The organism is Thiofilum flexile DSM 14609 (genome assembly GCF_000380185.1).
Classification (GTDB): Bacteria; Pseudomonadota; Gammaproteobacteria; order Thiotrichales; family Thiotrichaceae; genus Thiofilum; species Thiofilum flexile.
On sequence record NZ_KB904769.1, the window covers coordinates 1 to 51,801 of the forward strand.

The 51,801-nt window shown below is 45.4% G+C and carries 46 protein-coding genes and 4 tRNA genes; 31 read left to right on the plus strand and 19 right to left on the minus strand.

Going from position 1 to position 51,801, the window contains the following annotated elements; genetic code table 11:
- Nucleotides 1-71 precede the first annotated feature (71 nt).
- On the minus strand, nt 72-422 hold the full coding sequence (locus A3IK_RS0109730; RefSeq protein WP_026220901.1) for an IS5 family transposase: 351 nt from the start codon (nt 420-422) through the stop codon (nt 72-74).
- Nucleotides 423-584: 162 nt separating this feature from the next.
- Between A3IK_RS0109730 and ligA the strand changes: the two genes are divergently transcribed.
- The 5 genes from ligA (at nt 585) to A3IK_RS0109755 (ending at nt 3,079) form a co-directional block, all read left to right on the plus strand.
- Nucleotides 585-2,618: an NAD-dependent DNA ligase LigA gene (gene ligA / locus A3IK_RS0109735; RefSeq protein ID WP_020559799.1), complete on the plus strand. Its 2,034-nt coding sequence runs from the start codon at nt 585-587 to the stop codon at nt 2,616-2,618.
- Nucleotides 2,619-2,677: 59 nt separating this feature from the next.
- Nucleotides 2,678-2,753, plus strand: a tRNA-Gly gene (locus A3IK_RS0109740).
- 34 nt (nt 2,754-2,787) lie between these two features.
- Nucleotides 2,788-2,863: transfer RNA gene (locus tag A3IK_RS0109745), tRNA-Gly, on the plus strand.
- Between the two features lie 36 nt (nt 2,864-2,899).
- Nucleotides 2,900-2,973, plus strand: a tRNA-Cys gene (locus A3IK_RS0109750).
- A 20-nt stretch (nt 2,974-2,993) separates the two neighbouring features.
- Nucleotides 2,994-3,079 (plus strand) — tRNA-Leu (locus tag A3IK_RS0109755).
- Between the two features lie 124 nt (nt 3,080-3,203).
- Here the strand turns inward: A3IK_RS0109755 and A3IK_RS0109760 are convergent.
- On the minus strand, nt 3,204-3,467 hold the full coding sequence (locus A3IK_RS0109760) for a type II toxin-antitoxin system RelE/ParE family toxin (RefSeq protein ID WP_020559800.1): 264 nt from the start codon (nt 3,465-3,467) through the stop codon (nt 3,204-3,206).
- Complete coding sequence (locus A3IK_RS0109765) at nt 3,454-3,717, minus strand: type II toxin-antitoxin system RelB/DinJ family antitoxin (protein ID WP_020559801.1); 264 nt, start codon at nt 3,715-3,717, stop codon at nt 3,454-3,456. Before A3IK_RS0109765 ends, A3IK_RS0109760 begins: the two co-directional genes overlap by 14 nt.
- A gap of 135 nt (nt 3,718-3,852) precedes the next feature.
- On the opposite strand from A3IK_RS0109765, the gene A3IK_RS0109770 reads away from it, so the two are divergent.
- Genes A3IK_RS0109770 through A3IK_RS19100 form a run of 3 tightly spaced genes read left to right on the plus strand, consistent with a single transcriptional unit; the run spans nt 3,853 to nt 5,897 of the window.
- Complete coding sequence (locus tag A3IK_RS0109770; RefSeq protein ID WP_020559802.1) at nt 3,853-5,328, plus strand: alpha/beta hydrolase-fold protein; 1,476 nt, start codon at nt 3,853-3,855, stop codon at nt 5,326-5,328.
- The gene (locus A3IK_RS0109775; protein WP_020559803.1) at nt 5,325-5,564 is read left to right on the plus strand and encodes a DUF1653 domain-containing protein; all 240 of its coding nucleotides are present in this window, start codon (nt 5,325-5,327) and stop codon (nt 5,562-5,564) included. The genes A3IK_RS0109770 and A3IK_RS0109775 overlap by 4 nt, the downstream gene beginning before the upstream one ends.
- A 9-nt stretch (nt 5,565-5,573) precedes the next feature.
- On the plus strand, nt 5,574-5,897 hold the full coding sequence (locus tag A3IK_RS19100; RefSeq protein WP_020559804.1) for a VOC family protein: 324 nt from the start codon (nt 5,574-5,576) through the stop codon (nt 5,895-5,897).
- Here A3IK_RS19100 and A3IK_RS20310 read toward each other — a convergent pair whose 3' ends face one another.
- Nucleotides 5,898-6,839, minus strand: a complete 942-nt coding sequence (locus A3IK_RS20310) for a hemerythrin domain-containing protein (RefSeq protein WP_162596637.1) — start codon at nt 6,837-6,839, stop codon at nt 5,898-5,900.
- Nucleotides 6,840-7,194: 355 nt separating this feature from the next.
- On the opposite strand from A3IK_RS20310, the gene A3IK_RS0109790 reads away from it, so the two are divergent.
- From A3IK_RS0109790 to A3IK_RS0109815, 6 genes are all read left to right on the plus strand, one after another.
- Nucleotides 7,195-9,879 carry a nitrate reductase gene (locus A3IK_RS0109790; RefSeq protein ID WP_020559806.1) on the plus strand — a complete coding sequence of 895 codons (2,685 nt, stop codon included), beginning with the start codon at nt 7,195-7,197 and terminating at the stop codon, nt 9,877-9,879.
- A 45-nt stretch (nt 9,880-9,924) separates the two neighbouring features.
- A complete protein-coding gene (locus A3IK_RS0109795) occupies nt 9,925-10,509 on the plus strand; it encodes an ANTAR domain-containing response regulator (RefSeq protein WP_020559807.1) in 585 nt (194 codons plus the stop codon).
- Nucleotides 10,506-11,705: a CmpA/NrtA family ABC transporter substrate-binding protein gene (locus A3IK_RS19110; protein ID WP_020559808.1), complete on the plus strand. Its 1,200-nt coding sequence runs from the start codon at nt 10,506-10,508 to the stop codon at nt 11,703-11,705. Before A3IK_RS0109795 ends, A3IK_RS19110 begins: the two co-directional genes overlap by 4 nt.
- Before the next feature lie 265 nt (nt 11,706-11,970).
- Nucleotides 11,971-13,365: a CmpA/NrtA family ABC transporter substrate-binding protein gene (locus A3IK_RS0109805; RefSeq protein ID WP_020559809.1), complete on the plus strand. Its 1,395-nt coding sequence runs from the start codon at nt 11,971-11,973 to the stop codon at nt 13,363-13,365.
- A gap of 40 nt (nt 13,366-13,405) precedes the next feature.
- Entirely contained in the window at nt 13,406-14,338 is a 933-nt protein-coding gene (locus tag A3IK_RS0109810; RefSeq protein WP_020559810.1) for an ABC transporter permease, read from the plus strand.
- 42 nt (nt 14,339-14,380) lie between these two features.
- A complete protein-coding gene (locus tag A3IK_RS0109815) occupies nt 14,381-15,316 on the plus strand; it encodes an ABC transporter ATP-binding protein (protein WP_020559811.1) in 936 nt (311 codons plus the stop codon).
- 84 nt (nt 15,317-15,400) lie between these two features.
- Here A3IK_RS0109815 and A3IK_RS20315 read toward each other — a convergent pair whose 3' ends face one another.
- On the minus strand, nt 15,401-16,498 hold the full coding sequence (locus tag A3IK_RS20315) for a ferritin-like domain-containing protein (RefSeq protein WP_020559812.1): 1,098 nt from the start codon (nt 16,496-16,498) through the stop codon (nt 15,401-15,403).
- 219 nt (nt 16,499-16,717) lie between these two features.
- Between A3IK_RS20315 and A3IK_RS0109825 the strand changes: the two genes are divergently transcribed.
- The 7 genes from A3IK_RS0109825 (at nt 16,718) to A3IK_RS0109860 (ending at nt 23,647) form a co-directional block, all read left to right on the plus strand.
- Entirely contained in the window at nt 16,718-17,521 is an 804-nt protein-coding gene (locus tag A3IK_RS0109825; protein WP_020559813.1) for a hypothetical protein, read from the plus strand.
- A gap of 196 nt (nt 17,522-17,717) precedes the next feature.
- Nucleotides 17,718-17,963, plus strand: a complete 246-nt coding sequence (locus tag A3IK_RS0109835) for an Imm32 family immunity protein (protein WP_020559815.1) — start codon at nt 17,718-17,720, stop codon at nt 17,961-17,963.
- Nucleotides 17,964-18,182: 219 nt separating this feature from the next.
- Nucleotides 18,183-18,473, plus strand: a complete 291-nt coding sequence (locus A3IK_RS0109840) for a hypothetical protein (RefSeq protein WP_020559816.1) — start codon at nt 18,183-18,185, stop codon at nt 18,471-18,473.
- Nucleotides 18,474-18,593: 120 nt separating this feature from the next.
- On the plus strand, nt 18,594-18,947 hold the full coding sequence (locus tag A3IK_RS0109845) for a hypothetical protein (RefSeq protein WP_020559817.1): 354 nt from the start codon (nt 18,594-18,596) through the stop codon (nt 18,945-18,947).
- Between the two features lie 281 nt (nt 18,948-19,228).
- Nucleotides 19,229-20,164, plus strand: a complete 936-nt coding sequence (locus A3IK_RS0109850) for a prenyltransferase (protein ID WP_020559818.1) — start codon at nt 19,229-19,231, stop codon at nt 20,162-20,164.
- 167 nt (nt 20,165-20,331) lie between these two features.
- Nucleotides 20,332-22,239, plus strand: coding sequence for an aspartate ammonia-lyase (locus A3IK_RS0109855; RefSeq protein WP_245539471.1), 1,908 nt, complete (start codon nt 20,332-20,334; stop codon nt 22,237-22,239).
- Between the two features lie 307 nt (nt 22,240-22,546).
- Entirely contained in the window at nt 22,547-23,647 is a 1,101-nt protein-coding gene (locus A3IK_RS0109860; protein WP_026220910.1) for a zinc-binding metallopeptidase family protein, read from the plus strand.
- A 70-nt stretch (nt 23,648-23,717) separates the two neighbouring features.
- Here the strand turns inward: A3IK_RS0109860 and A3IK_RS0109865 are convergent, their stop codons facing one another.
- Nucleotides 23,718-25,940 (minus strand): PHA/PHB synthase family protein, encoded by a 2,223-nt coding sequence (locus tag A3IK_RS0109865; protein ID WP_020559821.1) that lies wholly within the window; start codon nt 25,938-25,940, stop codon nt 23,718-23,720.
- A 217-nt stretch (nt 25,941-26,157) separates the two neighbouring features.
- Between A3IK_RS0109865 and asd the strand changes: the two genes are divergently transcribed.
- On the plus strand, nt 26,158-27,006 hold the full coding sequence (gene asd, locus A3IK_RS0109870) for an archaetidylserine decarboxylase (protein ID WP_020559822.1): 849 nt from the start codon (nt 26,158-26,160) through the stop codon (nt 27,004-27,006).
- A 168-nt stretch (nt 27,007-27,174) separates the two neighbouring features.
- On the plus strand, nt 27,175-27,642 hold the full coding sequence (locus A3IK_RS20320; RefSeq protein WP_020559823.1) for a pentapeptide repeat-containing protein: 468 nt from the start codon (nt 27,175-27,177) through the stop codon (nt 27,640-27,642).
- Nucleotides 27,643-27,759: 117 nt separating this feature from the next.
- Here the strand turns inward: A3IK_RS20320 and pobA are convergent, their stop codons facing one another.
- A complete protein-coding gene (pobA, locus tag A3IK_RS0109880; RefSeq protein WP_020559824.1) occupies nt 27,760-28,971 on the minus strand; it encodes a 4-hydroxybenzoate 3-monooxygenase in 1,212 nt (403 codons plus the stop codon).
- 181 nt (nt 28,972-29,152) lie between these two features.
- On the opposite strand from pobA, the gene A3IK_RS19125 reads away from it, so the two are divergent.
- The 5 genes from A3IK_RS19125 to A3IK_RS0109910 all read left to right on the plus strand — a co-directional run bounded on the left by A3IK_RS19125 (nt 29,153) and on the right by A3IK_RS0109910 (nt 34,110).
- Nucleotides 29,153-30,085 carry a helix-turn-helix domain-containing protein gene (locus A3IK_RS19125; RefSeq protein ID WP_020559825.1) on the plus strand — a complete coding sequence of 311 codons (933 nt, stop codon included), beginning with the start codon at nt 29,153-29,155 and terminating at the stop codon, nt 30,083-30,085.
- A gap of 583 nt (nt 30,086-30,668) precedes the next feature.
- Complete coding sequence (locus A3IK_RS0109895; RefSeq protein WP_020559827.1) at nt 30,669-30,995, plus strand: hypothetical protein; 327 nt, start codon at nt 30,669-30,671, stop codon at nt 30,993-30,995.
- Nucleotides 30,996-31,522: 527 nt separating this feature from the next.
- The gene (locus tag A3IK_RS0109900) at nt 31,523-32,374 is read left to right on the plus strand and encodes a hypothetical protein (protein ID WP_162596638.1); all 852 of its coding nucleotides are present in this window, start codon (nt 31,523-31,525) and stop codon (nt 32,372-32,374) included.
- Nucleotides 32,375-32,470: 96 nt separating this feature from the next.
- Nucleotides 32,471-33,349, plus strand: a complete 879-nt coding sequence (locus A3IK_RS21555; protein WP_020559829.1) for a hypothetical protein — start codon at nt 32,471-32,473, stop codon at nt 33,347-33,349.
- Between the two features lie 299 nt (nt 33,350-33,648).
- Nucleotides 33,649-34,110 carry a macro domain-containing protein gene (locus A3IK_RS0109910; RefSeq protein ID WP_020559830.1) on the plus strand — a complete coding sequence of 154 codons (462 nt, stop codon included), beginning with the start codon at nt 33,649-33,651 and terminating at the stop codon, nt 34,108-34,110.
- A gap of 93 nt (nt 34,111-34,203) precedes the next feature.
- Here A3IK_RS0109910 and A3IK_RS0109915 read toward each other — a convergent pair whose 3' ends face one another.
- The 4 genes from A3IK_RS0109915 to A3IK_RS0109930 form a co-directional block, all read right to left on the minus strand.
- Entirely contained in the window at nt 34,204-34,752 is a 549-nt protein-coding gene (locus tag A3IK_RS0109915) for a YidB family protein (protein WP_020559831.1), read from the minus strand.
- Nucleotides 34,753-34,786: 34 nt separating this feature from the next.
- A complete protein-coding gene (gene lysM / locus A3IK_RS0109920; RefSeq protein WP_020559832.1) occupies nt 34,787-35,245 on the minus strand; it encodes a peptidoglycan-binding protein LysM in 459 nt (152 codons plus the stop codon).
- A gap of 149 nt (nt 35,246-35,394) precedes the next feature.
- Nucleotides 35,395-36,150: a C40 family peptidase gene (locus A3IK_RS20325; protein WP_020559833.1), complete on the minus strand. Its 756-nt coding sequence runs from the start codon at nt 36,148-36,150 to the stop codon at nt 35,395-35,397.
- A gap of 335 nt (nt 36,151-36,485) precedes the next feature.
- Nucleotides 36,486-37,139 carry a hypothetical protein gene (locus A3IK_RS0109930; RefSeq protein WP_020559834.1) on the minus strand — a complete coding sequence of 218 codons (654 nt, stop codon included), beginning with the start codon at nt 37,137-37,139 and terminating at the stop codon, nt 36,486-36,488.
- Between the two features lie 163 nt (nt 37,140-37,302).
- Here A3IK_RS0109930 and A3IK_RS0109935 point away from each other — a divergent pair, with 163 nt between their 5' ends.
- Nucleotides 37,303-38,085, plus strand: a complete 783-nt coding sequence (locus A3IK_RS0109935; protein WP_020559835.1) for an alpha/beta fold hydrolase — start codon at nt 37,303-37,305, stop codon at nt 38,083-38,085.
- A gap of 38 nt (nt 38,086-38,123) precedes the next feature.
- Here the strand turns inward: A3IK_RS0109935 and A3IK_RS0109940 are convergent, their stop codons facing one another.
- The 8 genes from A3IK_RS0109940 to A3IK_RS0109975 form a co-directional block, all read right to left on the minus strand.
- Complete coding sequence (locus A3IK_RS0109940) at nt 38,124-40,013, minus strand: propionyl-CoA synthetase (protein ID WP_020559836.1); 1,890 nt, start codon at nt 40,011-40,013, stop codon at nt 38,124-38,126.
- Nucleotides 40,014-40,035: 22 nt separating this feature from the next.
- The gene (prpF, locus tag A3IK_RS0109945; RefSeq protein ID WP_020559837.1) at nt 40,036-41,223 is read right to left on the minus strand and encodes a 2-methylaconitate cis-trans isomerase PrpF; all 1,188 of its coding nucleotides are present in this window, start codon (nt 41,221-41,223) and stop codon (nt 40,036-40,038) included.
- Nucleotides 41,224-41,352: 129 nt separating this feature from the next.
- Nucleotides 41,353-43,962: a Fe/S-dependent 2-methylisocitrate dehydratase AcnD gene (gene acnD, locus A3IK_RS0109950; RefSeq protein WP_020559838.1), complete on the minus strand. Its 2,610-nt coding sequence runs from the start codon at nt 43,960-43,962 to the stop codon at nt 41,353-41,355.
- Between the two features lie 18 nt (nt 43,963-43,980).
- A complete protein-coding gene (gene prpC / locus A3IK_RS0109955) occupies nt 43,981-45,129 on the minus strand; it encodes a bifunctional 2-methylcitrate synthase/citrate synthase (RefSeq protein ID WP_020559839.1) in 1,149 nt (382 codons plus the stop codon).
- Nucleotides 45,130-45,142: 13 nt separating this feature from the next.
- Nucleotides 45,143-46,033 carry a methylisocitrate lyase gene (gene prpB / locus A3IK_RS0109960; RefSeq protein WP_020559840.1) on the minus strand — a complete coding sequence of 297 codons (891 nt, stop codon included), beginning with the start codon at nt 46,031-46,033 and terminating at the stop codon, nt 45,143-45,145.
- On the minus strand, nt 46,030-46,713 hold the full coding sequence (locus A3IK_RS0109965; protein ID WP_020559841.1) for a GntR family transcriptional regulator: 684 nt from the start codon (nt 46,711-46,713) through the stop codon (nt 46,030-46,032). The genes prpB and A3IK_RS0109965 overlap by 4 nt, the downstream gene beginning before the upstream one ends.
- Nucleotides 46,714-46,969: 256 nt before the next feature.
- Entirely contained in the window at nt 46,970-48,319 is a 1,350-nt protein-coding gene (locus A3IK_RS0109970) for a sigma-54-dependent transcriptional regulator (RefSeq protein WP_020559842.1), read from the minus strand.
- A gap of 3 nt (nt 48,320-48,322) precedes the next feature.
- A complete protein-coding gene (locus A3IK_RS0109975; RefSeq protein WP_020559843.1) occupies nt 48,323-50,257 on the minus strand; it encodes a sensor histidine kinase in 1,935 nt (644 codons plus the stop codon).
- Nucleotides 50,258-50,529: 272 nt separating this feature from the next.
- Here A3IK_RS0109975 and A3IK_RS0109980 point away from each other — a divergent pair, with 272 nt between their 5' ends.
- Both A3IK_RS0109980 and A3IK_RS21560 read left to right on the plus strand, forming a co-directional pair.
- Entirely contained in the window at nt 50,530-50,829 is a 300-nt protein-coding gene (locus tag A3IK_RS0109980; RefSeq protein ID WP_020559844.1) for a hypothetical protein, read from the plus strand.
- An 82-nt stretch (nt 50,830-50,911) separates the two neighbouring features.
- A partial coding sequence (locus A3IK_RS21560) for a hypothetical protein (protein WP_211209433.1) occupies nt 50,912-51,801 on the plus strand: 890 nt, incomplete at its 3' end.

Genomic DNA, 51,801 nt, shown 5'->3' on the forward strand with positions numbered 1-51,801 from the left:
AAAGCGTAAGGGATAACCTAATGCATCGGTTAACACATGGATTTTACAACTAAAGCCGCCAACCGAGCGCCCTAGAGCTTCGGCCTCGGCACTACTTTTTTTGCCCCTGCTGCACACGCATGGGCGCGTACCACCGTGCTGTCAATGCAGCCTTCTTGTAGATCTGGTTCGACCTGAACCGCTTGAAAGAGAGCCTCCCATACCCCTAAGGCCGCCCAGCGGTTATAACGCTTAAACACGCTATTCCAGTGACCGTACTCTGGTGGTAAGCTACGCCATTGACTACCTGATCGTAGAATCCACAACACCGCATTCAAAAACAAGCGACAGTGATCAGGGCGTCCGACATAGACACGTGGGTGGTCTTGGAGGACTTGATGAAGTACTTCCCATTGCTCATCGGTCAAAACGTAACGACTCATCTTAACTAACTGAAATTCAGTGCTTTTAGCAAATGATCGTTATAAATGTCAACAGAACCTAGCACTAGGCAGCTTGAGACCGAGCACTACGTTATTATGGCTCTCATTACCTAACAGCAATTATTCTGCTGATTTATTCAATCTACCTATTGAGTTGACACTATGACGGACTCGACTATACAGCACACCATTAATCAGCTACGCGAAGCATTGCGTTATCACAATCAGCGTTATTATGTCCTTGATGATCCAGAAATTTCAGATGCGGAATACGATCAGCTATTCCAAAAATTACAACGACTAGAGCAGGAACATCCTGAGCTAATAACCACAGACTCACCTACCCAACGGGTAGGAGGAGCCGCACTCAGTGGTTTTACTGAGGTTAGGCATTTGCGCCCGATGTTATCACTTGGCAATGTGTTTAATGAGGAGGAATTACTCGCTTTTGATAAGCGTATTCATGAGCGTTTGAAGTTAGAGGCCAAGAGTGATTTAGCTTATGTCGCAGAGCCTAAATTAGATGGTTTAGCAATTAGCTTATTATATCGGGAGGGGGTATTAGAGCGAGCTGCCACACGCGGTGATGGCGAAACGGGAGAGGATGTTACCCAAAATGTACGCACTATTAAAACCCTACCCCTGAAATTATTAGGTAATGACTGGCCTAAGCTTTTGGAGGTGCGCGGTGAAATTTTTATGCCCCGTAAAGGTTTTGAAGCGATTAACCAAAAGCTAGCTACTCAAGGGCAAAAAACCTTTGCTAATCCGCGCAATGCTGCAGCAGGTAGTCTGCGCCAATTAGACCCACAATTAACCGCGCAACGTCCGCTAGCGATTTATTGCTATGCAGTAGGTATTGTGGAAGAGGGGACTATGCCCGCTACCCATTGGCAACAATTGGCTCAATTGAAAGAGTGGGGCTTACCCGTCAGTGATTTGATTGAGCAAGTACAGGGGGTACAAGGCTGCCACGCTTATTTTGCTGCCATGGGCAAAAAGCGTGATCAGTTGCCATTTGATATTGATGGTGTGGTTTACAAAATAAATGACTTGAATTTACAGGAAGCATTGGGATTTGTGAGTCGTGCGCCGCGTTGGGCCATTGCGCATAAATTTCCGGCTCAAGAGCAGGTTACGACGATTGTAGAAGTGGAGTTTCAAGTGGGACGCACGGGGGCGCTGACACCTGTAGCCCGTTTAGAGCCAGTCTTTGTGGGTGGGGTTACGGTCAGTAATGCCACACTACATAATATGGATGAGATTGAGCGTAAAGATATTCGGGTGGGTGATTTTGTCATAGTACGGCGGGCAGGGGATGTGATTCCTGAGGTTGCACGGGTCTTAATCGAGCGTCGTCCACAAAATACCAGACCGATTGAGCTGCCGACAGTGTGTCCTGTATGTCAATCGCATGTTGAGCGTATTGAGGGTGAGGCGGTCGCGCGTTGTACTGGGGGGCTATATTGTACTGCGCAGGTGAAAGAGGCGATTAAGCATTTTGCTTCTCGTCGCGCCCTGAATATTGAGGGATTAGGCGATAAGCTCGTGGAGTTATTGTTTGCCAAGGGTCTGATTAAGCATATTGATGATATTTACCGCCTAGAGGCAGAGCCATTAGCTGCTCTTGAGCGGATGGGAAAGAAATCTGCCGAGAATCTAATTGCTGCCATTGATAAGAGTAAGCAAACAACGCTAGAACGTTTTATTTATGGGTTAGGGATTCGTGAAGTAGGGGAATCCACGGCAAAAGCCTATGCGAAGCATCTGGGTTCGCTAGAGGCATTAATGGCGGCAGATGAGACTGCTTTGCAGACTGTGCCCGATGTGGGGCCTATAGTGGCGGCTCATACCGTGCAGTTTTTTGCTGAAGCCCATAATCGCGAGATCATTCAGCATTTACGTCAATTAGGCGTGAGTTGGAATGATTATGAAGTTCATACCGAAGTGCTAGGGGCATTGGCGGGGCAGGTTATTGTGCTGACAGGGAGCTTTAGCCGCTTAAATCGTGAGGAGGCTAAGGAGCGTTTAGAGGCGCTAGGTGCAAAAGTGTCTAGTAGTGTCTCGGCTAAAACCACGCGCGTCTTTGCTGGTGAAAAGGCTGGCTCTAAATTAGCAAAAGCAGAGAGCTTGAATATACCGATTGCGGATGAGGAGGCGTTGTTAGCCTTGTTGGAAACCACAAAAAATACATAATTTTTTGAGTAGGTGCTTGACAGGTCAGAAGGGCTTCTCTATTATTCGCAGCCTGTTCAGCGGGAATAGCTCAGTTGGTAGAGCATAACCTTGCCAAGGTTAGGGTCGCGAGTTCGAGTCTCGTTTCCCGCTCCAAGTCAAATTGGATTGAACATTTAACACATTATGTGCGGGAATAGCTCAGTTGGTAGAGCATAACCTTGCCAAGGTTAGGGTCGCGAGTTCGAGTCTCGTTTCCCGCTCCACTTAAATAGTTGTTTAAGTAGATAGTTCTGTGTTACGGCTGAATGGCAGAATGGTGATGCAACGGATTGCAAATCCGTCAATTCCGGTTCGATTCCGGACTCAGCCTCCAATCAAACAAAGCCCCTCAATGCCCAGGTGGCGAAATAGGTAGACGCAAGGGACTTAAAATCCCTCGGGTGGTGACACCCGTGCCGGTTCGACTCCGGCTCTGGGCACTTCTTATTCGTAGTTCGATCAACTATTTAGCTCTAAATATATCCTTTAAAAAATCTGACTGGTTAGTCAGTTTCGGGTAGAAATATTATTCTGATGTATTCTGATGTTTAGAGTGAAATAGCGCTAAAGATCCAATTCACTATGACTCCCTAAACGTATTAATTGCAACCTTTGAGCATCTGGCTTGCGGTAGATTAACAATAAATCAGGGTGAATGTGACACTCTCGAAAATCCACCCAATCGCCTGTTAAGGCATGATCACGATAGGATTCTTGCAGGAGTTCATCATTGGCTAACCTCCAGAGCACTTCGATTAACGCATTATCGAGTTCACCATGCCGTCTAAAGTCGCGTTTAAAGGCATTAGTACGTTCAATCTTTCTCATTCAAGTCAGCCATTAAGTCATTAATACTATTAAAGGCTTTTAATTTACCTTCACGCGCCTCTAACATCGCTTGTATGGTTTCAGCATTAGGCTCGTGTAATTCAAAAGGAAAACGATGCTCACGCGCAATCTTGGTCAGCATCAAGCGTACTGCATCAGAGACAGTCAAACCCATAGTAGCGAGTACTTGAGAGGCTTCTTGCTTGATATTTTCATCAATGCGAGTGGTGACAAGAGCATTAGCAGTCATAAGTGTATATCATGTGATTAACAATAATAGAGAGTTTAGCATAATCTGCATACTTTTATAAATTACCTTGTACGCAATTGATTCTCCAGTTCTGAGCCGTTATCTTCTCCTGTATAAATAATCAAGGAGTAGAACATGCCAAATCTGACCCGCCGTGGGTTCATCAAAATCAGCTCAATGGCTGGGGCTGTATTGGCTGGTATTATCGCCGTAGGACAAGCAGGGAAAGTGCAGGCTGCGGGTAACGGTTTGACCGCCGCTAGTTCGGCTATGGAAGACAATAATAGCGGTGTACCAAAGACACCCGGTATTCAGGCGGTTTATGCACTTTGTGAAGTCACGGGCGGCGGGCAGAAGGTTTACGGGATTGCTGTAAAATACGATACCGTGATTGATCCGGCGAGTCTCGCGCTGGATACCTACAACGCTGGGGTAGTGCCTGCTGCCAAAGGTTTCATGCCCGGTATGCCACAGTCTGCCGATAAAAATTCAGGTTCAGAAGCACCCGTTACCCGTCTAGTAGCTACCATCTATACCAATGCTGCCCCTGCCTTACTCAGTAACCAGCAAAGTGTAGCGGGGCAGTATGTGATTGCCGAATTTGCCCATGACCCTGATCTCAGCATTCCGACCACTGACAGTGACAAGGTAGCGATTACCCAAAGCAAGGATATCAAAACGGCTGAAGGTGCCGTTTATGCTGCCAACAATACGGTGTGGGATAATGCTGGGCGACGTGGTAATAATGTGGTGATTCGTGGTGTTGACGATTGGGAGCAAAATCACTGGTGGTGGGATGATGCTCGTGCCACTACCCTCGAATACAGTATTTATCTACCCAAGTCCTTTTTAGCCGCAGGGGGCGAAAATAAAGAATATCCGCTGGTAATAGCCATTACCCATTCAGGGACTAGTTATGACGGTACTTGTGCTGAAACCCTGACCGAGCAATGTATTGCCAGCATTTGGGGTATGCCAGAGCAGCAGGCCGAACATGAATGTGTGGTGATTACCCCGCGCTATGAGCGCACCACTATGAATGACTATTGGGAGCATACTTACGATGTCGAGAATACCTACCGACTGGTAGAGTCCATGCTCAAGAATACTTGGAATTTCGGCAATCCCAATCTAGAAGATCGACGTGACAAGGTGCTGAAGATTGATCCTAAACGGGTCTATTGTACAGGCTGGTCGATGGGGGCAATGACTTCACTTTGGATGATGGCTAAGCATCCTGATACCTTTGCAGCCGGACTGATTATTGCCGGTCAGCAGCGCCCTGCCGATATGGTAGGGCTAGCCAAACAAAAGGCGCTCATCATCACGGGCAGCAAGGACGACAAAGCCACACCTTGGAATGAAAAATGTGTGCCGGTCTGGGAGCAGGCAGGTGCTAAAGTTACTCGTCCGGCTAACTATCTTGATCCGGCTCTTATCTTCCCATTGGATAATCAAAAACAACTCACCGAGCAGGTCAATGGCTATCTCGCGGAGGGCGGGAATATTACCTTCCTGACCTTTGAAGGGATTGATCACATGGCCTCAGCACGTAAGTTTTTCTATATTAAAGCCGCGCGTGATTGGCTATTTAATCAGGTAAAGGCATGAGTACATTAGATCCTCTGCCAACGATTGAGTGTGGTTACTATCAACACTACAAAATGGGTTTATATGAAGTGTTAGGTGTGGCTCGTCACAGTGAAACCTATGAGCCATTGGTTTTGTACCGCCCCTTGTATAATGACTCTGGTCTATGGGTTCGTCCTTATGCAATGTTCTGTAGCACCGTAGAAATTGAAGGAAAAACTGTCCCGCGTTTCAGGCGGGTTGAGGATGGAGTGTAGAATTTTGGCATGCTGACGCTACTAGTTTTACGTTGCGAAGATATTGATAAAACTAAACACTTTTATGAGCAATTAGGGCTGAGCTTTAGGGAAGAAAAGCATGGTACAGGGGCTAGGCATTTTTCTACTATTCTCAACGGTATAGTGCTGGAGTTTTATCCCGCTAGTAGCCACTACTCTGTGGATAAAGCTAGATTAGGTTTTAATCTGCCTAATCTAGCGCAATTACCTTGTTATAACCCAGACCTACTTATTCATAGGGATGAACAGATACTACTAATCATTAAAGACCCCGACGGTAGAACCTTGGAGCTAGGCGATACTATGCACTGATTAATAAGGCAATGGTTCGGCAAGCTCTATCCGTCCCTCACCTTGGCGGGGCAGGCGCACTAGCTCAAGGTCACAAATCTGTGCAGATTCATCCGGTGCGTCGGCCTGAAATAAGGTTAGCGGAATAACGACTAGATGAGGCCAATCGGCTGCAACAAATTGCTGTAACCATGCCCGCCGCTCGGCTTCTGGTTTGCAGGCTAGCAGTGCTTCGGCATTATGGCAGACTAGTCCGCGCTGTTGAGAGCGCTCCCGTAGAATTTGCATCATTTGCTCTAGGCCGAGTTGATCCGCCTGCTCGCGTAGATCTGCCATGATTTCACGGCGAAAATCTAAAAAGCTTAGATTCAGATGCTCAGCTAATTGTTTGATTAGCTCCGGCTGATAGCGGGGAAATAGTACCAGATGACCATTGCTTCTACTTTTGCCCTGAAAATGGGCATCCACTTCATCCAACCAGCCTGCGCGTGAGGCACTAGAGCGCCGCGATGCACGAGCATCTGGAATGGGCTGCTTGCCCAGTGGTTTGAAATCCCGCACTGTTTCCCATTGTTCTGGTGTGAGTACCCCTTCTAAAGCAGGAAACAATTGTTTATCTTCTAGCAGCGTATGATTGCGTAATACCTGAGCAAATTCTGCCAGATCTTCTCTAGCATCGGTTTCACTCAGATTTTCCACTAGGGTACGCAGCAGGCCATGCTCCTTGCCTAACTGAATACACAAAGCGACTTGCTGTTTTTGCTCCAATAGGGGGATAAAAAGAGTCTGCTCCTCGTGCTGCAAATGGGGTTCTAGCTCTCTGATATTATAATCACGCAGCCATTGTACGGTAGTCGCCAGTTCAGCACTGTCGTCACGCTGAACAATCCCGTCCAGCCGGTCGGCTAGTTGCAGGCATTCCACATGTTCCTGTTCAAGTTTCTGCATTGGTCGCTTGCTCACAGCCATCCTCCCTACATTATTACTAATCCATCATCGATACAGCTAGCACATTACGCCCCATAAAGAAGCAGTATGCATCAAGGCAGTACTACAAAATACGGCTAAAACACGATTTAAGCATGGAGAAAACGCAAAAAATATTGTTTTTTATCTGGCATCTTATTTGCATTGTTAATAGTAGCAGGCTGTTCTTGGTTGTCAAAGTTGATACTAAGAGCAGATTAATACGCATCGCTGTGTAGCCTGTTGGGTAATGAAGCCTTGGATCTCGTGTTCTCCCTCCTCAGCCACGAGATTCAGGGCTTTTTTTGTTTTTGTAAGCCAGAGTTGGAAAAAGCGATAACAGGTTAATGCTATGCAAGTAACTAAAACCACCTGTCCTTACTGCGGCGTGGGTTGTGGCGTATTGGTTCGGCAGGACAAGAATCATACGTTTAGTGTCAGCCCCGACCCTGACCACCCCGCCAATCAGGGGCGACTATGTTCTAAAGGGACGGCACTCGCGGAAACGCTAGCGCACCCAGAGCGCCTGCTATATCCCGAAATCGGTACCCAGCGGGTTAGTTGGGATGAGGCTATTGATACAGTCGCAACTCGCTTCCAGAGTATTATCCGTGAGCATGGTGCGGATGCTGTGGCATTTTATGTCTCCGGTCAGCTTCTGACTGAGGATTATTATGTTGCCAATAAGCTAATGAAAGGGTTTATCGGCTCCGCCAATATTGATACCAACTCACGCCTCTGTATGGCTTCGGCAGTAGCTGCTCATAAGCGTGCTTTTGGTGAGGATCTAGTGCCTTGTACTTATGCGGATTTGGACGAGGCTGAGCTGATTGTATTGGTGGGGAGTAATGCCGCATGGTGTCATCCAGTACTGTTTCAGCGCATGGTTAGGGCAAAAAAGGCTAATCCAGCATTGAAGGTCATTAATATCGACCCACGCCGCACCCAGACCAGCGATCTAGCCGATCTACATCTGGGATTAGCCCCAGGTTCTGATACTAGTCTATTCAATGGTCTACTGGTGTGGTTGGCAGATAATGGGCAGATGGCAACCGATTTTATCACCCAAAGCACGAATGGTATTGAGGATGCACTCGCCGCAGCTAGAGATAGTACTCCGCATATCCAAGCGGTGGCAGAACAGTGTCAACTTGATACTGAGCAGCTTGAGCAGTTTTTCCGGTTATTTGGCAGTACGGAAAAGGTAGTAACCGTTTTTTCTCAGGGCATTAACCAATCCTCTAGTGGGACAGATAAGGCCAATGCCATTATCAACTGCCACCTATTAACAGGACGTATTGGTAAGCCCGGTAGGGGGCCGTTTTCCTTTACGGGCCAACCTAATGCTATGGGGGGGCGTGAAGTGGGCGGCCTTGCCAATCAGCTTGCGGCTCACATGGCACTGGAAAACCCAGCTCAGCGTGATTTAGTACAACGCTTCTGGCAATCTCCGCACATAGCGCAAAAGTCGGGTCTTAAAGCGGTGGATCTGTTTGATGCCATTTATGAAGGGCGGGTCAAAGCGGTCTGGATCATGGCCACCAATCCAGCGGTAAGCATGCCAGATAGTACACGAGTAAGAGAGGCATTGGCTCGTTGTGAATGCGTGGTCGTGTCTGATTGTGTGCGCCATACCGATACGGCTGACCTCGCTCATATTCGTCTGCCTGCATTAGGCTGGGGCGAACGTGATGGCACAGTTACCAATTCTGATCGTACCATTTCGCGCCAGCGTCCGTTCTTATCAGCCCCCGGTGAGGCGCGGCAGGACTGGGAAATTCTCACCCAAGTGGCGCAAGAGCTGGGTTTTGGCACTCACTTTCGTTATCAATCTGCCCATGAAGTTTTCTGTGAACATGCTGCGCTATCGGCGTTTGAGAATAATGGTACGCGTTGCTTTGATATTGGCGCTTGGCAGCATTTGAGTCAGGCAGACTACGATGCGCTGTCACCAACACCATGGCCTCTGGATAAAACCAGACAAGGTACACTCCGTCTGTTTAGTGATGGGCATTTTTTTACTCCTTCTGGTAAGGCGCAGTTTGTGAGTGTCACACCACGCTTGCCGCAATCGGTACGCACGCCAGATTATCCTTTTGTGCTTAATACCGGGCGGGTGCGTGATCACTGGCATACTCTGACGCGTACGGGTATTAGCGCACGTCTATCCGCTCACAGCTCTGAGCCTTATGTGGAAATCCATCCCTGTGATGCACGTGACCAAAAGCTTGCTGATGGCGCATTGGCACGACTTTATAATGACAGGGGCGAGTTGCTGCTACGGGTCAAGACTAGTCGTAATCAGCAGCGTGGTAGCCTGTTTGTGCCTATGCACTGGAGTCAGCAATTCAGCACAGGAGCCACCGTAGGACAACTGATTCCACCTATTACCGATCCCGTTTCTGGGCAGCCAGAAAGCAAACATGCCACGGTTGCCATAGCCCCCTATACGCCTAATTGGCATGGTTTTGTGGTTTCAAAACGCAAACTGATATCGGGACTAGCCTCCTCTTTGTCTGAGCGATCAACCCCTATACCCGATCCTATCTATGCTAGCGCGTTCCGGGTTGAGCAGGGTTGGTGCCATGAACTTGCGGGGGTTGGAACTATTGCCGATTGGTCAGTCTTGGCGCGGACTCTGTTCTGCCAAACCGATAGTATGGGGAGCTGGAGCGAATATTCAGATACTGCCTTACAGACCTACCGTGCTGCTCGCTTTGTTAATGATCAGCTTGAAAGCTGCCTGTTTATTAGTACGATTACCCGACCACTACCAGAACGCGCTTGGATTATTAGCCTCTTGGCACAAGACAGTCTGCAACCTGCTGAGCGTATGAACCTGCTAGCGGGCAAAGCACTGCAACCCGGCGAAGATCAGGGACGCACCGTCTGCGCCTGTTTCAATGTGGGGGAAAAACGTATTCGTCGGGCTATTAAGGAGCAGAGTCTCACTACCGTGGAAAGTATTGGTCAGTGCCTACAGGCCGGAACGAATTGTGGTTCTTGTGTGCCGGAGCTTAAGGCCATGCTGGACTGATTTTTGCATGGGAATGCTTATGGTTTATAATTTTGAAAAGTTCCCATGTACAAATTGATGCTGGTTGATAATGATCCCGAACGCTCCGCCAGTCTGGAAGCGGCTTTGCTGAATGCTGGTTGTTACCCGATTATTCGGGTGGGGGCGAATGAAAAACTGCTGCACGCGATAAGCACTCACCAGCCCGATATTGTCCTAATTGATATGCAAAGCCCTGACCGCGATACCTTAGAATCCCTTCGCAGTGTCAACCGTGAAATGCCCAAGCCCATTGTATTCTTCGCAGCCCAAAGTGATATGGAAACTACTCGCGCGGCTATTAATGCGGGAGTTAGCGCCTATATCGTGGATGACCTGCCCAGTAAGCGCTTGAAGTCGGTGCTAGAAGTGGCTATTGCGCGCTTTCAAGAGCATCAGAAGCTAAAAGAAGAGCTGGAGGATTACAAAATCCGTCTACAGGATCGCAAAGATGTGGATAAAGCCAAAGGCATTCTCATGCAGCACCGTAAACTGAGCGAAGAGGAGGCCTATCAGTTGTTACGCAAAATGGCGATGGATCGCAATATGCGTATGGGTGAGGCAGCGCGTAACTTTATGGCAGCCCTAGCACTGTTGGGAGAAATGCCATGAAACGCGAATTACGTATTGGTTTTTTGCCGCTGACGGATTGTGCTATTTTGGTGGCGGCGCAGGAACGGGGCTTTTTTGAAAAATATGGCCTACGGGTGACACTTCAGCGTGAAGTTTCATGGGCTAATATTCGTGATCGGGTTGCTTTTGGCGAGTTGGATGCAGCACATATGCTGGCACCTATGCCCTTGGCGGCGACATTGGGTATTGATGGCTTGGGTATTCCTATGCAGACTGCCCTGAGTCTTGGCCTTAATGGCAGTGCGATCACCTTGAGCACTAAGCTGGTGCAGGACATTCGTTCTCGCTTTCCAGAACATTTACGCAGCAGCCCCTTGCGAGCGACGGGTCTTAAAGCCTTGCTCACTCATGAGCCGGGACGGCGGTTGGTCTTGGGCTGTGTGTATCCATTTTCCCAACATCATTACTTATTGCGTGCTTGGTTACAGGATGCCGGCCTGCAAATTGGATCAGAGGTGGAAATTCAAGTCATTCCCCCTTCGCAGATGGTCAGTGCCTTAGCTAAGGATCAGATTGATGGCTATTGTGCTGGAGAGCCTTGGAATCAGGTAGCAGTACAAAGTGGCATTGGCACGGTGGCGGCGACTAGTTATAGCCTGTGGAATAATGGGCCTGAAAAAGTCTTGGGTGTTACCAGCGCTTGGGCGGAAGCCAATCCTGCAACCTATATGAATTTGTTGTGTGCTCTATTAGAGGCGGCACAGTGGGTGGATGCTAGGCAGCATCGCAAACAGCTAGCCGCATTATTGGCACGTCCACAATATTTGGATACCGCACTGGAGCTGATTTGTGCGCCATTGTTGGGGCATTACCGACATGCTGCGGATGAGCCAGAACGGTTGCTACCGGATTTTAATGTGTTTGCGCGTTATGCGGCTAATTTTCCTTGGCACTCTCATGGGCGTTATTTCTTGCAGCAGATGCAGGCTGCCGGACAACTGCCTCACTCTGTGAAGGATGAGGCGGCCTTATTGGCTGAGGTCTATCGCACGGATTGTTATCGAGAGGCGGCTCATAGTCTGAATTTACCTTACCCTAGTAGCGATGATATGCCGCTAGTGAATTGTACAGCGCCTTGGATATTGCACGAGGCTAGCCAGCCAATAGTTATGGGTAGCAACCATATTGCATTGCACCAATTGAGCGCTTTAGGCACAAAACCAGTGAGTTATTAATGGGTATAGTACCCTTATGGCATAGCTATAAATTTATAAATAATTATTTATAATCAAATATTTATATGTATTAATCTTAATGTGGCATACCACTTGCATTATAACTTATAGACAGTCAATGTGGACTGCCTGAAAGTATCTCCTCCTCCTGCACGCGGTAGTGCGGAAACTTGGGTGAAGCTGCCCTGGTTCTCTTGTCGGGACTCCTCCTCTCCAACCCGATAAGAGAGCCAGGGCTTTTTTATTTGGGAAAAAGGTTCTTGCAATGATGATAACAGTAGATCAAATAGCACGCAGTTTCAGCCTGAAACAGGTCATGCTGGCTTTGGCTTTAAGCATGAGCCTGTTGACCCTGACAGTGGTACAGGCCGATATTGGTGCACCAGAAAAGGAAGAGTTGAAATTTGGCTTTATCAAGTTGACTGATATGGCTCCCTTAGCGATTGCCTATGAAAAGGGCTTTTTTGAGGATGAGGGCTTGTATGTCACCCTAGAAGCACAAGCTAATTGGAAGGTGTTGCTGGATGGGGTGATTGATGGTCAACTCGATGGTGCTCATATGCTAGCGGGACAGCCACTAGCAGCTACCATTGGCTTTGGTACCAAGGCGCATATTGTTACTCCCTTTTCTATGGATCTCAATGGCAATGGCATTACGGTTTCCAATACCATTTGGGAGCAGATGAAACCCAATATTCCCATGCAGGATGGTAAGCCAGTCCACCCTATCAAAGCCGATGCCTTGAAGCCGATTGTGGAAAAATACAAAGCTGAGGGCAAGCCCTTCAATATGGGCATGGTGTTCCCCGTTTCTACCCATAACTATGAGCTACGCTACTGGCTAGCGGCAGGGGGTATCCATCCAGGTTTTTACGACCCTAAAAATGGCGATATCAAGGGGCAGCTTAAGGCGGATGCACTACTATCGGTCACTCCACCCCCGCAAATGCCCGCCACTCTAGAGGCTGGTACTATCTATGGCTATTGTGTGGGTGAGCCTTGGAATCAGCAGGCCGTATTCAAGGGCATTGGGGTGCCAGTGATTACCGACTATGAAATCTGGAAGGATAATCCAGAAAAAGTGTTCGGCCTAACCGATGAATTTACCAAGAAATATCCCAATACTACCGCGCGTATTGTTAAGGCATTGATCCGTGCCGGACATTGGCTGGATGAAAACAATAATGCTAACCGGGCTGAGGCGGTGAAGATTTTGGCTAAGTCGGAATATGTGGGAGCAGATGCTGAAGTGATTGCTAATTCCATGACCGGCACTTTTGAATACGAAAAGGGTGATAAGCGTGAAGTGCCCGATTTCAATGTGTTCTTCCGTTATAACGCTACTTATCCTTATTACTCCGATGCTATTTGGTATCTAACCCAGATGCGCCGTTGGGGGCAAATTGCGGAAGCGCATGATGATGCTTGGTATGAGCAGACCGCCAAGAGTGTCTATCGCCCCGATATCTATGCCATAGCTGCTAAAGAGCTGATTGAAAAAGGTACTCTTAAGGCAGAAGACTTTCCCAATTTTGCCACCGAAACGGGCTATAAGCCTGCCACCAATGCTTTTATTGACGGTAAGACCTATGACGGGCGTAAGCCAAATGAGTATTTGGAACAGTTTGACATCGGCTTGAAGAAAGACGAAAAGATTTAGCAACAGAAAACTACCCACCCTAGTAATACGGGAGATAGCCATGGATACCAAACATAACTTTCAGACCTATATCGCTCCATTGCTCGGCATTCTGGTTTTTCTTGTCATCTGGCAAATCGGTGCGCCTCGCATCCAGACCTCGCTAGGTGCAGTACCAGGCCCCGTACAGGTAGCAGGACAATTTGGTCAGCTAGTCAATGAGCATTGGACTGAGCGCACAAAAGCTAAGGAATTTTATCAACGTCAGGAAGAGCGCAATGCCCAAAAGCTAGCTGAAGACCCACAGGCGGAAGTTAAAATCCGCCCCTATACCGGACGCAAAACCTTTTTCGACCAAATCCTAACCAGTCTAGTGACGGTGATGGTGGGCTTTATACTAGCGGCGCTGATTGCCATACCCTTGGGGATTGCAGCGGGGTTAAGTCCGACCATTTATGCCGCTTTGAATCCACTCATTCAATTGTTCAAGCCCGTATCTCCGCTGGCATGGTTGCCGATTGTGACCATGATTGTCAGTGCGGTTTATTCTGGCAATGATCCGATGCTGGATAAATCCTTTATTAATTCGGCGATTACGGTGCTGTTGTGTTGCCTATGGCCTACCCTGATTAATACCACCGTAGGGGTAGCCAATATTAGTCCAGATCTGCAAAACGTGAGCAAGGTATTACGCCTAAATCGCTGGACTTATATACGCAAGATTGTGCTGCCCTCGGCGATTCCTATGATTTTCACGGGGTTGCGTTTGAGCCTTGGGATTGCGTGGATGGTACTAATCGCCGCAGAAATGTTGGCACAAAATCCGGGTTTGGGAAAATTTGTTTGGGATGAATTTCAAAACGGCAGCTCTGACTCCCTTGGGCGCATTATGGTCGCTGTGCTGGTCATTGGATTGATTGGTTTTGCCCTCGATCGCGGCATGCTGATGCTTCAGCGTAAGGTATCTTGGGATAAAAGCGCGGCTCTGCGCTAACTATTTGGCACTAACCCTTACACCTGTAACGGAGTAATGACTATGACACAGGAAAAAGAACATCTGATCCTTTCACAGGTTTCTATCGACTTTCCAACACCGCAAGGTTCCTTTCGGGCATTGAACAAGGTCAACCTCAAAATCAGCAAGGGTGAATTCGTCTCCATTATCGGTCACTCTGGCTGCGGTAAGTCGACCGTGCTGAATATTGTCGCTGGCCTGTATCAGGCTACCGAAGGCGGGGTGATTTTGGATGGGCGCGAGGTCAATCAGCCAGGGCCGGAGCGAGCGGTGGTATTCCAGAATCATTCATTACTACCTTGGCTCAGTGCTTATGAAAATGTGGAGCTGGCGGTAAAGCAGGTCTTTCGGGGTAAAAAGAGCCGTGCCGAAATGAAGGATTGGATCATGCACAATCTGAAGTTGGTACATATGGATCATGCGATGCACAAGCGTCCGGCTGAAATTTCCGGCGGTATGAAGCAACGGGTCGGGATTGCCCGTGCCTTGGCAATGGAACCGCAGGTGCTGCTATTGGATGAGCCATTCGGTGCCTTGGATGCGCTGACTCGTGCCCATTTACAAGATTCCATGATGGAGATTCAGGCGAATTTGGGCAATACCGTGATTATGATTACTCATGATGTGGATGAGGCGGTACTACTATCTGACCGTATTGTAATGATGAGTAATGGCCCTGCTGCTACCGTGGGCGAGATTCTGGAAGTGAAATTACCTCGCCCCCGTAACCGTGTCGCAATGGCGGAAGATCCAGAATACATCCGCTGTCGTCAGGCTGTACTGCGCTTCTTATATGAGCGTCACGGACGTGCAGAAAAGGCAGAGCAGCCCACGGTAGTTACAGCAGAAACACCTGCTTCCTCCGCGACAGAGTCATCAGTAGCCGCGAGTGAGGAGCCTGCAGCGGTTGGGGCTGCTGTGATTGAAATGAAAAAAAAGCAGCCTAAAGCCGCTTGAGCCATAGGTAGAATTAATAGCGTAGATATATATTAGTCACTGAAAAAACAGATGCTTACAGTACCTGTTTTTTCTTCGATCTAGCTACGCAATAGGGTTCCATACGGCATTTTTTAGCTGCTCAAATAGTCGGGCAGCGTCCGCATGTGCAGGTAGACCGAAAGCCTGCTGGATTTGTGAATCACTTTCTTGTTTGAAATCCTGCATTAGATTGTGAATGGCTTCAGCTTGAGCTTCCCGAATATGGGCCTGTTCGAGAGCGCTTAATTGCGGCATGATCCATTGATAAATATCCCAAGATAGGGCGGCGTGATCCATTTCTTCATCCGTAATATGCCCGATCACTTGACGGAATACCCCTAATTCAGCCTGTTGGCTTTGCCATAGGCCACAAGCAGCGGCAAAGGTTTCATGCACACAACCCTCTACCGCATTCTCCAGCGCAATTTCATAGAGTGAGCGTAACCGGAAATCATCAACTTGAACACTGGCTGCGATCCCGCCATAAGCCTCGGATAATAGCCCTGCCATTTCTGCATGACGCACTTCCTCATCAGCGGCCTGATACGCCCGCGCAATCAGTTTATCCGGTGCGCCATAAGCCTCTAATTCACGTGCGAGATAACGAAAGGCGGTAATAGCAGCCGTTTCCATCGCGGTCATATCGGCGAGATATTGCCCGATAGGATTGAAGGCAATGGGCGCTAGGGCAGAAATATGTAAGCCATGAGGGGCACGACCTGGCATGGGTCTGGGGCAGGTATAGGCGGCGTGGATGGCGGTGTAATTCACGGTGCAAGAAATCAAAGTGGACGGGGTAGGCATGCGTGGTCCGCCCATAATATCGCTAAAGGGGCGGTTTTCGGTTTTACAATCACTCGCATTAATGCGTTCTAGTTTCGCTAAATCATTAATACCACCAATCCTTTGCTCGGCAAAAGTTTGTTTGCATAGTGCAATACACTGCGCGGCAGTGAGAGGCGTATTGACCGCATTAATCTGAGCAGAAAAGGCTTCTTGTGCGGTTTTGCGTGTTGCCTCACCACTACGACAAGGATCGTCTATTTTAATTGGTTCATTAGTGGGGGATGGCGTGTTTGGTACGCAGGCGCTCTGACTAGCAACGGGGAGGGCAGCGATGACGGCGTAACGTAACAGTTGCTTAAAGTGGGTTGGATTCATAATGAAACCTCCGGTTAGTTATTAAAGAAGCCCACCGTAGATGGTAGCTGGAGTGTGGGTAATGGGCAAATGCCGTTCAATAAATTATAAACTGGCAGTATAATCAGAGACAGATATGGTGCCTTGGGTGGAAATGCTTGTAAGCTCAGAGTATTACTAGCTGTACCAAGGTCTGACTATCTGGAGCGATATAGTCTGTTAGATCTATGGAGGGTATATATGCCTAGTCATTTTTCAACAATTGGATTTCCAATCGAATCTGCAGAAGAACTGTATGACATAGCTGAGAAAGTTTCTCACCATGCTGAGAGGTTAGAATGCGCTAATGGCTATTACCTCAAATGGTCGTCACCAGAGGGGGCTGAGTTATGGCTTCAGGTCGATAAGGAGAACAACTTAGTGGGGTTGGTGCCGACCTTTAGCGGCGAGTCAAACATGAGTGTTGGTGTAATGAGCGAAATTGTTGGTTCAGATGATACTCCGTTTGACGGCTCCATTCATGGGTGGGCAGATCCGAGTGAAGATAATCCAGAAAGTGGTGCATATCCCTTTGTTTTTGATTTAGTTAACAAGGCTATATACGGTACGTTAGATTTTCCTTTTATTAGCGAAGTCTCTCTCAGTGCATTTGCCCATGAATTGACAGTTTATGATTCCGAAGCAGAATATGACTCTTCTCAAACAAAAGAACCAAAGTTTTCGGTTGAGTCATTTATCCCTTCTGGTTTATTTATTGATAAGGAAGACCCTAAGGCTACTCCACGCCCCTATGCAGTTTTTACAGGTACGGTGCTGAAAGAAAAGGAATGTACCAATCCTCTAACTAATAATAATTACCACTGGGCCTTAGTCAAAACATTGGGTGGCACTATTGATGTAGTTACGGATCTAGAGTTGGTACAGAAACCCATTAAAGTGGGGAGCGTTATTTCAGGCTCATTTTGGCTCAGTGGAAAGATTAAAAATCCAAGAGTAACAGTAAAGAAGGGGTTTTTAGGCGGTCTTTTTTCAAAAAAGACCTAATGCCGTGAGTAATGCGTTAGAGGTGTTGAAAATACTTGTAGAGATCAACTCAAATCTTTTTTGAGCTTGACTTGCACCGATGATATGAAAGTGTTTCAACTCCTTAATTGCATTACCATTGCCGCTCTCATCGAGTCCACACCCGTTATCACATCTATTTGCTTGATTAACTATTTTATTAATATGGTTCATAAAAATGAAAATTTCAAAATATCATTCAGATGATGGATTTAAATATGAATGGGAAAATGGATTTTATATTGAAACTACAATTGATGAAAGTGTTTTTTTGATAAAAGCAAATAAAGCGGGGCTTATTTCTTTAGCTAATCATTTATTAGGTCTAGCTCAAGAAGAAGTTCCTCTTGGTTTTCATTTGCATTTTGATGAGAACAATTCATTAGAAGATGGCTCTACAGAGCTAATTTTTGAAAAAAAATGAGTCTGTGGGTCTATCTGCCTAAAGGAGCCAAAAGTCCCACCGTGTAACGGTCAAATTATTTTACTGCTAAACCTATACCTAAAAATAATGGTTATCAAATATTCCAGTTAGAGGGAACATTGAATGGAAAAAGTGGTATTTTTGAAATGGGACTGACTAGCTATGGGGTAATAGACTAGCGATTTTTTAGACCTATAAAGCCTACAAGATAGTTAAAAAATGAAATATTTAGTAATAGATGCCTCATTAAATGGTACGGGGATAAGGGATAAGTACGAAGGAAATTATCTTGCTATCGATGAATTAGGCTTAAGTTGTGAAATAATAGATGGATTTAATCAATGGCTATTAAAATATGAGAAGGAACAATATGGTGGGTTTATTGATAATGATATTATTACTGAGCTTGATGAGGAGGGGGGGAAACTAGCCATACTTATTAAAAATATATTGCCAGAGATAAAATTGGAGTATTTTTATAATGCACGAATGACCAGAGAAATTATATGACAGTAAAATACTCTATCAAAGGTAGAATGTCTTATTGACGTGGAAAATTATAAATACGCTTAAAAGATATCCTCTAAAATATGGCTTGGCTTTTGAAAGATTTTGTTTGAGAAGAGGGTTATGATTAAAATGATTACTCTAAGATATGGTTTGATTTCACTTTGGTTCAGTACGATTTTAATACAATCAATCCATGTCCTAATTTCCTATACAGACCCGATTAACCAAAAAATCCAAGATGAGATTCTATTTGGTCATGGATTTGTAATGTTAGCTTTAAGTATTCCACTAGGTTGGGTAGCTCTCTTTATCGTTGGAGCTGCTTTAAGCTGGTTTGAAATTACATTGACAAGTGTATGGGATGCTGTATGTGTATCTATTGTCTGTGTGAGCATAGGGTACTTACAGTGGTTTGTACTGTTACCGTGGTTGTGGCATAAATGGAAAGCAAAATACAAATTGGAATCCTCGTAACCAAGGAACCAAAAATCCCACCGTGTAACGGTCAAGTTGTTTTACTGCCTTCATTAATCATCAACCCTAGGCAGAGAATACCCGGTACTTTTACCCGTAATGCGTTAGATGTGTTGAAAAATACTTGTAGAGATCAACTCAAATCTTTTTTTAGCTTAACTTGCACCGATGATATGAAAGTGTTTCAACTCCTTAATCGCATTACCCATTTCAACCTGCGGTTTCAGGGGTTTTACTGAAATGCTAAACTGATCGATTGTTAGTCAGTTGGGGGAAGGCATATGCCACAAGAACCAGATCAATCCTTACGCAATAACCCATTACTGTGTTACTGGTTGGCGACGCGTCCGGGCTTTCTAGCAGCAGGCCTAGTACCCGCACTATTGGGCGTGGCAGCCTTTGTTTATCAAGGTGGGCAGGTGAGTATTCTGCTCTTAGTTCTAACCCTGCTGGCAGTGGTATTGGTACAGGCTGGGGTGAATGTTTTGAATGACTATTACGATGAACTCAATGGCACTGACCGTTATAATCAGGAGCGCATTTTTCCCTTCACAGGTGGTAGCCGCTTTATCCAGAATGAGGTGCTGAGTGCCGATGAAACGCGGCGTTTCGGATGGCTTTTAATGGGGGCGGTAGTCGTGCTGGGCATAGGGTTGACTATGCTCAGTGGAGTGGGGCTGTTGCTGATCGGGGTAGCGGGGGTATTGCTGGGCTGGGGCTATTCTGCACCGCCTTTGCGCCTTAATAGTCGAGGCTGGGGCGAACCAGCTATTGCGTTGGGATTTGGCGTGCTGATTCCGCTCGGAGCGTGGTATGTGCAGGCTAAGACCTTGGCGCTATATCCGGTGTTGGTAAGCTTGCCGCTGGGCTTGCTGTTAATGAATATTCTGTTGATTAATCAGTTCCCCGATCAAGAGGCCGATGCTGCTTGTGGTAAACATCACTGGGTCGTGCGTTATGGTGCGAAACCCATGGCGTGGGTTTATCTGGGGAGTGTGCTGATTAGTATGCTGATCTTGATGGGATTAGTGTTAGGAGGCTTGCTACCCGTAGCGGCCTTATTAGCTTTGCTACCACAGGGACTAGCATTGCGAGCGGCGTTATTATTAATAGCGAATGCTCAACAACCTACAAAACTAGAGCCAGCTATTCGCATGACCATTGCCAGCGCTTTACTGCATGGTGTGTTATTGAGTGTGGTGCTGTGGCTGGGATAAAACTAGATAGAAAAACGGGTTTATCACCCTGCTTCAACAAGGGGATAGGAGGCGAATTTAATAAAATTTGTGCTATTATTGCGCCTCTCTTACAGCCATTCTGTAAAGAAAGTCAGCATACTAAAAACGATCTACCGCACGGTGCTAGCACCCAACAAGGATATGTCATGATTGAAACGACTCTACAGACCGTTTTCCCCGAACTCACCTCCGATGAAACTCAACAACTTATTGCAATTACCACCACGAAAAAATTTGCTGTTAATGATGTAGCGCTCCCCCAAGAGTTTGATATGAAAGCCGGGCAGCCGCGCCGTGTTTTAATGATTATTCAATCGGGTGAAATCGAGATTTTTCGCCACGAAGAAGAGGGCTTTCAACAACATATTGCTTCGCGCTATGCCAATGAAATTCTAGGCGAGGAAATGATCCTAGAACCTGAGAAGGTACATCAGCTGTCCTATCGCTCTATTATCGAAACCCAAGCACTGGTGATTCGACGCATTGATATGGAGCAGCTCCTGCTAGCACAGCCGGAAATGGCGCGTAAGATTTATCGCCAGCTTGCGATTAATGCGACGCGTAGATTAGAAAAAGAAGATCATCCGACACGTAGCCACATTGAGCGCGACTCCATGGGCGAGGTGCAAATTCCCAATGATGCCTACTATGGCTCACAGACCGCGCGTGCGATTCAAAACTTTAAAATTACCGGCATTCCCATTTCACACTTCCCTAAGCTCATTAAAAGTCTGGCGATTATTAAAAAGGCCGCAGCGCGTGCGAATGGTAATGAGCCTAATCTGAAACGTGTCCCTAATCCTAATATGAGCCTCACGGTAGGGGATGCGATTATTCGGGTGTGTGATGAGATTATTGAAGGCAATCAATTTTTGCATCGTCAGTTTCTCGTCGATGTGATTCAAGGGGGCGCGGGAACCTCCACCAATATGAATGCTAATGAGGTCATTGCCAAGCGGGCGCGTGAATTGCTCGGCTTTCCTAAATTTCACCCAGAGGGTAATCCGGTGGATCCCAATGATGATGTGAATATGGCGCAGTCAACCAATGACGTGTATCCCTCGGCTTTACGTTTGACTTTAATGCTCTCCTATACCGAACTCACGGCTGCTATGCAGGGCTTGATTGCGGTCTTTATGGCTAAAGGGGAGGAGTTTAGCGAAGTCATTAAAATGGGGCGCACGCAGCTACAAGACGCGGTCCCTATGACCTTAGGACAAGAGTTCCATGCCTTTGGCGTAACCTTAGAAGAAGACATCGATAAATTAGAGCGGAATGTCCCCCTCCTTGGCGAGTTAAATTTAGGTGGTACAGCGATTGGAACAGGCATTTTAGCTAGCCCTGAATATCGTGCTCGTGTCTTGGATGAGGTTAATCATATTCTACATGATGAATTAAAGCTCAGTATTGCCGTGCGTCCGGCCTTAGATCTGGTCGAAGCGAGCTGGGATACTGGGGTGTTTGTGCTCTTTTCGGGTGTCATTAAACGGATTGCAGTTAAGCTTTCTAAAATTTGTAATGACTTGCGCTTACTCAGCAGTGGGCCTTTGGCTGGATTTGGTGATATACGCCTGCCTGCCGTCCAAGCAGGCTCATCGATTATGCCGGGGAAGGTTAATCCCGTCATTCCAGAGGTAGTGAATCAGGTGGCCTTCCAAGTGATTGGTAATGACCTTGCGGTGACGATTGCAGCAGAGGGCGGACAGTTACAGCTCAATGCCTTTGAGCCGATTATTGCCTTTAACCTCTTACAATCTATGCAAATGATGACTCGTGCTATGCGCACTTTAACCACGCATGTGCAGGGTATTGTGGTCACAGAGCAAGACAAGCAACGCTTACGAGCACGAGTAGAGCAAAGCCCCGGTTTGGCAACTTTCTTAATTCCCGTCATTGGCTATCAAGCCGCTACCAAAATCGCTAAAGAAGTCATTAGTACCGGACATAGTGTGAGGGATTTAGTACTTGCACAAGGTATTATGAATGAGGCGCAGTGGGAGCAGTTTATGCAGGCCGATAATTTGACTAAGCCCTATCGTCCGGCAGCACAATAAAAAGTTCAAGGTGTAGAGAACTTTTTCACCATTAGACTCCCTATATTCAGTTTTCTACTGAGTTTGGGAGTATTACTATTGAGGGTAATATTCTTCTTGTGTTCAGGCACGGAAGAATATGCCTAATTTTTCACAGGTTCTAAGTATCGAGTGGGCATCGCCTATACTATACATTTAAGCAGCGGTGCATAAATAATCTTACATCATTTCCGCTCGCTCACCTGAATACCCGCCTTGTGTGTTGCGTTAGCACTGCATGTTTGCAGCATATCAGGGTCTTGTAGCTAAAAGACTTGAGAAGTAATTAATGGAAATATTTCAGTGTCAGCATTGTCAGCAAATTATTTTCTTTGAAAATACTTACTGTGAAAAATGCTATAGTGCGCTGGGGTTCCTCCCCACAACAATGAGTCTTATTACCTTGACTCCCCATTTTGAGGGCGGCTTGAGTGCTTATAATAATGCTTTTCAGCGCTTCAAATATTGTAATAATTTTACTCATGGCGTTTGTAATTGGCTGTTACCCGCAGATTCCGAGGATACCCTTTGTTTAGCGTGTGATCTGAATGATCGTGTGCCTAATTTGGATTCAGAGCAGCATCGTGTGGCTTGGTCTGAAATAGAGGTGGCTAAACACTGGTTGGTCTATGACCTCTTACAGCTTGGCTTGCCAGTAGTGAGCAAGAATATTGATGAGGAGTCGGGATTATCATTCGATTTTCTGTCTGATGACATGATGCAGGATGGAGAGCATGTGATGACAGGGCACATGCAGGGGCTGATTACGCTGAATATCTCTGAGGCCGACCCCGTGCAGCGCGAAAGAATGCGCGAGCAGATGGATGAGCCTTACCGTACCCTGATTGGGCATTTCCGCCATGAGGTGGGGCATTATTATTGGGATTTGCTGATCAGTCCCGATAGTGCGCGTCTGGAGGCTTTTCGTGCTCTGTTTGGTGATGAGCGTGAGGATTATCAGGAGGCACTTGAAAAACACTATGAAGAGGGGCCACCGGGTAATTGGCAGGTGCAGTTTGTTAGCACCTATGCCTCTACTCATCCTTGGGAAGACTGGGCGGAGACTTGGGCGCACTATATGCATATGGTTTCTACGTTGCATACCGCCAAGGTTTATGGTTTAGGTATTCATCCCCAGATTGGTAGCACACCGCAGCAAGAGTCCCCCTTAGCATTAGAGCTTAGGATGGGAGATAATCTATTACTTCAACAGGATATTGATCCTATCTTATCCGCTTGGCTAAAGCTAACGATGTCCGTCAATAGCCTCAATCGGAGTATGGGACAGCCCGATCTTTATCCTTTTGTGATTTCTGCTAGGGTGAGGGAGAAGTTGGGTTTTGTGCATCAGCTTATTCTTGATCAGAGATCAGGTCTGAATATCAGCTAGTGTGCATTTTTGAACAGAGAACAGTTAGATGAAGAGACCTTCATAACAAGGTCTCTTCTAAGTAGCCGATTTAGCTAGTTTGGGTAGGATTATTAGTATCCAATACAACGGGAGCTATGTTATCAGCGGGTGCGGATGGTGTCTCTGACACAGGTGCTACTTGCTCAAACGTTACTGGAGCAGGTGCAGCAGGCTCTGGCACGACAGGTGCAGGCGCAGAGGTTAACTCTAATGGCGCTGCTTCTGGCGCTGTATTCACAACCGCTTGGACGGGAGTAGATTCCGCTGTAACAGGTTTTACTGCTGTTGCAGGTGCGGGTTTATCAGCTTTAGGCGCTGCTTTTTTGGCTGCTGGTTTGGTTTCAGCCGCTTTAGCAGGGGCTTTTTTAGCAGCCGGTTTCGCTTCTGCTTTAGTTTCGGCTTTAGGCGCTGCTTTTTTGGCAGGTTCCGCTTTAGCTGCAGCCTTTTTCGCTGGTTTAGCCTCAAGCTGAGTGTATTCCACTACGGGAGTCGGCTCATCCAAACGTACTTTGACATAAGTCCCCGGTGCATCTTCTATGGCTTTAAGCTTGTTAGCACCCGGTTGACGGGCTGGAACCATAGTAGAATCTAACGCTTTTACCCAACGATCCCACTCAGGCCACCAAGAGCCGGTTTTAACTGCATGCTGTTCTAGCCACGTTTTAGCATCAGGGGCAGAGTTATCACCCACACGATAGCCATATTTATTCGCATTCGGTGGGTTAATAATCCCCGCAATATGACCAGAACCTCCTAAAATAAAGGTAACATCGCCACTAAAGAGTTTGGCACCTGAATAGGTGGATACCCAAGGCGCAATATGATCTTCAATCGCAGAAACAAAGCAAGCGGGTACATCGATGCTGGTGATATCTAAAGGTACACCATCAATACTTAATACCTTAGGTTTGCAGAGGTCATTCTGCAGATAGAGATTACGCAAATACCAAGAATGCATCTTAGCCGGCATACGGGTAGAGTCTGAGTTCCAATACAGGAGATCAAACGGACGTGGATCATTACCGAGGAGGTAGTTATTCACATAGAATGACCAAATCAGATCATTAGCCCGCATTAGGTTAAAGGTTCCCGCCATATTACTGCCTTCGAGGAAGCCTTTTTCGTTCATTTTAGACTCAAGCCCTTTAATTTGCTCTTCGTCAATGAACAAGCCTAATTCACCGGGGTTAGAGAAATCTAACATCGTGGTGAAGAAGGTTGAGCTAGCAATGCGATTGTCACCTTTGGACTTTAGGTAAGCTAAAGTAGAGGTTAGTAATGTACCACCAATGCAATAACCAATCGTATTAACTTTGGTTTCGCCCGTGTCGTACTCAATCGCATCGAGTGCCTTGATCACGCCATTAGTGACGTACTCTTCAAACCCAACATTGGCATAAGTCTCGTCAGGGTTAACCCACGACATAACATATACTGTATGGCCTTGCTCGACTAACCACTTTAATAAGGAGTTTTTCGGTTGTAAGTCCATAATATAGAACTTATTAATCCAAGGCGGCACGACCAATAGTGGACGTTTGAGCACTTTTTCAGTGGTCGGGGTATATTGGATGAGTTGGAACATCCGATTTTGGAATACGATTTTGCCCGGCGTGACCGCTACATTTTCGCCGAGTTTAAAGGCACTGGTATCGGTCATGCGAATACGTAGTTCGCCTTTACCTGCTTCGAGGTCTTCAAGCATGTTTTTCAGGCCGTGAACTAAGTTAGCGCCCTTAGTTTCTTTAATCTTCTCTAATACGGCTGGATTCGTAAGGGCAAAATTAGTAGGGGAGGCGGCATCTAACATACGCTCAGTAAAAAACTTAACCCGCTCAGCCGTATGCTCGTCTAAGCCTTCCACATCCGTAACTAGGTTACGCATCCATTGTGAAGTGAGTAGGTAAGATTGTTTAATCATGTCGAAGGCAGGTTTTTCCATCCAATCTTCATGACTAAAACGGCGATCTGTTTTTTCTGGTGTAATCACAGGCTCTGCTTTTTGCCCCATGAGGGATAACATAGCCTGTTGCGAGAGCATAAAGGACTTTTGCCAAAATTCTAAATTGGCTTGGATGATTTTTTGTGGATCAGCACTCAGCGCTGCCCACCAATCGGTGTAGACCTTTTTAAGATTTAGCGGATCTAGATTCATTCCTTCATACGATTTGGCTAAGCCCACCATCAACTCTTCTACCTGTTTAAAGTTACTTTGTAGCTCTCGGGCGGCGGCAAAACCTAAGGCACTTTCGCCTGGTTCAGTGTTTGACATAAAAATTCTCCTTGCGAGCATAATTACAATCGTCCGGTTAGTTCAACACTTATGCTTCTGGGTGTTTGAGATCATTATTATAGCGAGAGATTATACTGAATCTGGCTCGATAGCGCGATGATATAGCACATTCAGCTAATTCGGAATAAAGGTTGAGTGTAATTCTCAGAATCTTTAGTATCACCACCTCTCCATAAAAGCTCCAAAGAGTAAGATTATGCTGCTAGATTATCTAAAGAGTTGGCCCTTATATCTATTGCCTCATCATGCGATTTCCCGTGTGGTGTTTCGCCTAACACGGGTTCAATGTCCACGCCTAGTACCCCCAGCCATTCGCTTATTTAGTCGAATATTTAAGGTGAACCTAGCGGAGGCCGAACACTCGAATCCCGAAGATTATCAAACCTTTAATCAGTTTTTTACCCGTAGTCTAAAAGCAGGTGTCCGCACTATACAAGCGGGCGCTAAAACGTTAGTCAGTCCGGTAGATGGGCGTGTCAGTCAAGTAGGTCGTATTCAAGAGGGACGCATTTTTCAGGCTAAAGGTCATGATTATTCTGCCTTAGAATTATTGGGTGGGGATGAGGATCGCGCTAAGCCTTTTATGCACGGGCAATTTATGACGATTTACTTATCGCCACGGGATTATCACCGGATTCATATGCCTTTGACGGGTAAATTAATCGAACAAGTCTATATTCCGGGGCGTTTGTTTAGTGTGGCGGGTCATACCGTGCGTACTGTGCCACGTCTATTTGCGCGTAATGAGCGGGTGGTGGCACTCTTTGAAACCGATCATGGTTTAATGGCGATGGTATTAGTCGGGGCGATTAATGTTGCAGCGATTGAAACCGTGTGGTCAGGTTTAGTAACCCCTCCGCCTAAATCTAGTATACAAGCCCAGACATTTATAGATACTCAACTAGCACAGGGCGCGGAGATGGGACGCTTTAATATGGGGTCAACCGTCATTTTGCTACTCGCTAATCCAGATTTAAACTGGGCAAATACTAGTCAGACTGACCAATCAGTGCAATTAGGGCAGGTATTAGCGCAGTTTTTCTGACCTTTCCCGATAAGTGGCGTAAAGGCTGGGCTGAATACTCAGAAAAGCGTTTTATTAAGTTCTACACTTTAAGGCACGCCTTATCCTGAAGTCGTGATTAGTGAGGTTAGCGATGTACCCTGCTGCACTCATTTCATGGTCGTCAACAACTATACTAAGGGAGTTACTATGCCTGACTTATTGGAAACGTTTTTAAGTGGTTTATTACTCATGCCAGCACCGAGTGCCTCGGTAGAAAAACCAGTCACTCTCGCCACACAAGCGAAAGCCCCAGCCTATCGTGCGGAGTCTAATGTAAGACAACGTAACTTTGAGGGGGCCAATTTGAGTCTTGCCAATTTTAGCGGTAGTAATGCTACTAATTCTAACTTTCGCTATGCCAAGCTCGATTACGCTAATTTAAGCCTTGCCCAATTAAAAGACGCTGATCTCACGGGGGCGAGTTTGAATTATGCGTTGATTCATTTGACCGACTTGCGTGGCGTGAAAGGCCTGACGAAAGAGCAGCTTGCCCACGCTTGTCTAATGTCAACCCAAGATCAGGATAGCTTAGAAGCCATTGAGGGATTTAGTTTGCAACAGTATCAACTACCCGAAGGCTGTCAGATCTGGGAACAAACGCTCAATGTATCCTAAAAATGGGTTGAGCTATAAAGTCACTACCAAGCCGTATCGAGGCGCTTGGTAGTTTCGGGCAATGAATGACTAATAAATTTAAATTTCGAGCTATTATGGGGTTTCAATAGGGCTGATTCACAGAGGTTCTTCATAAGGCAGGCCAACATATTGTTCTGCAATAACTTTACGTCCATTTTCTGAATTAAGATAATAATGCAGCTCAGAGTCCATAAAGCGGCTGAATGTTTCCCCCTGCATACCTGACACCTCCATGCCAGTATAATTGTGCAGCATATTGCTCATCCACCATGAAAAACGCTCTCCATTCCAAACCCGGCGCAAAGCAATAGGCGAGTATTGTTGTAGGCAGGCTGTATCACCCTCACGATAGACACGAGTCAGTAGTTTATACAAGGTGGCAACATCAGAAGCCGCCAAGTTCAACCCTTTTGCACCTGTAGGAGGCACAATATGCGCGGCATCCCCAACTAAAAATAACCGCCCATATTGCATAGGTTCGCAGACAAAAGAGCGTAAGGGGGCAATGCTTTTTTCGATACTATTACCTGTAATTAATTGTGCGGCGGCTTCAGCGGGGAGGCGGCGTTTTAACTCTTCCCAAAAAGCTTCATCTGACCAATCCTCGACTTTATCACTCACGGGGACTTGTAAGTAGTAGCGTGAGCGCGTGGCAGAACGCCGACTGGCTAAGGCAAAACCGCGTTCGTGTTTACAGTAAATCAGTTCCTCATTCACGGGCGGGGTATCACTCATTACCCCTAACCAGCCAAACGGATATACGCGCTCATGCTCAGTACGTAAGTGTGCGGGGATAGTTTTGCGTGATATACCGTGAAAGCCATCACAACCGGCAATATAGTCGGCATTAAGGCGGTAATCCTCACCCTGATAGCTGAAAGTAATATAAGGCTGGCTGCTATTTACATCATGGGGTTGCACATTTGATGCTTCGTAGTAGGTAGTTAAATCTGCGGCGGCTCTAGCTGCCATTAAATCACGAGTAATTTCGACTTGCCCGTAACAAGTAACCGTTTTGCCGCCAGTGAGCGCTTTTAAGTCAATGTGAGTGCAATTACCATTATCGGAAATAATAAAGCCCTCATGCACTTCACCCTCTTGATCCATGCGCTCCCCCACACCAGCTTCGCGCACCAGCTCCGTGAAACCTTGCTCTAGAATGCCCGCCCGAATGCGGCCTAACACATATTCACCCGTGACCCGCTCTAAGATAATCGTTTCAATCCCTTGTTTGTGTAGTAATTGACCGAGTAATAAGCCTGATGGCCCAGCGCCAATAATGGCCACTTGCGTGCTGAGTGTTTTCATAGGGAAGCTCCTCCTGATGAGCTGATAGTTGAGTGATTAGCTAGGAGTTATTGTTATGAAAAGCAGAGCATAGATACATTCACTTGCTGAGCAGTTACTGGTACTTTTAATGCAGAGCGCAAGCTAGGTAGTCGGCATCAGTGAACTGGAGTCGGACTGATTAGGAAAAAGGAGGGGGGTAATGATGAGCCAAACAAGGAAAACAACGATTCCTAATGTGGGACTATATGGTGAAGTTAACCTTAAATCACAACCCGAATTTGTGCATATTGAAAATATAGCGGCTCGTAGTTTGCAATATGATTGGGTTATTAAACCTCATCGTCATGGTAAACTATTTCAGCTTTTATGCTTATATCAAGGAGGGATGGAGGTATATTTAGATGATAAGCATTTAAGCCTAACAGGTAATTGGGTAGTGAGTATACCGCCTAATTGTGTACATGGTTTTCGTTTTCCTATTGATACCCAAGGCATAGTATTAACTATTGTAGAGCCATTATTGAGTGTGGATGAGCAACAACAATTACAGCCTTATTTTAATAGTTTATTAGCTAGTCCCCAAGCGATTGAATTTGCCGAGAGTAGTATGCTACTGATGCAATTACAGCAATTATTTCAATCTATTGAGAGAGAGCTGAGTGAACGAGTGAGCGGACATACCGTTATGTTGGGTTGGCTAGTGAAAATGGTATTCATGACGCTAAAGCGCCAACTTGATTATCAACAGCCTTTTGAATCCGAATATGAAAATAATAGTAAGCAATTAGGATTTAAATTTCGTAGTTTGCTGGATAAACACTATCGCAGCCAATGGAGTGTGCAAGATTATGCGAATGCTCTGTATGTCTCACCCTCCACCTTAAATCGGCTTTGTACTAAACATCTAGGTATGACAGCTAAGGCATTGATTCAAAATCGTCTATTACTGGAGATTAAGCGCAGGCTGATTTATACCACCGACTCATTAGATAATATTGCACTGACCTTGGGGTTTAAAGATTCAGCCTATTTTTCTAGGTTTTTCAAAAATTTGCAAGGTATCTCGCCTAGCTTATATCGACAAGAACAGTATCAAGCAACCGATACGCAGTGGACGAGCGCAAAAGATTAGCCTAAGAAGATTTTTTGGCTCTTTGGGATTTCCCGTGGTAATGCTGAATTTTTAATCATATTAAGAGCGAAATTTAGCAGACTGAGCATCTCAACTTGTTGATTTCGTTAAGCAGAATTATCCAACAGAATAATGAGAAAGGTTCTCACCACGGAAGATCCTGAAGAGCCGATTTTTAAAATAGATCTTCTAGTTAGAGGCTATGCTGATAATGAATGGTATAGCCTAAGTCTTGTATGAGTTATATACCAGAAATACGTATTAACTCACGTCTATAATCTAAGTCTACTCTCTTAGTAAGAGGCTTTTGTTAATATAAATGAAAAAGGTAACTAAAATGATTTATGCCTATAAAGCGACAGCTATGATGCTGCTATGGTTAGTTTGTTCTGTATCTGTTGGTGCAGTGTCCAATATTGATGGTTGGTGGGGATAGGATGAACCTAAAGAGAAAGATAAAAAAGTAGCAAGCTCTGATAAAAAAACAAAAATAAAATATACTACTTATACAAATGATGTAGCTGAATTTGTTATTGATGTTCCCCTAGAGATTCTCTATCCACAAGGCGAGTCGGGAAATCATATGGGACAAATATTTAAATCAATTGATATGAGTGCCATACTTTATACTTCTGGAGTAGGGAACGTAGATGATAAAGGTATTGATGAGCTTTACTTTGATGCGTTAAATCCAGATGATAAAGATGAAAAGGTTTTTACTTATAAAATACTCGGCGATAACTGGTTTGTTGTAAGTGGTTATCATAATAATGATATATTTTATAAGAAAACTATATTAAGTGATAAATCTGGTCTAGTATTGTCTTTTTATTTCAAGTTTCCAAAATCAAAAAAATCATTTTATAGTGATATTACAGTAAGAATGTCAAAATCATTTAAAGCGCTTTAAAATGATATGGTTAGTGCTTTTTAGTAGAGCTCGATAGGGGATAAAAAACTCCCTATCGAGCTGTAGCTATAAGGCTATTTAATTCAGCATCAGGTCTATTCGCCTTGTACAGATAGTTTAGTTAGAAACAATACTGCCATGATGGATATGAATAATGCTGAGTTCGGTCTTAAGCCTTACCATGGCGGTAGGATGTGTGGTAAATAGTTGTTATGATCACCTCAGTTAGCAAAAAGCACCGCTTACCTGATCAAGAGCCTCACCTCATCTAACTCACGATCGACAAGTGAAAAAATTAAAAAAGTTACTAGATTAGCTAATCAACCTCTTGTTTGAAGACTACGCTTAATGATGTAGCTCAGGTCTGTATGAGATGGAGATCATGAAAATACCAGCAATACCCCTCAACTGGCATCTAGCTAGAATTTAAGTTCCAATACTCAAAGCCATCCTCTGAGCAGGGTGGCTTTCTATCAATATAAATAATGAGAAAAAGTAATAATATGTATATCTATAAAGTGATAGCGATGATGCTTCTGTGGTTCGTTTGTTCTGTATCAGCAAGTGCGGCATCTATTAGTATTAATGGGTGGTGGGGGATTGATGAGGAGGGATGTAGTGATACCGATAATCAAAATCGTATCGCATTAGGAAAGTGGAAGTCTAGCAAGGGTAGTATTAAATTTGGTGAGGGCAAGGAGTCCATTGGTCTATATGATGGTAAATGTGTACTATCTAATAAAAAAGAAAGTAGTACTGAAATAACTTATCAAGCCTCCTGTGATTTAGCAGAGGAAAATTATAGTGGGGCAGCAAGAGTCAATATTAAGGATTCAAATAATATTACTTTATTCTATCCGGGGGGAGATTCAGAGGGCACTAACCTTGTTCGGTGTGATGCTACTGAGCAACCAAAAGCAAAAAATATAGCCATTGTAGAGCCTACTAAAAAAACAACAGTAGACTATTTTATCTATAAAAATAGTGAGGCAGGTTTTATTATTGATCTGCCAGAAGATGTACTCTATCCCGAAGGAGAGTCAGAGAATGGTATGGAGCAAGCATTTAAATCAAGTGATAAAGAAACTGTACTCTTTACTTATGGGGAAGAAAATAAAGACCACAAAACAATTAAAGAGCTTTATGCAGATGGCTTAAATCCAAGTGATAAAAATGAAAAGGTCTTCACTTATAAGCGTCTAGGTAAAAGTTGGTTTGTAGTCAGTGGCTATCATAATAATAATATATTTTATCAAAAGACTATACTTAGTAAAACCACTGGATCAGTTATATCGTTTTATTTTGAGCATCCAAAATCACAGAAGCCATTTTATAACAATATAACTGTTAGAATGTCAAAATCATTTAAAGAGTTATAGATTAATTTATTTAAATCAACGCTATATACATATCATTTTAATCTATAGGTAAATAAAGTATTAGCTTTAAATAATTAAAATAATAAGGGGATATTAATGAAAATAAGATGTGAAGAATGTGGTTACTTAGAAGAAACAACAGTGAGTCTATTCGTTAAAATAATTGGCGGAGCTATGCCAGTTGGTGGATATTGGGCTTGGACGGCATACTTATTTGCAGGAACTGGATTTGCTTTACCTATTGTCGTCGCTATTATCACTGGTGGTGTAGGTATCTTAATCTTTAAGGAGGAAATAGTTCAGTGGATCATAAGTAAGGGCTATAAGTGCCCTAAATGTGGTGCTGGGAAATGGGGTGCTGTATCAGATGAAGTTGCTGAAGAGCTTAGTAAGAAAGAGTCCCATATATCTGATTTAGAGGTTGAAAATTTACGTTTCAAACAGGAAGCCTCAAAGTTGAGAGATGAGCTAAATAAAAAAGATGTTGATCTGACTAGTTTTATTAATAAACAAAACTCAAGTTTTTCTATGGAGGATATTGAGGAACTCATTACTCAGTTGGAGGAAAAGGATAGTAAAATTGAGGAGCTACTGAAAGATAATGATGATTGGAAAGCACAAAAAGATGCTTTCTTAGCAGCACAAGAGAAGGCTATTTCTCTTTTCAGAAAGCGCTTTAAGTCGATGTACTCTTCATTAGAAATAACAGATAAGGCATTAAGGACTATTGTTAGATTAAATGATGAGGCACAAATTAAGCTAGAGCAGCAGTTTATGCTATTGCAGCTCTCACCACAAAGGGCTAGTTTCCGAGATAATATTCATGGAGCTGATGTGAAAGAGATAGGGTTTGGTACTTCAGGACGCTTATATATCAGAAAAAAAGGTAACATATTTACCGTTGTTGTAGTTGGTGATAAAAATAGCCAAGATTTAGATATAAAATATCTAAAGCAAGCTCATAAAAATCATTAAAGATGAGAGATTTAATATTAAGCATTTTACTAAACTTTTGATATTTAATATCTGATGTTATAATTTTTATCACTATAGTTGTTACAGGATTAACTACTATGAGTGCCAATAAATTTGATAGATCAGTGAACGCTATAAAAAATATATTTTTCTATCTCCAGTAGTTTAGAGTACTTGGCTAGGTAATACTCTTATAAAGTTAATTTTTTAAGAGATGGCATATATTCAGTAGATGGTAATGTTTTTTGATTGGATTTAATGAAAATATCTTGGGGGTTATTTAAAGGAGGTAATTTATCTTGCTTATCAAATTAGTCGCTTCTAATATTGCGCTAATTCATTGTTGGCGGCAAAGCTTCAAAGATTGTAACGATGTGGAAGTCATTGATGGCGATATCTTTGAGCAACAAGCAGATGCATTGGTGAGTCCAGCCAATAGCTTTGGATTTATGGATGGTGGGTTAGATTTAAAGATCTCACAGAAATTAGGTTGGGATATTGAAAGGCGAGTGAGAGAAAAAATACTGCTCGAATTCTATGGTGAAGTTCCGGTGGGTAATGCTCTTATTATAGAAACGGGTGTGAATCAATTTCCCTATTTAATTTCAGCCCCTACTATGCGTGTGCCTATGGATGTGTCAAAGACGGCCAATGCTTTTTTAGCCTTTCGCGCCATTTTAATAGCAGTGCAGAAATTTAATAGCGTGGAGCAAAAGATTGCATCCATGGTATGTCCGGGATTAGGTGAGAATAGCGCTTAGGATAGAGCTAGAGGCTTATTAAGTTTTGAAGACTATCCCATAAAAAAGCCATCACAAGGATGGCTTTTTGTGGTGCTAATTAAAAGTAATTAACTAACGACCGAGGATTTTACTCGCTAAACCAATAGCGCCTGATACGCCACCTACTGAATTTAAAATGCTATTTAAATCCAAGGAGCCACTAGGTGTCGCTTGGTCCACCATTTGTGGTAGGGCTTGTTGTAAGCCTTTCACTGCTTGATCAGGGCTAATACCTAACTGTTGAGCAAAAGTAGAGAGCTGATTTTGGCCTACAAGCTGAGTGATTTGATCAGCACTAGGTGCTTGATTAGCACCTGTACCCACCCAAGATTGTACCATAGACATCAAACCACTATCTGCTTGAGCAGGAGCCGCTTGCGTGTTACTACCGAGCAATGAGGTTAGACCGCCTAATAAACCACCGCCTTGAGAGCCTTGAGCGCCACCGGCTAAAGAGGCTAAACTACCTAATAGGCCACCTTGACCTTGATTATTACTGCCACTCATTAATCCCATGAGCGCAGTTGCAATTTCAGTCATTTCCACTTGTCCATCACGGTCACTATCCAATTGTCCTTGGAACAATTGTGCGCCTAGTTGAACGATATTACTCATATCCATTGATTGTTGCCTTTTAAACTAAAAAAGTGACAAATTAGATGTTTCTAGGAATACGGATTTTTTGACCCACGAAGATTTTATCTGGATCTTCAATGACTTCACGATTAGCTTCAAATACTTGGTTATATAAATTGCCTTTGCCATACGCACGCTCAGCAATTTTCCATAACGTATCGCCTTTTTGAATGGTGTAGTATTCATCATCAGAAACAGCGACTTGAGACTGATCAGCAGGTGTACCTGCTACCGTCATATTGTCGGCTTTAACTTCTTGAATACCCATCGCATTACCAACCATTAGCACTGCTTTTTCGAGTGCTTCAGGTGATTTTGCATCACCACTTACTGTGGCAACCCCATCTTTTACCTGAACTTGTAAATTGTCGACACCTGGGTTGTTTTGCTCAACATGTGCTTTTAATGCATCTGGAGCTTCTTCTTCGCTACCGAAAACTCGTTTACCAATATTACGTGCAAAATCAAATAGACCCATTTTGTATACTCCTCAGATTTTTAAATGAATAACGCAAGTCAAGTATAGCCAGATTTGCTCAGATTATCGAAGCCCATCTACATGCTGAGTCTGACCGTCTGGTAATTAAGTTCATATTAAGGTGGTTAAATACACGTATAATCAGTGGATTAGCCTATGAAAGTTCCATATTTAACAATACGTTTTTGCCAATAGTTTTTGCTAAGATTATCCATCATCACTCGCCCTCCACCGGAGGCCGCATGGATAAAAGTACCATTTTTCACATAAATACCAACGTGGCTGACACCGCTTCCGAAGGTATTAAAGAAAATTAAATCACCCGGACGGAGTTCGTTACGAGAAATAGTCCGGCTTGCACGGCTTTGCTCAGCCGCAGTACGTGGAATAGCGCGACCTATAGGTTTATGAGTGAGTTGTATCAAGGCACTGCAATCTAAACCTTCACGCACCGAGTTTCCGCCATATTTATATCGTACCCCTAGGACTTGATGAGCGCGTTCTAAAATAACGCGGCGAGCTGGGGTAAGTGCTTGCTGTTGAGGCGCTTGAATCATCATGCGCTCGGTAACAGGAGGGGCATATTGAGCACTTTGCTGAAAGGGTAGGAGGGTATAGTCGGGTGGAGTTACTTCATCCGAGTATTCAGCTTGATAACTGACTTGTTGGTATCGGGGTTGATATTGGGGCTGATACTGGGGTTGATATTGGGGCTGTTGAAAGTAGCGTTGGTTAGGGCGCTGTGCTCTATTATTGGGTTGTGGATTATAACGGACTTGGGCTGGGTAATGAGTGGGTTGATAATATTGTTGCTGATAGCCATAGGGATTAGCATGAGCACTAGGAACAGTAATAATAGACAGCACAGTGCTTAGCCCTACAGAGATAATTGATAAGCGCAACATAAAAGTAACCTTCGTTATAGTTTTTATTATAAATGAAGTACTTATTCAGTACTTCTACTCTCAATGAGAGCGTTTTCTATCTCAATATGAGGCCACTATAACGAGCACGCTAACATCGCGCTAAAAAAAAGGTATGAGGGGTATTGTATTATTTATACCACACTCTATCTGAAGGGGATGTTAACTATAATTAATTTAATAAAAACAATAACTTAAAATATCACTCTGGTTGCTCAATTAATGAGCTGTTGTATTTTGTCTAATAGCTAAAATGCAGCTATCAGCGAGAGGAAGGGACTTAAGTGAAGCACCCACCTAAGTCCAACAGGAGTGGCTTACTTTGAAGGATTATCAAATGTTGTCGTGATGGGACAGCCTTTTTGTTTACCCATGACGGAAAGGTCACGATAGACTGTATAGCTATTATCATTCACTAAACGATCACGTTGTGCTTTGGCCCAAGCAGAGTTATTGGTTTTAAGCTTTTGATATTGTGTATCTTTTTGCTTAATTGTGGTTTCTAGTTGATTGAGTTCGGCTTGTAATTGCTCACAGGACATAGCCTCAGGGGCAGGTTTAGGTGTAACCCGAACAAAGTTAACTTGTGTTTGTGCCAGAGTGAGCGGAGCACCTGCTGCATCCACACAGTTACGTTGCCCCATGCTCAAGTTTTCTCCGGCAGAAGCGAGAGTCACTTGGCAGGTAATACCACGGGTATCGGTGATAGTACCAACTAAGTTATTACCTTCTAAGGTCAGAGGATAAGACTTATTGCCTTTAAACCAAATTAGGTTTTCACCCGCTATTTTAAACACAGCCGCTCCATTGTCGGAACGCCCCCACTCGCCTTGCAACTTATTGAGGGTAGGATTATTACTAACAAAAGGAGCACTGCTGCTAGTTGTGGTATTCATGGAGGACAATGATCCACCACCACAGGCGCTTAGGGTAAATGAGCAAAAAAGGGTAGGAATTAAGGTTTTCAACATGACTAATCCTTCAGTCTGATTTATCCAATAGGCGCAGTATAGACCCTTCTCAGGAGTATCCACAGAGGTCAAAAACTACGATTACCAGAGTATAGTATTGTGCCACTATTCATAACACGCTAGTCTATAATCTATACAATATAATAAGTGGGAGGGGTGTGTCATGACATTAGGTTATACCACTATAGGCGAGGGGGCAGAACCGGTTTTGGTATTTCACAGTTGGATGAGTGACCATACCGTTTGGAGCCCTATTTTGCCAGTACTAGATGGTCAAACATTCACTTATGTTTTTCCAGATTATCGTGGTTATGGGCGCTCACGCCAGCTTAAGGGACGTTATACCCTAACAGAGATAGCCGCTGATATGATCGAGTTAATAGAACACTTAGGGTGGCGGCGGTTTCATGTCATAGGTCACTCTATGGGAGCGATGGCTATGCAGCGTTTGCTCGTGGATATTAATGATTGGCAGCGGATTAAATCAGCCATCGCTGTAACCCCCATACCCGCTAGTGGCGCACAGCTCGATGAAAGTAATTGGGCTATATTTGAAGCATCTATTACGGATAGTGAGTGCCGTAGAATGATTTTAAATGTCATCACTGGCGAGCGTTTACCCGCAGCATGGTTAGATAATAGAGTAAAAGAATCCTACCTAACCACGACAGAAGAAGCCTATGCAAGTTATCTAAAAGCTTGGGTTTTTGATGATTTTTCAGCTTCCGTCATGGGCTTGAATACGCCACTACTCACCTTAGTGGGGGAACATGATCGCGCTATTACAGAGTCTAGTATGGCGGACACCTATTTGAAGTGGTATCCGAATGCAACGCTAGAGATACTAGGCAATAGTGGGCATTATCCTATGCAAGAAACTCCGCTCGCATTTGTGGCAGCGATAGAGCGCTTTATGAAGCGTTTTGTGTTAGTACCAACCTTTTAAAGAGAATGGGCAATCACTCGGATTGCCCTGACTGTGAATTAGACCGTAGCACCACGGCTTTTTAGCAGTGTCTCTAACTCTGGCATAATGGCAGGATCATCAATAGTTGATGGAACAATATATTCCTGACCATTGATCATTTGACGTAAGTTTTTACGCAAAATCTTACCTGAGCGCGTTTTCGGCAGGCGTTGCACAATGTAAGTATCTTTATAGCAAGCAATCGCACCAATCGACGCACGGATCATTTGGGCTAGTTCTTTGTTAAACTCAGCCTCATCGATTTGCACACCAGTTTTGAGTACCACTAAACCAATTGGGATTTGACCTTTAAGATCGTCATCACGCGCAATGACCGCACATTCTGCGACCGCAGGATGGCTACCTACTACCTCTTCCATTTCGCCAGTAGATAAACGATGGCCTGCCACGTTCATAACGTCATCCACGCGCCCCATAACGAACACATAGCCGTCTTCATCGATATAGCCACCGTCGCCTGAGGCATAATAGCCTTCAAACATAGACAGATAGCTTTCTTTGAATTTTTCAACATTACCCCAAACGGTGGCTAAACAGCTAGGAGGCAGGGGGAGTTTCAGTGCGATATAGCCTTGTTGTCCGCGTGGTAATTCTTGTCCTGACTCATCCAGAATGCGTACATTAAAGCCGGGGGTCGGTACAGTAGAAGAGCCTAGCTTAATCGGCATCGGTTCAATCCCTTGCAGATTGGCGGTAATGCCCCAACCTGTTTCGGTTTGCCACCAGTGATCAATCACTGGCTTACCACTCATATCCATTAACCACTGTTGAGAAGGTGGATCGAGACGCTCACCCGCTGAGAAGATATTGGTAAGTTTGCTCAAATCATATTGCTTGAGGAAGGCACCTTCGGGATCTTCTTTTTTGATCGCGCGGAAGGCGGTAGGGGCTGTGAATAAAGCTTTGACACCATACTCAGAGCATACCCGCCAGAAGGCACCCGCATCAGGGGTCATAATGGGTTTACCTTCATACACAATTGTGGTGCAACCGTGTAAGAGTGGGGCGTATACGATATAGGAGTGACCTACCACCCAACCCACATCGGAAGCTGCCCAGAATACATCACCCGCTTTGAGGTTATAAATGGCATCCATACTGTAATTCAGTGCGACCGCATGACCACCATTTTCCCGTACCACACCTTTAGGTTTACCCGTTGTGCCGGAGGTATAGAGGATATAGAGCGGGTCTGTACCTTTAACTGGAACGGGGGCAACAGGCTTAGCCTCAGCCATTAAGGTTTTCCAGTCATAATCCCGACCTTCGATGAGTGACGCGGTCGCTTCAGGACGTTGGAAAATAATACAGCTTTGTGGCTTATGACTAGAGAGATTAATCGCTTTGTCGAGTAGTGGTTTGTACTCAATCACCCGCTTGATTTCCACACCACAAGAGGCGGAAATCATGACTTTAGGCTGGGCATCTTCAATACGTACTGCTAATTCGGGAGCCGCAAAGCCACCAAATACCACCGAGTGAATTGCACCTAAGCGTGCCACCGCTAGCATAGAAATCAATGCCTCTGGAATCATGGGCATATAGACAATGACACGATCACCTTTAGTGACACCAAGACCCGCGAGCATGCCGGCAGCTTTAGCGACTTCATCGCGTAATTGGTTATAGGTGTAGGTGGTTTTGGTATTGGTCACGGGTGAGTCATAGATCATAGCGAGTTGATCGCCACGACCTTGCTCAATGTGATAATCTAAGGCCATATAGGAGGTGTTTAATTCACCATCCTCAAACCAATGATAGATACCATCTTTGTCTTGCGACAAAATCGTTTCAGGAAATTTAAACCAAGGCAAGGCTTGGGCTTTTTCACGCCAAAAGCCCTCAGGATCGTTCATAGATCGTTGATATTCAGCTTGGTAACTCATCTTCATCTCCTCCTGCTATCAATTAAAAACTGTCACCCGGAACGCGCACAAAGCCTTCCATTAAGATACGAGCACTACGACTCATAATCGCCTTGGTGACTTTCCATTCACCGTTTTCCAACGTCGCTTCAGCTCCTACTCGCAAAGTGCCAGAAGGATGACCAAAGCGTACTGCTTGACGTTCAATACCACCGGCCGCTTGATTCACTAAAGTGCCCGGAATCGCTGCCGCTGTACCAATGGCTACGGCTGCCGTACCCATCATGGCGTGGTGTAATTTGCCCATAGAGAGCGCACGCACTAATAAATCCACTTCAGAAGCCGATACTTCTTTACCACTAGCCGATTTATAAGTTTTCGCGGGGGCTATAAAGGCAATTTTAGGGGTATGTTGACGTGTGGCGGCCTCTTCTGGGGTTTTGATTAATCCCATGCGTAACGCGCCTGCAATACGGATTTGCTCAAAACGCGCTAAGGCCTGTGGGTCACTATTGATAGCCTCACGTAACTCTGTACCGGTATAACCAATATCAGCGGCATTCACAAATACCGTGGGGATACCCGCTGTAATCATTGTGGCGGGGAAGGTGCCTATGCCGGGTACTTCTAGTTGATCGACTAGATTACCCGTAGGGAACAGGCTTCCACCTTCTTCACCTTCATCCGAGGGGTCGAGAAACTCTAATACAATCTCAGCCGCTGGGAAGGTGACACCATCGAGTTCAAAATCACCGGTTTCTTGCACTTGTCTATTGCTAATCGGTACATGGGCAATAATGGTTTTACCAATATTGGCTTGCCAAATGCGTACAGTACACACGCCATTGTCTGGAATCCGTGCTGGATCGACATAGCCTGCATGAATAGCAAAGGCTCCTGCACCTGTGGATAAATTACCGCAGTTACCACTCCAATCGACAAAATCCTTATCAATCGAAATCTGTCCGTATAGATAATCTACATCATGATCGGGACGGGTACTTTTAGATAAGATCACGCACTTACTGGTGCTAGAGGTCGCACCTCCCATACCGTCAGTATGAGCTGCATAAGGGTCTGGACTACCAATGACGCGCTGAAAGAGTTTGTCGCGTGCTTTGCCGGGCACTTGAGCAGCGACGGGTAGGTCTTCAAGACGGAAAAAGACGCCCTTACTAGTTCCGCCGCGCATATAAGTGGCGGGGATTTTTACTTGAGGAATAGTAGACATGGTTTTGTCTCATCAAATTGGGTAAATCCCTCACCCCAACGGTCTCTCCTATGTAGGATATGAGGGTTTCAGAGAGCTATTGCTCCTTTCCCAGTGCGGGAAAGGAGCAGGGGTGAGAACACATCAAGCCTAAGCTGCGTTTGATTCCAAGAAGTCTTGGGCAAAGCGTTGTAAGACACCACCGGCTTTATACACACGGACTTCCGCTGCGGTATCTAGGCGGCATTTCACCGGAATACGCACGGTTTCACCATTTTTACGATGCATAACAACGGTTAAATCAGTCCGAGGTGCAATTTCGCCTTCGACATCAAAGGTTTCTGTACCATCAATGTTATAGGTTTTACGGGTTTCACCGGCTTTAAATTCCAGTGGTAATACACCCATACCAACTAAGTTAGTACGATGAATGCGCTCAAAACCTTCCGCCACAATCGCCTCAACTCCCGCTAAACGGACGCCTTTAGCAGCCCAGTCACGGCTTGAGCCTTGACCGTAGTCAGCTCCGGCAATAATGATCAGCGGTTGTTTGCGATTCATATAGGTTTCAATCGCTTCCCACATGCGCATGACTTTGCCATCTGGCTCAACACGTGCTAGGGAACCTTTCTTGACTTGACCATCCACTACTGCCATTTCATTGACTAATTGGGGATTAGCAAAGGTAGCGCGTTGTGCGGTTAAGTGATCACCACGGTGGGTGGCGTAAGAGTTAAAGTCCTCTTCGGGTAAGCCCATTTTCGCCAAATACTCACCCGCAGCACTATTGAGTAGAATAGCATTGGAGGGTGATAAGTGATCGGTGGTGATATTGTCAGGCAATACCGCGAGGGGGCGCATCCCTTTTAAAGTACGCTCACCGGCTAAGGCACCTTCCCAGTAAGGGGGGCGACGGATATAGGTAGACTGAGGACGCCAATCGTATAAAGGACTCGCCGCTTCTTCTGCTTTGCCTAAATCGAACATCGGAATGTAAACCTGTTTGAATTGCTCAGGTCTAACAAACTTAGCTACGATGGCATCAATTTCTTCATCAGAAGGCCAAATGTCTTTTAAGGTAATAGGCTTACCGTTTTTATCTTTGCCGAGTGCGTCTTGTTCAATGTCTAAACGCACTGTACCTGCAATCGCATAGGCGACGACTAGAGGGGGCGAAGCTAAAAACGCTTGTTTAGCATAAGGATGAATACGACCATCAAAGTTACGATTACCGGATAGCACGGCTGTCGTATACAGATCACGTTCAATGATTTCTTGTTGGATTTTAGGATCGAGTGCGCCTGACATACCATTACAAGTCGTACAAGCAAAGGCCACAATCCCAAAGCCTAACTTCTCTAAATCACCTAATAAACTAGCTTCTTTGAGGTATAGCTCAGCGACTTTAGAGCCGGGGGCAAACGAGGTTTTTACCCAAGGTTTGCGTACTAAACCTAATTCATTAGCCTTTTTCGCCAATAAGCCTGCTGCAACCACATTGCGTGGGTTAGAGGTATTGGTGCAAGAGGTAATCGCCGCAATAATCACCGCGCCATCAGGTAATAAACCTTCAGCCTCTTCAGCTTTAGCCGCGTGTAGTTTCGCCTCATCTGCAATACCACGCTCTTGTAAAGCGGAGGTCGGTAGACGTTTATGCGGATTAGAAGGACCTGCCATATTACGCACTACGGTAGAGAGATCAAACTCTAGTACCCGTGGATATTGTGCTGTTTTGAGTGCATCAGCCCAGAGTCCGGTGGTTTTCGCATAGTTTTCTACGAGCTTCACTTGCTCAGGTTCACGGCCGGTGAGTTTCAGATAGTCAATGGTTTGACCATCAATATAGAACATCGCAGCCGTAGCGCCATACTCAGGGCACATATTAGAAATAGTCGCGCGATCACCAATCGAGAGGCTATCTGCACCATCACCAAAGAACTCTACATAGGCACCGACTACACGCTCTTTACGTAAGAACTCAGTGAGTGCTAAGACGATATCGGTAGCTGTAATACCCGGTTGACGTTTGCCGGTGAGTTTTACCCCTACGATATCGGGTAGGCGCATCATGGAAGGATGACCGAGCATCACAGTTTCGGCTTCTAAACCACCGACACCAATGGCGATAACACCTAAAGCATCCACATGTGGCGTATGCGAGTCAGTACCGACACAAGTATCTGGGAAGGCGATACCCTCACGCACCTGAATCACCGGAGACATTTTCTCCAAATTGATTTGGTGCATAATGCCATTCCCCGCAGGGATTACATCCACATTTTTGAAGGCGGTTTTGGTCCACTCAATAAAGTGAAAACGGTCTTCATTACGACGATCTTCTACTTCACGATTTTTGCGGAAAGCGTCTGGGTCAAAGCCACCAAACTCTACTGCTAAGGAGTGGTCAACAATCAATTGCGTAGGTACGACCGGATTAACCAGCGCAGGGTTGCCCCCTTGATCGGCAATCGCATCCCGTAAGCCTGCAAGATCGACTAAGGCGGTTTGACCTAAAATATCATGGCAGACTACACGAGCGGGATACCACGGGAAATCTAGATCTTGTTTGCCTTCAATTAATTGCTTGAGTGAATCAGTTAAAGCGGCTGGCTCACAACGGCGTACTAATTGTTCGGCTAGGACACGCGAGGTATAAGGTAGCTTGTCATAGCTGCCCGGCTGGATCGCTTCTACCGCAGCACGGGTATCGAAATAATCCAGTTGAGTACCGGGAAGATTTTTACGGTATTCAGTATTCATGGTTCAGCATATCCCCTATTAAGCGCGTTGTTCTAGTGGAGTCCAAGTCAAGCCCTCAGGCCCTGTGTAATGAGCACTAGGACGAATAATTTTCCCGTCTTCACGTTGCTCAATCACATGCGCCCCCCAGCCACTAGTACGGGCAATTACAAATAGAGGCGTGAACATATCGGTAGGTACACCCATTTGGTTATAGGACACTGCTGAATACCAATCAAGATTCGGGAACATGCTTTTGATTTCTTGCATGACCGTTTCTAAACGGGCAGCAACATTGAACATGGTCAAATCACTGTTTTCATCAGACAGTTGTTTAGCAACACGCTTAATCACTTCATTGCGCGGGTCGGCAATGGTATAGACTGGATGACCGAAACCAATAATCACTTCTTTACGTGCTACACGCTCACGGATATCGGCTTCAGCCTGATCGGGAGTGAAATAACGGCTTTGAATACGGAAAGCAACTTCATTCGCGCCCCCGTGTTTGGAGCCGCGTAACGCACCAATAGCGCCGGTAATACAAGAGTAAACGTCTGAATTAGTACCCGCAATCACCCGTGAGGTAAAGGTAGAGGCATTAAATTCATGCTCAGCATACAAAATCAACGAGGTATGCATGGCGCGTACCCACGATTCTTTAGGCGTTTTACCATGTAATAAATGCAGGAAGTGCCCACCTACTGAGTCATCATCGGTCTCAACATCAATACGTTTACCATTGACCGCAAAATGATACCAATACAGCAACATAGAACCGAAACTGGCAACCAAACGATCTAATATCAAACGGGTTTCAGCGACCGGATGATCTTCTTTTTCGGGTAAACATGTACCCAATACGGAGCAGCCGGTACGCATGACATCCATCGGATGAGCAGAAGGTGGTAAGGCTTCCATCGCTTGTTTTACCGCTAGGGGTAAGCCGCGCATGGATTTTAATTTGGCTTTATAGGCTTTTAATTGCGCAGCATTTGGTAATACACCATGAATCAGCAAATGGGCAATTTCTTCAAATTCGGCTTTTTCAGCAAAGTCGAGAATATCATAGCCCCGATAATGCAGATCATTACCCGTCCGTCCGACTGTACAAATAGCTGTATTACCTGCGGCAATACCCGATAAGGCAACTGATTTTTTAGTTTTAGGTAGCACTTGTTCAAGCATTTAACTTTACTCCTTATTCCGCGCCCTGTTTAGCGAATAATGCATCGAGTTTTTGCTCGTAAGCGTGATAGCCGATGGTGTCGTATAGTTCCATACGGGTTTGCATGGTATCGACCACATTCTTTTGTGAGCCATCTTTTAAGATATGGGTATAAACATTTTCAGCGGCTTTAGCCATAGCACGGAAGGCAGAGAGCGGATAGAGCACCAGCTTTACACCCACACTGGAAAGTTCTTCCGTGGTATACAGTGGGGTAGCGCCAAACTCGGTAATATTAGCTAGTACCGGAACATTAACCGCTTTAGTAAATTGAGCATATTGCTCTAATTTATTCATCGCCTCTGGGAAAATCATATCCGCACCGGCTTCCACACAAGCCATCGCGCGGTCAATGGCAGATTGCATACCTTCCACTGCTAAAGCGTCAGTACGAGCCATAATCACAAAGCTAGGATCGGTGCGTGCATCTACGGCAGCCTTAACACGGTCAACCATTTCTTCAAGGCTGACGATGGCTTTATTCGGGCGATGACCGCAGCGTTTTTGCATCACTTGGTCTTCAATGTGAAAACCCGCTGCCCCTGCTTGAGCGACTTCACGGGTAGCACGCGCAATATTAAAGGCTCCACCCCAACCCGTATCGATATCGACTAATAGGGGTAGGGTAGTCACAGCAGTGATACGTTTAATATCTTCCACCACATCATGCAGAGTAGTAATGCCCAGATCGGGAATCCCCAAGGAGGACGCTGCTACACCGCCACCGGATAGATATAAGGCTTTATGTCCTACCTTCTCAGCAATAATTGCACTATTAGCAGTGACTGCACCCACCACTTGTAAGGGGTTATTTTCAACGACCGCTTGGCGTAATTTTTGACCCGGAGTAAGTTTCTGTGTCATGGCTTTTGTTCTTCCTCATCCATCAGTTCACTAATACTTTTCCATGCACCACTAATATGGCGGCGCATAAGGAGTTCTGCGAGTTCACCATCGCGGTTAGCGATAGCCTCTGCAATCTGGCGATGCTGCTGTAGTGCGGGTCTGGTACGCTGTGCCATACGGCTAGTGCGATAGCGGCACATGCGTAACAGGTGGTAAAGCTCATGGGCGAGTAGATCAATCAACATTTGATTGCGACTGCCTAGAGCTATGTGGTAATGAAAGTCGAAGTCGCTTTCATTTTGTATATATTGTGTACTATCACTGGCGGTAATTTGCTGTTCATGACGATCTAACAATTCATATAACAAGCGAATTTCGCCATCATTCATATTCTCAGCAGCCAACCGGCACGCTATGCCTTCTAATGCTTCACGCACGCGATACATTTCGCCCATTTTGGCTTTATCCAGTTTAACCACCCGCGCTCCAGCATGGGGGATGCGTTGAACTAGACGTATTCCTTCTAAGTGACGTAGTGCCTCACGTAAAGGGCCGCGACTAATGCCATAACGAGTGGCTAAGTCGGTTTCACAGAGTTTTTGGCCTTGCCTGAGCTCTCCGGTGATAATGGCCTGTGTTAAGCGCAACGACGCACGGTCGGATAGTGTTCTTTCCTCATCTAACGGTTTGGTGCTCATTTATTAAGGTGCCTATTTTATTGTTGACAATCCTCTAGTTGAGAATACCATTTTTCTCTCTAAATGGAAGAAAAAATGTGTTTTTGTTAACAAAAACTTTTTTAAAGCTAATATTACAGCAAAACCATGTGGCTCAAATACAACGCTATTGTGGTAGTAATACAAGTGAGAAAGGCAGGGGAAAAGAAAAGCCTAACCTGAGCGGGGGCGCTAACAGGGTGAGGTCATAATGTGAGCTAGAAGGGGAATAGTGATACTAAAGCGTTTCGTATTTTTTTATGAGTCGATACACATTACGCTCACTAATATTCATTGCGCGCGCGACTTTACCGCGATGGCCTTGATATTGATCCAGCAGTAGATTGACGTATTGTTTTTCAACTACCTCTAGGGTAGGTATTTCATCAAAAGAGAGATAAAAGCCTTTACGGCTCGGCGCATTATGGGCGTTGGGTTCTGGGCTGAGGGTGAAGTGCTCTGGCTGAATCTGCTCAGCATTGCCGGATAAAATAATGGCACGTTCCACCATATTTTTAAGCTCTCGAATATTGCCAGGCCATGAGTATTCCATGAGTTTATCGAGAGCAGCTTTGCTTAGATGCTTATTCACCCGCCGTGAAAAGTCATGGTTTTGAATAAAATGCATAACAAGGGTGAGGATATCGTTTTTGCGCTCGCGTAGCGGAGGGACATAAATAATAAACGCATTGAGGCGATAAAACAGATCGGGGCGAAAAGTTCCCTCTTGCGACATACTGAGTAAATCCCGATTAGTCGCAGCCACGATACGCACATTAGCACTTAAATCGCGGGTTCCACCCAAACGCCGAAAGCGCCCCGTTTCTAACACGCGCAATAGTTTGGCTTGAATCGCGGGGGTAATTTCACCAATCTCATCAAGAAATAGGGTGCCACCTTCGGCACTTTCAATCAGTCCCTTTTTTTGCCGATCTGCTCCCGTAAATGCGCCTTTTTCATGCCCAAATAACTCAGACTCAAACAGGTTTTCCTGCATAGTGCAACAATCTAGGGCTACATAGCCTTGTTTAGCAACTTGGCTACGTTCGTGTACTTCTCGTGCCACTAATTCTTTGCCCACTCCGCTCTCGCCTTGAATCAGCACTGTCATCATACTAGGGGCGACTGCGCTAATCATTTTCTCGACCTCTTTCAAGGCCGGGCTATTGCCAATCATAAAGGAGTGCGGCTTAGTCACGTGCTCTTTTAGATAGAGAAACTCTTTACGCATATTATGCGTGTCTAGTGTTTTACGAATGACTAGCTCTAGCTCTTCAATATTAATGGGTTTTAATAGATACTCAGCTGCTCCGGCTCGCATGGCATTCACCGCATCTTTTACATTGCCATAGGCGGTTAGAATAATGACCGGATAATCGGGTATGAGGAGAGGCAATAAATCCGTCCCACGGGCATCGGGTAGTTGGCAGTCGAGTAAAATTAAATGCGGATCATGTTGTTGTAGGTAAACTTGTGCCTCTGCCCACGAGTGAACTCCCATTGCGCCATAACCCATTTTATTCAGTTGCCCCACAATCAACCGATTTAAGGTGGTGTCATCGTCAATGACGAGTAATAGCGGTAACATCAATCAGTGCTCCTGTACAGCTTGATCAGCATCTGGAAACGTCAGACGAAAGATAGTGTGACCTGCTTGGTGTGCTAGAAGTTGAATAGTGCCATGGTGTTGGGTCATTAGGCTGCGTACAATGGTCAAGCCCAAGCCAGAACCCGTTTGCCCCACCCGTCGACTGAAAAAGGGATCAAAAATATGCGGTACAATCTCGGCACTGACCCCGACCCCGGTGTCTTGTACTTCAATTTGTACCATGTCATTAATGATTTGGGTGCGTAGTGTGAGTACGCCTCCTTGTGGCATGGCATGAAAGGCGTTTTGTACTAAATTTAAAATAATCATCCGTAGATCATTATCTGCTGCCAAAATCCGTGCCCGTTGGGGGCAGAGATCAAGCACTTGCTCAATATGCTGTTGCTCGCGCTCAAAACGTAATAACGATAGTGTTTCAGTAATGACGCTATTCACCTCCACTAGCTCAATGTGATTACTCGATAAAGTACCAAGCTTCATTAGGCGATGCGTCACACTTAAGCATTGCTCCACCTGCTCATCGACCAGACGCAGATAGTCTTTTAATTCCAGTAACTCTAATTCAGTGGCAGTTTGAGCAATAGTTGGGGTTTGATTGAGTAGGGTGTCGCTGGCTTGTAAGGCAATACGCACCGAGGCCAGTGGATTATGAATTTCATGCGCCACTCCCGCTGCTAATTCGCCTAGTGCCGAAAGCTTTTGCTCATGAGAGTAATGTACCGCTTGATCTAAATCGCGCACCGCTTCAACAACCCATTTAGCCTCAAGATTATGAGCAGGGGGCGATAGGCGCGCGGCATAGACTTCGGTATGGAGCAGGGTATGGTCGGGGCGCTGAATGGTTTCAATAAATTTTAGACTAGCCTGTTCATCATTTAATGTTTCTAGCGGGCAGGTTCGTAAGGAAGAGGGGCAAGGTGTATCACGTTGATAGGTAATAGCATAGCAACACTGTTGGCGTAGTACTTTAGCATCACAATAACCTGTCTGTTGAGCATAAGCCTGATTCGCAATAATGATTTTGTAATCTTGATCAATCACTCGTACCCCATCCGGTACACCATCAATAAGGCCTTGTAAGAACTGCTCGCGGTCTTGTAATTGATTATGGCTGGCTTGTAAATGCTCTGCCATTTGATTAAAGGTTTTACCTAGATGTGATAGTTCATTATGACCCTGCACCGCAACACGTGCTTGTAGATTACCCTGTGAGAGTGAGGCGCTGGCTTGATGTAATTGTTGAATAGGTGCCAAGACATAGCGGCGCATAAACCACCAAGTAGCTCCAGCACTTAAGGCTAGGGTCGTGAAGCCTGCAACCATGAGAAATAAGAGGGTTTGCCAATTGTGTTGCTGCAGCGCACTGATCTCATGATCTACCACTAAAATGCCATTCACAGGGTGCTGGTCGATAGTGCCATGACAACCTAAACAAGCCGGCTTATTACGTACTGGATGAAACGTGCGTAGGCGTGGATCATGATCGGGTGTGGTAATAAAGTGGCTAATCGGCTCTAAAGGTAATTGCTGAGCGCTGCACTGTGGGCAAAAGTGTTGAATGATTTGGGCTTGTTGTTGACCAATTAGGCGCATGTCTGAGGCAAAGCGTACTTCTCCTTGGGGGTTTAGAACCATGACCCCCTTAATACCTTTTTGAGTACCTAACTCGGAAATCATTTCCTGTAAACCCACTAAGTCACGACGCAGCATCGCTCGCTCAAGAGAAGACTTAAGCAATAAGCTAACCGAAACCGAGGCACGGGCGCGTTCCTCAGTGAGTTGAGCATAATAAAAGTAAGAAAATAAAATCAGAAAAATGCTCGATACCCCGATCAAAATACTGAGCAAAAACACAATGAATTGTCGGCTCAACGCAGAGGAGGGTATGGGTTGGGAGGTAGCAGATAATTGAATCATAGGACGTGTTATTCCACGTATAAAGCCACACATAATCTCTGAGTATACTGCTAAATATGACATTTTGTCTTGGATTTATGGTTCTATGCCATTTTGGCAGTATTGATATGCCAAAATGGCAGTATAAAAATAATGATTTAAAATAAATAAAGATTAGGTAAAAGCTATTTTTTAATAAATATCATTGGCTTAAGAGAGCTTATCCTTTCTGGCATGGTTAGTGCAGTGTAGCGGTGTATGTAAGCGTTCATGTCATTAAGAGGATGAGAATTATGCCGATGCGTTCTTTCATGTGGGTAGTGCTGTTAGTGGGCATAACATCAGGCTCGGTAGCACAGGCTGAGGGCTATGATTATATTGCAGGTACTCAACCCTCTCATCGCCCTGATCAAGCACCTGTACTCACTGAGGTACAGAAAAATGCTGATTGGTATCAGCACGCTCTTTATGGCGTCGAGTCTCCTTATCCTCATTCGCTGAAATTTCTGGAAGACCAAGGTAATTGGTTTACCCCTTTTAATCATCCCGGCATGACGCATCCCTACGATTTACGTGGTTGGCATTCTAAGTAATTTTTTCAACCACTTAAACTCGCTGTTACCCCATTTTTTTTAGGAGAGATTTATGAAGACTTTATTAAAAAAAGTATTACCTTTGGTCGTAAGTACTATGTTATTTGCTCCTGTCACCTTTGCTGATCAACAAGGTATGTCAGGCATGAGTGGTATGCAGGGTATGTCAGGCATGGGTGGCATGTCCGGTATGAGTGGTATGCAAGGCATGTCAGGCATGGGTGGTATGTCCGGTATGAGTGGCATGCAAGGTATGTCAGGCATGGGTGGTCAAGCTGGCATGGTATGCATTAGATGGGCACCTGCTCAAGCAGGCATGAGCGGCATGTCCGGAATGGGTGGCATGAGCGGTATGTCCGGAATGGGTGGCATGAGCGGTATGTCAGGCATGGGCGGCATGAGCGGTATGTCCGGAATGGGTGGCATGAGTGGTATGTCAGGCATGGGTGGCATGTCAGGCATGGGTGGCATGGGTGGCATGGGTGGCATGAGTGGTATGTCAGGCATGGGTGGCATGTCAGGCATGGGTGGCATGGGTGGCATGAGTGGTATGTCAGGCATGGGCGGTATGTCCGGAATGGGTGGTATGTCCGGAATGGGTGGCATGAGCGGTATGTCAGGCATGGGCGGTATGTCTGGAATGTCAGGCATGGGCGGTATGTCTGGAATGTCAGGCATGGGCGGTATGTCAGGCATGAGCGGCATGCAAGGTATGGATGGCATGAGCGGCATGTCAGGCATGGGCGGAATGTCCGGAATGGGTGGCATGAGCGGTATGTCAGGCATGGGCGGAATGTCCGGAATGGGTGGCATGAGCGGTATGTCCGGAATGGGTGGCATGAGCGGTATGTCAGGCATGGGCGGTATGTCAGGCATGGGTGGCATGTCAGGCATGGGCGGTATGTCCGGAATGGGTGGCATGAGCGGCATGTCAGGCATGGGCGGTATGTCCGGAATGGGTGGCATGAGCGG

Excerpts from the sequence above, each read along its gene's own strand:
- A3IK_RS0109730 (WP_026220901.1), bottom strand. The coding sequence starts at position 422 with ATGAGTCGTTACGTTTTGACCGATGAGCAATGGGAAGTACTTCATCAA.
- ligA (WP_020559799.1), top strand. The coding sequence starts at position 585 with ATGACGGACTCGACTATACAGCACACCATTAATCAGCTACGCGAAGCA.
- A3IK_RS0109760 (WP_020559800.1), bottom strand. The coding sequence starts at position 3,467 with ATGAGAAAGATTGAACGTACTAATGCCTTTAAACGCGACTTTAGACGG.
- A3IK_RS0109765 (WP_020559801.1), bottom strand. The coding sequence starts at position 3,717 with ATGACTGCTAATGCTCTTGTCACCACTCGCATTGATGAAAATATCAAG.
- A3IK_RS0109770 (WP_020559802.1), top strand. The coding sequence starts at position 3,853 with ATGCCAAATCTGACCCGCCGTGGGTTCATCAAAATCAGCTCAATGGCT.
- A3IK_RS0109775 (WP_020559803.1), top strand. The coding sequence starts at position 5,325 with ATGAGTACATTAGATCCTCTGCCAACGATTGAGTGTGGTTACTATCAA.
- A3IK_RS19100 (WP_020559804.1), top strand. The coding sequence starts at position 5,574 with ATGCTGACGCTACTAGTTTTACGTTGCGAAGATATTGATAAAACTAAA.
- A3IK_RS0109790 (WP_020559806.1), top strand. The coding sequence starts at position 7,195 with ATGCAAGTAACTAAAACCACCTGTCCTTACTGCGGCGTGGGTTGTGGC.
- A3IK_RS0109795 (WP_020559807.1), top strand. The coding sequence starts at position 9,925 with ATGTACAAATTGATGCTGGTTGATAATGATCCCGAACGCTCCGCCAGT.
- A3IK_RS19110 (WP_020559808.1), top strand. The coding sequence starts at position 10,506 with ATGAAACGCGAATTACGTATTGGTTTTTTGCCGCTGACGGATTGTGCT.
- A3IK_RS0109805 (WP_020559809.1), top strand. The coding sequence starts at position 11,971 with ATGATGATAACAGTAGATCAAATAGCACGCAGTTTCAGCCTGAAACAG.
- A3IK_RS0109810 (WP_020559810.1), top strand. The coding sequence starts at position 13,406 with ATGGATACCAAACATAACTTTCAGACCTATATCGCTCCATTGCTCGGC.
- A3IK_RS0109815 (WP_020559811.1), top strand. The coding sequence starts at position 14,381 with ATGACACAGGAAAAAGAACATCTGATCCTTTCACAGGTTTCTATCGAC.
- A3IK_RS20315 (WP_020559812.1), bottom strand. The coding sequence starts at position 16,498 with ATGAATCCAACCCACTTTAAGCAACTGTTACGTTACGCCGTCATCGCT.
- A3IK_RS0109825 (WP_020559813.1), top strand. The coding sequence starts at position 16,718 with ATGCCTAGTCATTTTTCAACAATTGGATTTCCAATCGAATCTGCAGAA.
- A3IK_RS0109835 (WP_020559815.1), top strand. The coding sequence starts at position 17,718 with ATGAAAATTTCAAAATATCATTCAGATGATGGATTTAAATATGAATGG.
- A3IK_RS0109840 (WP_020559816.1), top strand. The coding sequence starts at position 18,183 with ATGAAATATTTAGTAATAGATGCCTCATTAAATGGTACGGGGATAAGG.
- A3IK_RS0109845 (WP_020559817.1), top strand. The coding sequence starts at position 18,594 with ATGATTAAAATGATTACTCTAAGATATGGTTTGATTTCACTTTGGTTC.
- A3IK_RS0109850 (WP_020559818.1), top strand. The coding sequence starts at position 19,229 with ATGCCACAAGAACCAGATCAATCCTTACGCAATAACCCATTACTGTGT.
- A3IK_RS0109855 (WP_245539471.1), top strand. The coding sequence starts at position 20,332 with ATGATTGAAACGACTCTACAGACCGTTTTCCCCGAACTCACCTCCGAT.
- A3IK_RS0109860 (WP_026220910.1), top strand. The coding sequence starts at position 22,547 with ATGGAAATATTTCAGTGTCAGCATTGTCAGCAAATTATTTTCTTTGAA.
- A3IK_RS0109865 (WP_020559821.1), bottom strand. The coding sequence starts at position 25,940 with ATGTCAAACACTGAACCAGGCGAAAGTGCCTTAGGTTTTGCCGCCGCC.
- asd (WP_020559822.1), top strand. The coding sequence starts at position 26,158 with ATGCTGCTAGATTATCTAAAGAGTTGGCCCTTATATCTATTGCCTCAT.
- A3IK_RS20320 (WP_020559823.1), top strand. The coding sequence starts at position 27,175 with ATGCCTGACTTATTGGAAACGTTTTTAAGTGGTTTATTACTCATGCCA.
- pobA (WP_020559824.1), bottom strand. The coding sequence starts at position 28,971 with ATGAAAACACTCAGCACGCAAGTGGCCATTATTGGCGCTGGGCCATCA.
- A3IK_RS19125 (WP_020559825.1), top strand. The coding sequence starts at position 29,153 with ATGATGAGCCAAACAAGGAAAACAACGATTCCTAATGTGGGACTATAT.
- A3IK_RS0109895 (WP_020559827.1), top strand. The coding sequence starts at position 30,669 with ATGGGACAAATATTTAAATCAATTGATATGAGTGCCATACTTTATACT.
- A3IK_RS0109900 (WP_162596638.1), top strand. The coding sequence starts at position 31,523 with ATGATGCTTCTGTGGTTCGTTTGTTCTGTATCAGCAAGTGCGGCATCT.
- A3IK_RS21555 (WP_020559829.1), top strand. The coding sequence starts at position 32,471 with ATGAAAATAAGATGTGAAGAATGTGGTTACTTAGAAGAAACAACAGTG.
- A3IK_RS0109915 (WP_020559831.1), bottom strand. The coding sequence starts at position 34,752 with ATGGATATGAGTAATATCGTTCAACTAGGCGCACAATTGTTCCAAGGA.
- lysM (WP_020559832.1), bottom strand. The coding sequence starts at position 35,245 with ATGGGTCTATTTGATTTTGCACGTAATATTGGTAAACGAGTTTTCGGT.
- A3IK_RS20325 (WP_020559833.1), bottom strand. The coding sequence starts at position 36,150 with ATGTTGCGCTTATCAATTATCTCTGTAGGGCTAAGCACTGTGCTGTCT.
- A3IK_RS0109930 (WP_020559834.1), bottom strand. The coding sequence starts at position 37,139 with ATGTTGAAAACCTTAATTCCTACCCTTTTTTGCTCATTTACCCTAAGC.
- A3IK_RS0109935 (WP_020559835.1), top strand. The coding sequence starts at position 37,303 with ATGACATTAGGTTATACCACTATAGGCGAGGGGGCAGAACCGGTTTTG.
- A3IK_RS0109940 (WP_020559836.1), bottom strand. The coding sequence starts at position 40,013 with ATGAGTTACCAAGCTGAATATCAACGATCTATGAACGATCCTGAGGGC.
- prpF (WP_020559837.1), bottom strand. The coding sequence starts at position 41,223 with ATGTCTACTATTCCTCAAGTAAAAATCCCCGCCACTTATATGCGCGGC.
- acnD (WP_020559838.1), bottom strand. The coding sequence starts at position 43,962 with ATGAATACTGAATACCGTAAAAATCTTCCCGGTACTCAACTGGATTAT.
- prpC (WP_020559839.1), bottom strand. The coding sequence starts at position 45,129 with ATGCTTGAACAAGTGCTACCTAAAACTAAAAAATCAGTTGCCTTATCG.
- prpB (WP_020559840.1), bottom strand. The coding sequence starts at position 46,033 with ATGACACAGAAACTTACTCCGGGTCAAAAATTACGCCAAGCGGTCGTT.
- A3IK_RS0109965 (WP_020559841.1), bottom strand. The coding sequence starts at position 46,713 with ATGAGCACCAAACCGTTAGATGAGGAAAGAACACTATCCGACCGTGCG.
- A3IK_RS0109970 (WP_020559842.1), bottom strand. The coding sequence starts at position 48,319 with ATGTTACCGCTATTACTCGTCATTGACGATGACACCACCTTAAATCGG.
- A3IK_RS0109975 (WP_020559843.1), bottom strand. The coding sequence starts at position 50,257 with ATGATTCAATTATCTGCTACCTCCCAACCCATACCCTCCTCTGCGTTG.
- A3IK_RS0109980 (WP_020559844.1), top strand. The coding sequence starts at position 50,530 with ATGCCGATGCGTTCTTTCATGTGGGTAGTGCTGTTAGTGGGCATAACA.